52 protein-coding genes (1 of these 52 only partly in view) are annotated in these 57405 nt (G+C 72.4%); 26 read left to right on the top strand and 26 right to left on the bottom strand.

Annotation, left to right across the window (positions count from 1 at the left end; translation table 11 throughout):
- Together ABNF97_RS24895 and ABNF97_RS24890 are read right to left on the bottom strand one after the other, a co-directional pair.
- A protein-coding gene (locus ABNF97_RS24895) for an aminotransferase-like domain-containing protein (RefSeq protein WP_349339995.1) crosses the window boundary here: on the bottom strand, nt 1-32 show its 5' portion. The gene continues 1168 nt to the left of window position 1, outside the view; 32 of the gene's 1200 nt are visible here — the first part of the coding sequence; it begins with the start codon at nt 30-32; its stop codon lies beyond the left edge, outside the window.
- A gap of 140 nt (nt 33-172) precedes the next feature.
- Nucleotides 173-445 carry a hypothetical protein gene (locus ABNF97_RS24890; protein WP_349339994.1) on the bottom strand — a complete coding sequence of 91 codons (273 nt, stop codon included), beginning with the start codon at nt 443-445 and terminating at the stop codon, nt 173-175.
- A gap of 327 nt (nt 446-772) precedes the next feature.
- Between ABNF97_RS24890 and ABNF97_RS24885 the strand changes: the two genes are divergently transcribed.
- The 3 genes from ABNF97_RS24885 (at nt 773) to ABNF97_RS24875 (ending at nt 2917) form a co-directional block, all read left to right on the top strand.
- Entirely contained in the window at nt 773-1378 is a 606-nt protein-coding gene (locus ABNF97_RS24885) for a hypothetical protein (protein WP_165436559.1), read from the top strand.
- Nucleotides 1379-1613: 235 nt separating this feature from the next.
- A complete protein-coding gene (locus ABNF97_RS24880) occupies nt 1614-2219 on the top strand; it encodes a response regulator transcription factor (RefSeq protein ID WP_349339993.1) in 606 nt (201 codons plus the stop codon).
- A gap of 98 nt (nt 2220-2317) precedes the next feature.
- Nucleotides 2318-2917: a LuxR C-terminal-related transcriptional regulator gene (locus ABNF97_RS24875; RefSeq protein ID WP_130463207.1), complete on the top strand. Its 600-nt coding sequence runs from the start codon at nt 2318-2320 to the stop codon at nt 2915-2917.
- Between the two features lie 106 nt (nt 2918-3023).
- Here ABNF97_RS24875 and ABNF97_RS24870 read toward each other — a convergent pair whose 3' ends face one another.
- The 7 genes from ABNF97_RS24870 to ABNF97_RS24840 all read right to left on the bottom strand — a co-directional run bounded on the left by ABNF97_RS24870 (nt 3024) and on the right by ABNF97_RS24840 (nt 12715).
- Nucleotides 3024-3791, bottom strand: coding sequence for a GNAT family N-acetyltransferase (locus ABNF97_RS24870; RefSeq protein WP_165436730.1), 768 nt, complete (start codon nt 3789-3791; stop codon nt 3024-3026).
- Between the two features lie 215 nt (nt 3792-4006).
- The gene (locus ABNF97_RS24865) at nt 4007-5485 is read right to left on the bottom strand and encodes a carbamoyltransferase C-terminal domain-containing protein (RefSeq protein WP_130463205.1); all 1479 of its coding nucleotides are present in this window, start codon (nt 5483-5485) and stop codon (nt 4007-4009) included.
- Nucleotides 5486-5515: 30 nt separating this feature from the next.
- Nucleotides 5516-7288 carry an ATP-binding cassette domain-containing protein gene (locus ABNF97_RS24860; protein ID WP_130463204.1) on the bottom strand — a complete coding sequence of 591 codons (1773 nt, stop codon included), beginning with the start codon at nt 7286-7288 and terminating at the stop codon, nt 5516-5518.
- A complete protein-coding gene (locus ABNF97_RS24855; RefSeq protein ID WP_349339992.1) occupies nt 7285-9207 on the bottom strand; it encodes an ABC transporter ATP-binding protein in 1923 nt (640 codons plus the stop codon). The genes ABNF97_RS24860 and ABNF97_RS24855 overlap by 4 nt, the downstream gene beginning before the upstream one ends.
- 76 nt (nt 9208-9283) lie before the next feature.
- The gene (locus ABNF97_RS24850) at nt 9284-9409 is read right to left on the bottom strand and encodes a SapB/AmfS family lanthipeptide (RefSeq protein ID WP_130463203.1); all 126 of its coding nucleotides are present in this window, start codon (nt 9407-9409) and stop codon (nt 9284-9286) included.
- A 16-nt stretch (nt 9410-9425) separates the two neighbouring features.
- Nucleotides 9426-12161, bottom strand: coding sequence for a class III lanthionine synthetase LanKC (lanKC, locus tag ABNF97_RS24845; protein ID WP_349339991.1), 2736 nt, complete (start codon nt 12159-12161; stop codon nt 9426-9428).
- A gap of 347 nt (nt 12162-12508) precedes the next feature.
- On the bottom strand, nt 12509-12715 hold the full coding sequence (locus ABNF97_RS24840) for a hypothetical protein (RefSeq protein WP_130463201.1): 207 nt from the start codon (nt 12713-12715) through the stop codon (nt 12509-12511).
- 474 nt (nt 12716-13189) lie between these two features.
- On the opposite strand from ABNF97_RS24840, the gene ABNF97_RS24835 reads away from it, so the two are divergent.
- Complete coding sequence (locus tag ABNF97_RS24835; RefSeq protein ID WP_349339990.1) at nt 13190-14344, top strand: glycosyltransferase; 1155 nt, start codon at nt 13190-13192, stop codon at nt 14342-14344.
- 169 nt (nt 14345-14513) lie between these two features.
- Here ABNF97_RS24835 and ABNF97_RS24830 read toward each other — a convergent pair whose 3' ends face one another.
- From ABNF97_RS24830 to ABNF97_RS24790, 9 genes are all read right to left on the bottom strand, one after another.
- Entirely contained in the window at nt 14514-15776 is a 1263-nt protein-coding gene (locus ABNF97_RS24830) for a nucleotide sugar dehydrogenase (protein ID WP_130463199.1), read from the bottom strand.
- A gap of 97 nt (nt 15777-15873) precedes the next feature.
- A complete protein-coding gene (locus ABNF97_RS24825) occupies nt 15874-17283 on the bottom strand; it encodes a serine/threonine-protein kinase (RefSeq protein ID WP_349339989.1) in 1410 nt (469 codons plus the stop codon).
- Between the two features lie 129 nt (nt 17284-17412).
- Nucleotides 17413-18504: an ABC transporter ATP-binding protein gene (locus tag ABNF97_RS24820; protein WP_349339988.1), complete on the bottom strand. Its 1092-nt coding sequence runs from the start codon at nt 18502-18504 to the stop codon at nt 17413-17415.
- Nucleotides 18505-18516: 12 nt separating this feature from the next.
- The gene (locus ABNF97_RS24815) at nt 18517-19338 is read right to left on the bottom strand and encodes a carbohydrate ABC transporter permease (protein ID WP_349339987.1); all 822 of its coding nucleotides are present in this window, start codon (nt 19336-19338) and stop codon (nt 18517-18519) included.
- A complete protein-coding gene (locus tag ABNF97_RS24810) occupies nt 19335-20255 on the bottom strand; it encodes a carbohydrate ABC transporter permease (RefSeq protein WP_349339986.1) in 921 nt (306 codons plus the stop codon). Before ABNF97_RS24810 ends, ABNF97_RS24815 begins: the two co-directional genes overlap by 4 nt.
- The gene (locus tag ABNF97_RS24805) at nt 20252-21604 is read right to left on the bottom strand and encodes an extracellular solute-binding protein (protein WP_130463197.1); all 1353 of its coding nucleotides are present in this window, start codon (nt 21602-21604) and stop codon (nt 20252-20254) included. The genes ABNF97_RS24810 and ABNF97_RS24805 overlap by 4 nt, the downstream gene beginning before the upstream one ends.
- 230 nt (nt 21605-21834) lie before the next feature.
- The gene (locus tag ABNF97_RS24800; protein ID WP_349339985.1) at nt 21835-22743 is read right to left on the bottom strand and encodes an SRPBCC family protein; all 909 of its coding nucleotides are present in this window, start codon (nt 22741-22743) and stop codon (nt 21835-21837) included.
- The gene (locus ABNF97_RS24795; protein ID WP_349339984.1) at nt 22740-23222 is read right to left on the bottom strand and encodes an ArsR/SmtB family transcription factor; all 483 of its coding nucleotides are present in this window, start codon (nt 23220-23222) and stop codon (nt 22740-22742) included. The genes ABNF97_RS24800 and ABNF97_RS24795 overlap by 4 nt, the downstream gene beginning before the upstream one ends.
- A gap of 36 nt (nt 23223-23258) precedes the next feature.
- Entirely contained in the window at nt 23259-25448 is a 2190-nt protein-coding gene (locus tag ABNF97_RS24790; RefSeq protein WP_349339983.1) for a DUF6351 family protein, read from the bottom strand.
- Between the two features lie 323 nt (nt 25449-25771).
- On the opposite strand from ABNF97_RS24790, the gene egtA reads away from it, so the two are divergent.
- The 9 genes from egtA to ABNF97_RS24745 all read left to right on the top strand — a co-directional run bounded on the left by egtA (nt 25772) and on the right by ABNF97_RS24745 (nt 36414).
- Entirely contained in the window at nt 25772-27001 is a 1230-nt protein-coding gene (gene egtA / locus ABNF97_RS24785; protein ID WP_130463194.1) for an ergothioneine biosynthesis glutamate--cysteine ligase EgtA, read from the top strand.
- Complete coding sequence (gene egtB / locus ABNF97_RS24780) at nt 26998-28332, top strand: ergothioneine biosynthesis protein EgtB (protein WP_349339982.1); 1335 nt, start codon at nt 26998-27000, stop codon at nt 28330-28332. Before egtA ends, egtB begins: the two co-directional genes overlap by 4 nt.
- A gap of 43 nt (nt 28333-28375) precedes the next feature.
- Nucleotides 28376-29128, top strand: coding sequence for an ergothioneine biosynthesis protein EgtC (gene egtC, locus ABNF97_RS24775; protein ID WP_349339981.1), 753 nt, complete (start codon nt 28376-28378; stop codon nt 29126-29128).
- Nucleotides 29129-29179: 51 nt separating this feature from the next.
- Entirely contained in the window at nt 29180-30145 is a 966-nt protein-coding gene (egtD, locus tag ABNF97_RS24770; RefSeq protein ID WP_349339980.1) for an L-histidine N(alpha)-methyltransferase, read from the top strand.
- 232 nt (nt 30146-30377) lie between these two features.
- On the top strand, nt 30378-30965 hold the full coding sequence (locus tag ABNF97_RS24765; RefSeq protein ID WP_349339979.1) for a TMEM165/GDT1 family protein: 588 nt from the start codon (nt 30378-30380) through the stop codon (nt 30963-30965).
- A 97-nt stretch (nt 30966-31062) separates the two neighbouring features.
- A complete protein-coding gene (locus tag ABNF97_RS24760; protein WP_130463189.1) occupies nt 31063-31269 on the top strand; it encodes a hypothetical protein in 207 nt (68 codons plus the stop codon).
- Between the two features lie 402 nt (nt 31270-31671).
- The gene (locus tag ABNF97_RS24755; protein WP_349339978.1) at nt 31672-33153 is read left to right on the top strand and encodes a tyrosine-protein kinase domain-containing protein; all 1482 of its coding nucleotides are present in this window, start codon (nt 31672-31674) and stop codon (nt 33151-33153) included.
- Nucleotides 33154-33193: 40 nt separating this feature from the next.
- Nucleotides 33194-34441 carry a glycosyltransferase gene (locus ABNF97_RS24750; RefSeq protein ID WP_130463187.1) on the top strand — a complete coding sequence of 416 codons (1248 nt, stop codon included), beginning with the start codon at nt 33194-33196 and terminating at the stop codon, nt 34439-34441.
- Between the two features lie 197 nt (nt 34442-34638).
- The gene (locus ABNF97_RS24745) at nt 34639-36414 is read left to right on the top strand and encodes a DUF4012 domain-containing protein (RefSeq protein WP_349339977.1); all 1776 of its coding nucleotides are present in this window, start codon (nt 34639-34641) and stop codon (nt 36412-36414) included.
- A gap of 47 nt (nt 36415-36461) precedes the next feature.
- On the opposite strand, the gene ABNF97_RS24740 is transcribed toward ABNF97_RS24745, so the two are convergent.
- Both ABNF97_RS24740 and ABNF97_RS24735 read right to left on the bottom strand, forming a co-directional pair.
- On the bottom strand, nt 36462-37097 hold the full coding sequence (locus ABNF97_RS24740) for a hypothetical protein (RefSeq protein ID WP_349339976.1): 636 nt from the start codon (nt 37095-37097) through the stop codon (nt 36462-36464).
- Nucleotides 37098-37165: 68 nt separating this feature from the next.
- Nucleotides 37166-37591 (bottom strand): MerR family transcriptional regulator, encoded by a 426-nt coding sequence (locus tag ABNF97_RS24735; protein WP_130463185.1) that lies wholly within the window; start codon nt 37589-37591, stop codon nt 37166-37168.
- A gap of 28 nt (nt 37592-37619) precedes the next feature.
- On the opposite strand from ABNF97_RS24735, the gene ABNF97_RS24730 reads away from it, so the two are divergent.
- From ABNF97_RS24730 to ABNF97_RS24720, 3 genes are all read left to right on the top strand, one after another.
- Nucleotides 37620-38222 (top strand): class I SAM-dependent methyltransferase, encoded by a 603-nt coding sequence (locus tag ABNF97_RS24730; RefSeq protein WP_349339975.1) that lies wholly within the window; start codon nt 37620-37622, stop codon nt 38220-38222.
- Between the two features lie 262 nt (nt 38223-38484).
- Nucleotides 38485-38874 (top strand): hypothetical protein, encoded by a 390-nt coding sequence (locus tag ABNF97_RS24725; protein WP_349339974.1) that lies wholly within the window; start codon nt 38485-38487, stop codon nt 38872-38874.
- 186 nt (nt 38875-39060) lie between these two features.
- Nucleotides 39061-39792: an alpha/beta hydrolase gene (locus ABNF97_RS24720; RefSeq protein WP_130463183.1), complete on the top strand. Its 732-nt coding sequence runs from the start codon at nt 39061-39063 to the stop codon at nt 39790-39792.
- Nucleotides 39793-39810: 18 nt separating this feature from the next.
- On the opposite strand, the gene ABNF97_RS24715 is transcribed toward ABNF97_RS24720, so the two are convergent.
- The gene (locus ABNF97_RS24715; RefSeq protein WP_130463182.1) at nt 39811-40794 is read right to left on the bottom strand and encodes a zinc-binding dehydrogenase; all 984 of its coding nucleotides are present in this window, start codon (nt 40792-40794) and stop codon (nt 39811-39813) included.
- Nucleotides 40795-41013: 219 nt separating this feature from the next.
- Between ABNF97_RS24715 and ABNF97_RS24710 the strand changes: the two genes are divergently transcribed.
- Both ABNF97_RS24710 and ABNF97_RS24705 read left to right on the top strand, forming a co-directional pair.
- On the top strand, nt 41014-41997 hold the full coding sequence (locus tag ABNF97_RS24710; protein WP_130463181.1) for a pirin family protein: 984 nt from the start codon (nt 41014-41016) through the stop codon (nt 41995-41997).
- Between the two features lie 111 nt (nt 41998-42108).
- Nucleotides 42109-42774, top strand: coding sequence for an HhH-GDP family DNA glycosylase (locus ABNF97_RS24705; RefSeq protein WP_130463180.1), 666 nt, complete (start codon nt 42109-42111; stop codon nt 42772-42774).
- Nucleotides 42775-43018: 244 nt separating this feature from the next.
- Here ABNF97_RS24705 and ABNF97_RS24700 read toward each other — a convergent pair whose 3' ends face one another.
- Both ABNF97_RS24700 and ABNF97_RS24695 read right to left on the bottom strand, forming a co-directional pair.
- Nucleotides 43019-43624, bottom strand: a complete 606-nt coding sequence (locus ABNF97_RS24700; RefSeq protein ID WP_130463179.1) for a DUF1345 domain-containing protein — start codon at nt 43622-43624, stop codon at nt 43019-43021.
- 60 nt (nt 43625-43684) lie between these two features.
- Nucleotides 43685-43957, bottom strand: coding sequence for a DUF2795 domain-containing protein (locus ABNF97_RS24695; protein WP_130463178.1), 273 nt, complete (start codon nt 43955-43957; stop codon nt 43685-43687).
- 109 nt (nt 43958-44066) lie between these two features.
- On the opposite strand from ABNF97_RS24695, the gene ABNF97_RS24690 reads away from it, so the two are divergent.
- Nucleotides 44067-44978 (top strand): sulfotransferase domain-containing protein, encoded by a 912-nt coding sequence (locus ABNF97_RS24690; protein ID WP_349339973.1) that lies wholly within the window; start codon nt 44067-44069, stop codon nt 44976-44978.
- A gap of 27 nt (nt 44979-45005) precedes the next feature.
- Here ABNF97_RS24690 and ABNF97_RS24685 read toward each other — a convergent pair whose 3' ends face one another.
- Nucleotides 45006-46178: a CaiB/BaiF CoA transferase family protein gene (locus tag ABNF97_RS24685; protein ID WP_349339972.1), complete on the bottom strand. Its 1173-nt coding sequence runs from the start codon at nt 46176-46178 to the stop codon at nt 45006-45008.
- 171 nt (nt 46179-46349) lie between these two features.
- Here ABNF97_RS24685 and ABNF97_RS24680 point away from each other — a divergent pair, with 171 nt between their 5' ends.
- From ABNF97_RS24680 to ABNF97_RS24660, 5 genes are all read left to right on the top strand, one after another.
- Complete coding sequence (locus tag ABNF97_RS24680; RefSeq protein WP_349339971.1) at nt 46350-48197, top strand: glycosyltransferase; 1848 nt, start codon at nt 46350-46352, stop codon at nt 48195-48197.
- A gap of 95 nt (nt 48198-48292) precedes the next feature.
- Complete coding sequence (locus ABNF97_RS24675) at nt 48293-48883, top strand: molybdopterin-dependent oxidoreductase (protein ID WP_207230784.1); 591 nt, start codon at nt 48293-48295, stop codon at nt 48881-48883.
- Entirely contained in the window at nt 48853-49614 is a 762-nt protein-coding gene (locus ABNF97_RS24670) for an FAD-binding oxidoreductase (protein WP_130463173.1), read from the top strand. Before ABNF97_RS24675 ends, ABNF97_RS24670 begins: the two co-directional genes overlap by 31 nt.
- A 20-nt stretch (nt 49615-49634) precedes the next feature.
- Complete coding sequence (locus ABNF97_RS24665; protein ID WP_349339970.1) at nt 49635-49961, top strand: DUF6510 family protein; 327 nt, start codon at nt 49635-49637, stop codon at nt 49959-49961.
- A 193-nt stretch (nt 49962-50154) separates the two neighbouring features.
- On the top strand, nt 50155-52602 hold the full coding sequence (locus ABNF97_RS24660; RefSeq protein ID WP_349339969.1) for a DUF4132 domain-containing protein: 2448 nt from the start codon (nt 50155-50157) through the stop codon (nt 52600-52602).
- A 37-nt stretch (nt 52603-52639) separates the two neighbouring features.
- Here ABNF97_RS24660 and ABNF97_RS24655 read toward each other — a convergent pair whose 3' ends face one another.
- Both ABNF97_RS24655 and ABNF97_RS24650 read right to left on the bottom strand, forming a co-directional pair.
- On the bottom strand, nt 52640-53743 hold the full coding sequence (locus tag ABNF97_RS24655) for a hypothetical protein (RefSeq protein ID WP_349339968.1): 1104 nt from the start codon (nt 53741-53743) through the stop codon (nt 52640-52642).
- A gap of 546 nt (nt 53744-54289) precedes the next feature.
- Entirely contained in the window at nt 54290-55183 is an 894-nt protein-coding gene (locus ABNF97_RS24650) for a hypothetical protein (RefSeq protein ID WP_207230530.1), read from the bottom strand.
- A 280-nt stretch (nt 55184-55463) separates the two neighbouring features.
- On the opposite strand from ABNF97_RS24650, the gene ABNF97_RS24645 reads away from it, so the two are divergent.
- Both ABNF97_RS24645 and ABNF97_RS24640 read left to right on the top strand, forming a co-directional pair.
- Nucleotides 55464-55952, top strand: a complete 489-nt coding sequence (locus ABNF97_RS24645; RefSeq protein WP_349339967.1) for a hypothetical protein — start codon at nt 55464-55466, stop codon at nt 55950-55952.
- Complete coding sequence (locus tag ABNF97_RS24640; protein ID WP_130463169.1) at nt 55949-57124, top strand: alcohol dehydrogenase catalytic domain-containing protein; 1176 nt, start codon at nt 55949-55951, stop codon at nt 57122-57124. The genes ABNF97_RS24645 and ABNF97_RS24640 overlap by 4 nt, the downstream gene beginning before the upstream one ends.
- The last annotated feature ends 281 nt before the right edge of the window (nt 57125-57405 follow it).

Raw genomic sequence — 57405 nt, 5'->3', positions numbered from 1 at the left:
ACGGGCAGTGCGGTGGGGCGGGCGGCGGTCATCCGCTCACGATAGGGCGACCGGGCGGTGCGCTCCGGGTGAGGACGTGAGTGAACCGGTGCCCCTCGGCGCGCCCGCGAGCCGGCGCCGTGCGGCGGGTGCGGCGTGATAGACACTGCGTTACGCTTCCGTACCTGTCCGCCTAGCCGAGGAGTGCCTGCGCGACATGGCCGTGGTCCCAGCAGTCCGGCACGTGCCGGGTCCGGTTCGACCGGCCCACGGCCGGCGAGCCGTCCGACTGCTGGCCCGGATCGCCCTGCTCAGCGGCGGTGCACTCGCCGGGTACGTCCTCCTTGCCATGCTCGACGGACCGGCCCTCGCCGACGAGCGCGGCGCTCCGCTCCCCGGGCCACGGCCACTCGGCGCGCTCGTCGAGACGGTCGCGCCGAGGCTGCCGGCGCTCCTGGACGATCACGTTCAGTTGACTCGAAAAGAGACACCCGGGACCGTTCGCCCCGCCTCCCGCCCGCAGCGCGTCCGTCCGGAGCCCTCGCGTCCCGAGCGTGTCCGTCCCGAGCGTGTCCGTCCCGAGCGTGCCCGTCCCGAGCGTGCCCGTCCCGAGCGTGTCCGTCCCGAGCGTGTCGGTCCGGACCGGGTCCTTCGCTCGGCCGGCGTCGAAGGCGGCGGGCCCGCGACACGGCCGCAGCGGAGGGATTCGGCCGCCGATCCGGCACGCGACGCTGCCGCCTCCCGGCCTGAGCGCGGCGCACTCCCGGTGGTGGTGGCCGGGGGAGTGTCGCTGGTGAACCCTCCGCTCTCGCAGGTGGTGGCCGGGGTGCCCGTCATGGTGGGGGTGCTGCCGGATGTGGCGGCGGGCGTGCAACGGGTGGCCGAACGGTTGGTGGTCGGGAGCGTACCGGAGATCGTCGGCAGGGTACCCATGGTCGTCCGCCAGGTTTCGCACGGCGATTACCCCGGGTCCCTGGCGCCACGGATCCTGATGCACCAACCGGTCCGACCGCCTCCCGCGTACCCCGTCACGGCGCTGCCGGTCCCGGCAGAGCGGACGACGCCGGTCCCGATTCTCGCCGAGCCGCCAGGGCCGGCCGCGCCGCTGTGGCAGTTGCTCCACCACGGTGCCGGCAACGCGGCCGGAGCGAGCCGTACGTCCGGGCCACGTGCCGTCGCCCGGAGCCTCAACTCCGGGTCTCCCTCCACTCCGCATCCACCTTTCGACAACGGCGCCGGCACCCAGCAGGCCGGCCCCGTCTCGTTCACCGGTGGACCGGCCGCCGCGTTGCCGGCCACCGTCGGCTGGCAGCCGTCCGCGCGATCTCTCTCGGTGCTCGCCTACGGCGACGCCCGTCCCACCGGTCGGTCGCCGGGCGTACCGGCGCTGCCTGGCTGATCGCTCCGGCGGCCGTATTCCGGTCGCTCTCCCATTCCCGCCCTGGCCGCCTCCGATCCTGAGGCGGCTGGCGGCAGCCACCGTCGGTGCATCCGGCACCGCCGTACCCGTTCGAACTGGCGGGCCCGACCGACGGCGCCGTACCCAATCGTGCTCGTGATCGGCTCCGCCCGGGTAGGACCCGCTCGGATGCCGCGTTGTCGCTGAGTTTGTGTACCGAGATCGGAGTGACCTCGTGATCCGCATTGTGATCGTGGAGGAGATGGGTTTGTTGCGGGGGGCGTTGCAAGCGGTGTTGTCGAGTGAGGACGACCTGGAGGTGGTGGCGGCCCTGCACGAGCCGGGCGGACTGGTGACGGTCGCCCGTCGGCGGCGCCCGGACGTGGTCGTGGTCGACATGGAACTGCCGGGCGCCGACATGCTCGACGTGGTGGCGCAGCTGAGCGTGGATGCGCCGGACAGCGCGGTGCTGGCGTTGAGCACCCAGTTGACCCCGGAGGCGCTGCAGCGGGCGATCCGGGCCGGTGCCCGGGGGTTCGTGGACAAGAACCTGCCACCGGCGGAGCTGACCCGGCTGGTCCGGGCGGTGGCGTTCGGCGAGCGGGTGTTCGACCCGGTCGTCGCCGTCGCGGCCCTGAGCCCGCCGGAGAGCCCGTTGACCAACCGTGAGCTGGAGGTGCTGCGGATGGCCGCCGAGGGGCTGCCGCTGAAGGAGATCGCCCGTCAGCTCTACCTCGCGCACGGCACGGTGCGTAACCACCTTTCGGTGATCCTGCGTAAGACCGGAACGCGAAACCGGTTGGAGGCGGTCCGGCAGGCCCAGCGGGCGGGTTGGATCTGACCTCGGCGGTCCGGGTCGCTCCAACGGGCGTACTCGGCGTAGTCGTGTTTGAATGTTCACGCGGGGTGATCTAGCGATGACAAGTAGCAGGGGGGAACGTGATCCGAACGCTGCTCGCGCTGAACGGCGCTCTCATCCGCGGCGCCCTGGCCTTCGTACTGACCACTCAGGACGACATCGAGGTCGTCGCGGAGGTCGACCGAGCCGAGGACATCGGCACGGCGTTGCGAATCCAGCGTCCCGACGTGGCCATCGCGGACGTCAAGCTCTTCGGGGCGGGGGCGCTCTCCGGCGCCGTCGCGCCGTCCGAACCACCACCGGTACTGGTACTGGTGGACCCGCGTCGGCCCAGGGTGCTCGGGGACGCGTTGCGGGCCCAGTGCCAGCGTCTCGGGTTCCTCGGCAGTGACGTCGCCCCGGAGCGGGTGGTCGAGGCGGTCCGCCGGCTCGCCTGCGGGGGCTCGGTGGTGGACTCGGATCTGGTGGTCGCGGCACTTCGCCGGGACAACCCGCTCACCCAGCGGGAGGTGGAGGTGCTGGAGATCGCCGCCGAGGGGTGGCCCGTGGTGGAGATCGCCAGCAAGCTCTCCCTGTCGGCCGGCACCGTACGAAACCATCTTTCCCGGATAGCCGGCAAGACCGGCGCGCGTACCCGGATCGAGGCGATCCGGATCGCCCGGGAGAAGGGCTGGATCTGAACCACGCGGGTCCGCCTCCGGCGGCCGGAGCGCGGTGTCGGGCGGGACCGGCGAGGTCCCGCCCGACACCGCGTTCCGCGGCCGGGACGCCGCTCCGCTGGCCCCGTCATGTCGGGTCTGGACTCTCCATGGGTCCCGCGAGGTGGTGGTGGTACGTTCGCACACTCTCGCCATCCGGCGTCGACCGTTGCGCGCCCGCCGTCCACCCCAGCCGCTCGTAGAACCCGGTCGCACCGACAGATCCGGTCGAGGTCTGCGCCTCGACGCGTATCGCGCCGGCAGTCCGTGCCTGCTCGACGAAACGGCGGACCAGCATCACCCCGATGCCGCTCCTGCGCCACCGCGGCCGGACAGCCAGCGCGGTCATGACCGCCACGTTCGGAGCCGCGACCGACGCCGATCGCCCTGATGTCGCGGTGGCCGCGCCGAGGCGGAGCAGCCGCCGGGCCCACGGCCGCACCCGCGATCGCACGGCGCGCACGGCGACCCGGGGCCGGACGATGAGCGCCACGCACCCGGCGAGGGCGAGCGAGGCCAGAACCCCTCGCTTCTTCGTCAACTCCGCGATGTGGGCGTTCTGGTCGCTGACGCCCAACACGAAGCCGACGAACTCCCCCGGCGGGGTGGTGGTGTCCACGGCGACGATCCCCACACCGTGCGTCGAACGCAGGAGGGTGCGCTGCCAGCGGCGGACAAACCGGGCGCCGAACGACGGGAACAGCCCGATCGGAAGCAACTCAATGTGTGCTCGGGACATCGCCGGCAGATCGGTGCAACTCGCCGGGCGCAGCATGAACCGTCCGTCGACCAGCTCGGCGTCCGTGGGATCGGCCGGCGGGGTCGCCACGATACTGGAACGGAGATCGTTAGCCATACCGGGCGGAATACGCATGACGTCAGCCTCCCCGTCTCCCCAGGCCAGGCGCCGGGAACCCGGTCACGGCTCACCGGCACCCGCTGGGACAGAGAACGTCGCCGCGGTCCGCATACCCCGAACGGATCGCGGCATGCCCGACTACCGCTGCCGGGGCGCTCGGCGATCCATCGGCGGACCACCGAGGCGACGACGAGTTGATCGGGCGGACCGGCTCACAGCACGGGAACGCCCGTCCGGCTGCTGAACCGGCGGGCGTCCGCCCGGTCGTTGACCAGCGGTTCACCCTTCAGGTTCAGACTGGTGTTGAGCAGGATCGGGCAGCCGGTCCGCCGTTCGTACTCGCCGAGCAGGTCGTAGAGGCCCGGATGCTGGTCGCGGGTCACGGTCTGCACCCGGGAGGTCCCGTCGACGTGCACGATCCCGGGAAACGCCCGCGGATCTCGACACCTGGCGGTGAACTGCATGTACGGCGACGCGCTGACCGGCATGTCGAAGTACCTCCCGGCGTGCTCCTGCCGGACCACCGGGGCGAACGGGCGGAACGGCTCCCGCCCCTTCACCCGGTTGACCCGGTCCCGGCAGTCCGGGCCGCGCGGATCGGCCAGCAGGGAGCGGTTGCCCAGCGCCCGGGGACCGAACTCGGCGCGACCGCGCGCCACCCCGACCACCGTCCCGGTGGCCAGCGCCTCGGCCAGCGCCGCGACCGGGTACTCGCCCTCGATCCGGGTGCCCAGGTACGGTCCGGTCCAGTTGAGCTGGCGGCCGAGGACCGCCGCCGCCGCACCGAGGCTGGAACCGGCGTCCCCCGGGTTCGGCAGCAGCGTCAGCCGATCGAAACCGCTGCGCCGGGCGAGCAGTTCGTTGGCGACGCAGTTGAGCCCCAGCCCGCCCATCACGGTCAGCGTCGCCGCGTCGACTCGGCTACGCAGCCAGCGTGCCGCGCCGAGCAGCACCTCCTCGGTCACCGCCTGGACGCTCGCCGCCAGGTCCGCCGGGTCGGCCCGGGGCTGCCAGTCGCCGATGCCCCGATGCACGTTGCGGCGGAGCCGGAAGGTGGGTGGGGTGAGTTCGATCAGGTCGGTCTTGATCTGCGTGACGTATCGGGGCCGGCCGAGTGCGGCCAGCCCCATCACGATGAACTCCTCCTCGTTCGGGGTGAACCCGCAGCGCCGGGTGAAGGCGCTGTAGAGCAGCCCGAGGCTGTGCGGGTAGCGGCAACGGGCGAAGACCCGGTAGACGCCGTCGGAGAACTCGCCGAGGGTCAGCGTCTCGAACTCGCCGATCGCATCCGCGGTGAGTACCGCGGTGTGCCGCTCACCGCTGGTGAAGTGCCCGGCGGCGGCGTGCGAGTGGTGGTGCCCGACGTACCGGATCGGCACCCCGCGCAGTTCCGGTAGGCCGAGCCGGGCGAGGTAACGCCGGGGCAGGTCGTCGACGGCCACGGCGTGCCGGTACTGGCCGGCCCGTACGTGCCGCAGCTTCTTCCGCAGTGGGTGCTCGTACCAGGCGATCAGGTCCGGAGGTCCCCAGGAGAGCGCCTCGGCGAGCAGCCCGGGGGTGAGTTCGGGGTCGTTTTTCCGGCGTGAGTACCGCTCGGCGTGACCGGCGAAGAGGATCTCGTCACCCCGGACGACGCATGCCGACGCGTCGTGCGACAGCGCGCTGAGGCCGAGGACGTGCGTGACTTCCATCGAAGCAACTCTATCCCCCTGTCGCTCCGACTAGCCATCGGCGACCCCGGCCCGAACCGGATCGGCGTGCCAGTGCCCGACCAGCTCCCGATAGGTCGCCGAACCGGCCAGCAGGTCCTGGTGCCGCCCGTGCAGCGGGCGGCCGCCGTCGAGGATCAGGACCTCTCGGGCCCGCAGGGCCGAACTGATCCGGTGGGCGATGACGACCAACGCACCGGGGCGGGCGCCGAAGGCCTCCTCGACGGTCGCCTCGGCCACCGGGTCCAGGTGACAGGTCGCCTCGTCCAGGATCGCCAGCGGGGCGGCGGAGAGGAAGGCGCGCACGGCGGCGACGAGTTGCCGCTCACCGGCGGAGAGCGCCGTCGGGTCCACCGTCGCGGTCAGCCCGCCGAGGCGACGTACCAGCGGCAGCAGGCCCAGCCGGTGCACCGCCGCGTCGACCTCGCTGCCCGGCGCGTCGGGCCGCAGGTAGCGCAGGTTGTCCAGCAGGGTCCCGGCGAAGACGTACGCCTCCTGTGGGATCAGCACCCGGTGCCGGGCCAGCACCGCCGGCTCGGCAGCACCGACCGGTGTCCCACCGAGCAGCACCGTCCCGGCCTGCGGCCGGAGCAGCCCGGCGAGCACCCCGGCCAGGGTGGACTTGCCGGCCCCGCTCGGCCCGACCACCGCCAGGTACGCCCCCTCGCCGAGGGTGAGGTCGAAGCCGTCGAGGACCGGGCGCGCCCGAGGGCCGTACCGGAAGGTGACACCGCGCAGCTCGGCCCAGACCGGCGCGGCCCCGGCGCGGGGCGAGTCGACCTCCGCGGCGGCCTCGGTCACGGTCCGGAGCTGGCTGGCGGCGGTGTCGGTCGGGGGCGGTGTGGTGGCGTCGAGGATCCGGTCCAGCGTCACCGCGAACCGGAGTCCGCCGCCGGCCACGCCCTGCACCAGCGCGTGCAGCGCCGGCTGAAGACCGGTGGCGACATACACCAGGGCGCCGAGCACCGCACCGGCGGTGAGCCCGTGCCGAACCAGCCACGGAGCGGCCAGCAGCAGGACCGCCAGCGGCAGCCAGCCGCCGACCGCCAGGCTGAGGCTGCGCAGTGCCGCCATCCGGGCCAGCGCGTACTCCGCACCGGCCTGCCGGTGCACCTGCCGGCCCACCCGGTCGGCGACGATCTCCTGCGCCCCGCAGGCCACCACGTCCCGGTGTCCGGTGAAGGCGGCGCCGGCCACCTCGCCGAGCCGCTCGTCGGCATGGACGTAGTCGCGCTGCCGGACGACCATCGCCGGCAGCGTGGCGGCGAACAGTGCCAGCCCGGCGATCAGCGGCACCGCGACCACCCCGGCCACCACCGGGGTCAGCGAGAAGAGCCCGAGCAGGGCCGCCACGGCGGTGAACAGGAAGCCCCGGACCACCATCACCAGGCCGGCGAAGGTGTCCCGGACGATCTCCACCTGGTGGGTCAGCCGGGCCACGGCGGCGGTCTCCGGCCGGGCTCCGGCGGCGGTCGACCGATGCAGCGCCCCGGTGACGACCCGTTCGGCCAGCTCGTCGCGGAACGGCTCGACGACATCGCCGAGACAGGCGTACGCCCGGTTGGTGCCGACCGCACCGATCGCGACGGCGACGGCCAGTACGCCGAGCCAGGCCAACCCGGTGCCCGGCCGACCGGCGAGGAATCCGTCGTCCACGGCCCGGGCGGTCAGGTTGCCGGCGAGCAGGGCCGGCAGCGCCTCGGCCGCCGACCAACCGGCGAGCCGGCCAAGGGGGCGGGCTCGGCGGCGCAGCGCGGCGGCGGTGAACCGGACCACGCCACTCACCGGACCACCTCGACCGCAGGCCCCGCAGGCCCCGCCGGCCCGGTCGGCGCGATTGCGTCTGCGGGCCCGGTCGGCGCGATCGCGCCTGCGGGCCCGGTCGGCCGGGCTGGCTCGGCTGGCTTCGCTGGCGCCGGGTCGGGCAGTGACGACGCGGCGAAGACGGCTCGGTAGGCCGGATCCCTCCACAGCTCCCGGTGCGCGCCGACACCACGCAACCGGCCGCCGTCGAGCCAGGCGACCAGGTCGGCAGCGGCCGCGGTGGCCACCCGGTGGGTCACCACCAACCGGGTACGCCGGTCCCGGTGCGCGGCGACCGCCGCAGCGATCCGGTGCTCGGTCGCGGTGTCCAGGCTGGACGTCGCGTCGTCCAGGACCAGCAGCCGGTCCGCGTGCAGCGCCCGGGCCAGACCCAGCCGCTGCGCCTCACCGCCGGACATCGGGGTCGCGTCGAGCCGGCTGCGGTAGCCGTCCGGTAACCGCTCGACGAACTCGTCGATCGCCGCTGCCCGGGCAACCGCGACGACCCGACCCACGTCGGACGGCCCGTCAGCCGCTGCCCGCCCGTCCTCGATCCGCTGGGCGGCGGTCACCTGTCCGGAGCCGGCGCGCCCGAGGCCGGGTTGACCGCCGGAGTCGACCGCGGAGCCGAGCGTGACCGCCTCGGCGATCGTGTCGCCGATCAGCACCGGCCGTTCGAAGCCGTACCCGACCGCCTGCCGAAGGGCGGGCCGGCTCAGTCGACACAGTGGTACCCCGTCCAGCAGCACCTCGCCGGCATCGGGATCCCGGAGCCGGCCAGCGACCGCGGCCAGGGTCGACTTGCCCGCGCCGGACGGGCCGACGACGGCGACCGTGGCACCCGGCGGCACCCGCAGGTCGATCCCGGCCAGCACCCGGCTGCCGTCGTCGCCGTACACCGTCACGCCGGAGAGGACGAGCTGACCGGTGCCGGCGGGCAGCGGCGCCGTACCGTACGACCGGGGCGGCTCGGCCAGCACGGCGGCGATCCGCTGCGCGCCGGCCCGGGTCCGGACCAGCCGGTTCAGCGTGGCGACGATGCTGCCGAGCCCGGCGCCGAGCGCCGCGTACTGTACCGCGGCGAAGAGTTGGCCCGGCGTGAGCCGACCGTCGGCCACCGACCAGCCGCCGACCGCGACGATCGCCAGTTGCAGCAGCGGGGCCACCCCGGCGGTCCGGCCCGAGGCCCGGGCCAGCGTGGTCCAGGTCCGGTTACCGTGCGCGCGCAGCAGTGGCAGCGGCGCCAGTACCCGGTCGATCTCGACCTGGACGCTGCCGGCGGCGGCGATGGTGCGGGCACCGTGCAGCGCCTCGGCGAGCCGCCCGGCGATCCGGCCCTGTACCCCGAGATAGCCGGCGGCGGCGGCCGAGGCGTCGGTGACGAAGGCACGCAGGCCGACGGCGAGCAGCAGCAGCCCCGCACCGAAGGTGACGGCGAGGCGCCAGTCGAGCAGCAGCAGCGCGATCACGCTGCCCAGCGGGGGCAGCGCGGCGGTCACTCCGAATACCACCGCGCTACCGGCCTGCCCCGCGTCGGCCGCCTGCCCGACCAGCCGGCCGACCAGGTCACCCACCGGATAGCGGGTCGCGCGGCGCGGGTCGAGGGCGAGCAGGTGCCCCAGCAGCCGCTGCCGGAGCCGCGCGGTCGTCCGGGCGGTGCCGGCGCCGCCGGCCAGGTTGCTCAGCGTGTCGGTGGCGACGATCAGCACGACCAGGCCGCAGGCGGCGAGCGGCCACCACCGGTCCGCCTGGCCGAGCGCGGCGTCCACGGCCAGCCCGAGAGCGGCCGGTAGCAGCAGTTCGGCCGCCGCGCCAAGCAGCGCGGCGGCGCCGAGGGTGACGGTCCAGCCGCCGCCGTACGTGACCGCCTGCCGGAGCAACCGGTTCCCGTCGGCGATCACCCGTCCCACCCTCCTGTCGACACGGGTTGCCCTGGGTGGGGACGTCTGCCCACCCAGGGCCCCGATGCTGACCTGATCAGTTGCAGGTCGTCACGGACAGCGAGCTGTCGCCGCAGAGCAGCAGGCTCGCCCGGCTCCCGCCGCCGTCACCACCACCGGTGCGGTCGGCCAGCTCCATCCCCTGAAGGTCCAGAAGCGCCATGTGTGTTCACCTCCTCCTAGAAGTCGGTCCGATGTGCCCCCGCGGGTAGCGGGGGAGTCTGGTCGCCGCCGGTCAGCGGCGTGAGGAAGGGCAGCGTCACCGGCTCGTCGTGCCGGGCCATCCCGGTGGCGAGCAGTACGCCCGCGCTTCCGGTGGCCAGATCCATCGACAGCCGCAGCAGTTGCTCACCCGGGAAGGCGAGGAAGTCGCGGTACGGCAGCGCGTGCCAGGCCAGCCGTCGTACCTGGCGGTCGAGTTCGGCCCGGTCGTCCTCCGATGGCCGGGCGTCCGCGCCGTTGGGGAGTTCGCGGGCCGGAGGGTGTCCGTCGGCCGCCCGCGCCGCCAGGTAGGCGATGATGCCGGCCCGCCCGGCGAAGAGCCCGGACTGGGCGTAGAACGGGGCCCGGGCGGCTCGGCGCACCGCGGCCGCGGACTCGGCGAGTTCCGGGTCGGGCCGGTGCCGGAGGTACTGGTCGAGTACCAGTCCGATGCCGACGCTGCCGTCTGCCAGGTACGGCATGGTCCGCCAGCCCTCGTTGACCTCCAGCGCGCCGTCCGGACGTACCACGCACCGGCGCAGGTCGTGCCGGAGCGCGTCGCCGGCCCGGTCGAGCAGTTCGGCGTCGCCGCTCAGTTCGTACAGCCGGAGGAACATCAGCGCCGGTCCGGTACGTCCCCGGCCAAGTCCCGCATACGGGTACTGCCCGCCGCTGATCTGTGCTCCGGCGCCGGTGCTGCCGGCCGTGTCGCCTCCGCCCGGCGCACCGGCGCCGTCGGCTGACCGGTCGGCGACCAGTTCGGCGGCGCGCCAGGCAGCCTGCCGTAACGTCGGTTCGCCGGTCCGGCCGGCCATCTCGGCGAGGTTGAGCGCTATGCCGGAGAGCCCACTCACCAGGTCCTCGCCGAGTTCTTCCCAGGGCTCTCCGAGGCAGATGTCGAGTACGTCGAGCGCGTCCTGTCGCCGGCCGAGGTGCTCCAGGGCGTATGCCACCCCGTGCAACCCGTCGTAGAAGCCGCACCGGGTGCCGGAGCCGGGGTGCAGGGCCCGCTTCACCAGCCAGTCCTCGTGTTCGGGGTACCGACCGGCGCCGGTCGCGTGCAGCGCGTGCAGGACGCCGGCCGCGCCGTACCCGAGGTTGAGGCCGCCGGTGCGGAACTGGTCGATGTCGCCGGGGAAGAGCCGGTCGTCGCGGTCCGGGGTCGCACTGGCCAGGATCGCGCCGGCGATCCGGTCGCGCAGCCTCGGCCAGGCCGACCGGTCGGCGTCGAAGTCGTCGATGCCGGGTACCGGATGGGTGCGGCGGGCGTCGCCGGTGCGGATGGCGTCCCGGCGGTGGGCGGTGCCGTCGACGATCTCGTCGACGGCCGCGTCCAGGAAGTCGCGCGGCACGGGGAAGTGCGCGGCGACCACGTCGGCGAGGTGCGCGGCCTTGCTCGGGGCCAGTCGGACCATCTGGGTCAGCGGCAGGAACAGGGCGAGCCGCAGGCAGGCCAGGGCGTAGCGGTCCACGGCGAACCCGGTCCGGTCGCGCGGCGCGGCGAATGCCTGGTTGCGCAGCGCGGGTCGGCTCGCCTCGGCGATCGGGGCCGCGACCTCGAAGTCGACCAGGGTGACCCGGTCGTCCGCTCCGACCATGATGTTGAACAGGTGCAGGTCACCGTAGACGATCCCGTGCGCGGCGATCGCCTCGACGGTCCGCTGCACCTGCCGGTGGATCCGCAGCGCCCAGTCGGTGTAGTCGGCCAGCTCGGCCGGGGTCGCGTCGGCGTCGACCAGGGGGTACCGCTGCACCACCAGCTTGTTCAGCGCCCGGCCCTCGACGAACTCCAGGGCGAGGAAGTGGTGGTCGCCGAGGACGAACTCGTCGTGTACCCGGGCGATGCCCGGCACGTCGGCCAGCCGGCGCAGCATCTCGGCCTCGCGGTGCAACCTGGTGATCGCGTCCGTTCCAGTGGCGTCCAACCCGGCGTGCGGGCGGGCCTCCTTCAGCACCACTCTGCGGTCGGTGCGGGTGTCCCGGCCGACGTACAGGCCGCCGCCGTTGGAAAAGTGGATCACTTGTTCGATCCGGTACGGCAGGTCCGTGGTGGTGGTCGCGTTGCGGGCGGCGAGGTGCGGGCCGAGGAACTCGGGCAGGGTCACCCAGTCCGGTACGTGGAAGACCGGGTCGCGCCGGTCCGGTACCAGGGTGCCGGTGCCGTCCTCGACGGCGGGTACCACCTGGCCGTCGGGGCCGACGCAGTACCGGGCGGCGAAGCCGCCGTACCGGACGTAGACCGGGCCGTCACCGTAGCGCAGGTCACTGAGGACGTACGGCCCGGCTTCGCCGTCCAGCCGTTCGGCGAGTTCCTTGCAGGCGAGTTCGAGTTCGGCCTCGTCCCGGGGGTAGATGGTGACGAACTTGCCGCTGGAGCCGCGCCGGGCGTACTTCGAGTTGCGCATCAGCAGCATTCGTGGGCCCCGGAGGAACTTGAAGGACAGTCCCCGGGGGACGCAGTAGTCGAAAACGCTGTCCAGGATCCGGTCGGCGTTGTCCAGACAGGCCGACACGTGGATCTTCCAGCCCTGCTGGGGGAGCTTGCCGTCCCGGGGACCGTAGACCAGCCAGTCGTCGCTCGGCTCACGCTGCCAGCCGGCCGGCACCGGCCGGTCGGCGGCCGCGAACCCGGCGGAGGTGGTCACGGAGGTGGTGCTGAGAGAGTCGTAGAACAGCGGATCGACCGCACAGTAGGCGTCGTATCTTGCGTCCATCGTCGCGGCTCCTCGGGTGGTCCCTGGGCGACCGTGCTTCATCGACGCATTCGAGTCTCCTGGTCGGGTCCGAGGTGTTACTAGTGTGCTAAGTCATCCCCCAAGGTGTGTCATACACGGGTACCTATGACAAATGTCAGGGCCGACATGTCAATGATTGACATCAATATTGTTAAATCAGGATATACGAATCAGCTCGGGTGTCCCCCGCCGTCGCCCGCGTCGGGACGAAGGCGGACCACGGAAGCAGACACGAGGTCTCCGGAGATCGCCACCGGACGAACCGGATCTCGCGCCGAGTCGCGGGGCGTGGCCGAGGGGACGCCGGTCCGTCCGGACCGCCTAACTCACTGCGAGGGCTCGGGCACGTCACACTCGATCTCGGGGTTCAGCCCGACGTAGTTGAGCGGCCCGGCGATCACCGTCACGACGGTGGTGCCGGCCTCCGCGCAGTTGTCGTTGTCCCGGTCGAAGTATCCGCGCTGGCCGGCTGCGATCGCGCCGATGATCAGCCACAGCAGGACGATGACGCCGCCTATCGATCCGTAACGCATGAGAGCCTCCTCGGGGGTGGAATGCGGATCGACCCGGCGCGGTGGCCGGCGGGTCGATCCTCGCCGGCCACCGGCCCGCCGGGAGTTGTTGTCGACCTGATACCCATCGCCCGAACACATGCAAACGCCAGCACCGACGCGGCGCCGGGTCACCGGACCGTGGCCCCGGCCGGGAGGTGCCGCCGCGGGAGGGCGGCTCCGAGCCACCGGGCGCGGCGACGGGAGCGCTCGGCGCGGTCCGGAGCGGCACCGACCAGGTCGGACAATCTGGAAGGTCCATCGGGGTCCGACCGCCCGGTGCGTTCGGGTATCGCCCCTCTCTAAATTTTCCCGATAATCGGCCTATCTCTACAGATAGGCGTATAACGGGATAATAGGTTGGTTTCGGCTCGACCGATCACCGGATCGGCCTGGCCACGATGCGCGAAAGGTCTGGTCATGCGACCGCTTCGGGTGCTGCGGATCATCTCCCGAATGGCTGTGGGCGAGGCCGCGCCGCAGGTCGGCGCGTTGATGCGCGGGCTGGATCCGGACCGCTTCGAGCAGCGGCTCTACGCGGGCCCGGTGGAGCCGGGCGCCGGCGACTACCGTCGGTTGCGGGCCGCCGACGTACCGGTGCGGGTGCTGCCCGCGCTGCGGCCTCCGGTACGTCCGCTCGACAACGTTCGGGCACTGGCCGCGTTGATCGCGGAGGTTCGCCAGTTCCGGCCGGACCTGGTGCACACCCACGACCTGCGGGCCGGGGTGCTGGGCAGGGTCGCGGCGGTCACCTGCCGGGTGCCGATCCGGGTGCACACCTTCCACACCCATCCGGTGTCCGGGGCGCCGCCCGTCACCGGCCAGCTGGTCGCGGGTGCCGAGTGGATCCTGGCCCGGACCAGCCACGCCCTGGTCGCGGTCGGTGCCCGGGTGCGCGACGAACTTCTGGCCGCCTCGATCGGCCGCCCCGACCAGTACATCGTGATGCCGCCCGGGGTGAGCCTGTCTCCGCTGCCCGGGCCGGACGACGCGCGGCGTACCCTCGGGCTGCCGGCGACCGGGCCGGTGGTGGCATACCTCGGCCCGCTCGATGCGCCCAAACGGCCGGACCGGTTTCTCGCGGTGGCCCGGGCGGTCCGGCACAGCCGGGCCGATGTCCGGTTCGTCGTCTGCGGCGAGGGTGCCCGGTTGGCCGAGCTGGTCAGGATGGCCGCCGCCCAGCGGATCGAGATGACGTTCCTGCCGTGGCGGTCGGACCTGGAGACCGTCTACGCCGCCGCCGACCTGGTGTTGCAGACCTCGGACCACGAGGGGACACCGCTGACCCTGATCGAAGCCGGACATGCCGGTCGGCCGGTGGTGGCCACCGACGTCGGCGGCACCGCCGAGGTGGTCCGGCACGGCCGGACCGGGCTGCTCTGCGATCGCCGGGATGTCGACGGGTTGACCCGAGCGGTGCTGCGGTTGCTGGCGGACGACGGGCTGCGGCATCGGATGGGCCGGACCGCGCTGGCCGAGACCAGGGAGGCGTTCGGCACGCCCCGCCTGGTCGCCGCCACCCGGGACCTCTATCACCGGCTCGCGATGGCCAGAGGCTGCTGGCCGACCGAGCCTGCCGAGCCCGTCTCCGCCCTCACCCGCGCCCGCTGACCGGGCAGCGGCGGGTCACCTGCCACCCCCCACACCGACCACGAGCCGGCACCGCCCGGACGACCACCCGGCTCCGACACCGGCTGCTGGGGCACCTGCTCGCCCTCGGCCCCGCCACGCGGTGGGCGGGCTACCGACCTGCCTGTGGATGCGGGCCGAGCCGGGGGGCCTACAGGCGCTCCACCACCGGGCCGCGGCAGCGGTCGCGGCTGTCGAAGACGTACCGGGCGGTCCTGATCACCATGTCGTAGTCGAGTCCGTCGTGGTCGGTGACCACCACCACCGCGTCGGCGTCCCTGACCTCGTCCTCGGTCAGCTCGACCATCGCCAGCTCGACCGGTACCTGCCGGGGGTCGGCGTACGGCTCGACCGCCCTGATCCGGGCCCCGAGCGCGTGCAGCCGGTTGGCCAGGGCGATCGCGGGGGAGTCACGCAGGTCGCCGGTGTTCTTCTTGTATGCCAGGCCGATCATCAGCAGCCGGGCACCCCGCAGCGGCCGGCCCCGGCTGCTCAGCCCGGCCATCACCCGCTGTGCCACGTACTCCGGCATGGCGTGGTTGACGTCGCTGGCCAGCTCGATGAACCGGAACTGCCGGCCGAGTCGGCGTTTCACCTGCCAGGAGAGGTAGCAGGGGTCGATCGGCAGGCAGTGGCCGCCGATTCCGGGACCCGGCCGGAAGGGCATGAACCCGAACGGCTTGGTCGCTGCGGCGTCGATGGCCTGCCAGATGTCGATGCCGAGCTGATGGCTGAAGGTGGCCAACTCGTTGACGAGCGCGATGTTGACCTGGCGGAAGGTGTTCTCGATCAGCTTGGTGAGCTCGGCGACCCTGGTCGAGTCGACCGGTACGGTCTGCCGCACGATCCGGCGGTAGAACGCATCGACCCGGTCCAGCGCCACCGGCCCCACTCCGGAGACCACCTTCGGGGTGTTCTCCAGCCTCCAGTCCGGGTTGCCCGGGTCGATCCGCTCCGGGCTGTAACCGAGGTGGAAGTCGTCCGGGCTGCGCAGCCCGCTCCCCTCCTCCAGCAGCGGCCGGAGCAGCTCCTCGGTCGTACCGGGATAGGTGGTCGACTCCAGGATGACCGTACAGCCGGGCCGGACGTACGGCGCGAGTGCCGAGCCGGCCTGCTCCACGAAGCTGAGATCCGGTACGCCGTCCCGCAGCGGGGTCGGCACGCTGATCACGCAGACGTCGAAGTCCCGGGCGTCGGCGTAGTCACTGGTCGGCAGGTAGCGGCCGGTGGCCAGCGCCGCACGGAGTCGCTGATCCGAGATGTCCTCGACAAACGACTCCCCGCTGCCGAGTCGCTTGATCCGGTCGGTGTCGAGGTCCAGCCCGACGACATCCAGTCCGGACTCCACCGCGGCCACCGCAAGGGGCAGACCGACGTACCCCTGACCGACGACAACCAGCTTTTCCCTGCTCATGCGGGCTCCCACCGTACTTTGACGACGGTGCACACCCTAGGGGGATTTAACGGTGATCACCCCGGAAACGGGGGACAAAGAGACGTATTTACCGGGTTCAGCCGTTGTCCGGCTCGATCGGCCCGCCGCTGCCCGGCGGCTCCGCCGGACCGGTCGGTGGATTGCTCGGCGGCGGATCGGTGGGCGGCGCCGAGCGGGTCGGTTCGGCGGTCGGCTCGGCCTCCGGGGTCGGGCTCGGCGTGGCCGAGGTGGACGGCCGAGGCCGGGTGTTGTCCCGTGGCCGCGGGGAGTCGTGTCCGCTCGGCGCCGTCGCCGCCGGCAGATCCGGAATGTCGGCCTCGACCGTGGCGGTGCTGCTCGGTGTCGGGGACGGCGGTGTGTTCTTCGCGGGTGCGTCGTCGGCCAGATTGAAGGCGATCAGCGCGGTGACCGCTGCCGCGCCCAGCCCGACCACGGCGGCGACCCCGGCGAGGGTGAGGACGCCGAGACCGGGTTCCCGGTCCCGGCCACCCGGGCCGACCACCGGATTGTCGGTCAGGGTGCTCGGCTCGCCCGTCCCGGTGCCCCCGGTGCTGCCCGCCGCGCCCGCGAGGACGCCGAGACCGGTGACCGCGGTCGGCTCGGCCGGGGCGATGCCACTTTGCTCGACTCCGCCCGCCGCCTCCGCGGCCAGCACCTCCGGGTGGTTCGCGGCGGCCCGGGCCGCCGCCGCCAGCGCCGCCGCGTCCGGGTACCGGTCGGCCGGGTCCTTCGCCAGGGCCCGGCCGATCAGTTCGGCCACCGGACCGGGTACGTCGGCGGGCAGTGGCTCCGGATCCTCGTGCAGGTGCTTCACCGCGACCTGCAACGGGTTTTCCCCGGTGAACGGCGGCTGCCCGGCCACGCACTGGTACGCCACCGCACCCAGCGCGTAGATGTCGGTGGCGGCCGAGACGGGCTTGCCGGCGGCCTGCTCCGGCGCCATGTAGAGCGCCGTCCCGGGCACCGCGTTCGAACTGGTGATGCTGGTGATGTTCACCGACCGGGCCACCCCGAAGTCGAGCAGCCGGACGTTGCCGTCCGCCTGCACCAGCAGGTTGCTCGGCTTCACGTCGCGGTGCACGATCCCACCCCGGTGGGCGGCGTGCAGCGCCTGGGCGACCTGGGCCACCACGCGCATCGCGTCGACCACGCTCAGTCGTCCGGTCTCCCGGATCCGGGCGGACAGCGGCTCGCCGTCGACGTACTCCATGACCAGGAAGTCGGTCCGTCCGGAAGGGAGTTCGTCCTCGCCGTAGTCGAAGACCTGCACGATCCCCGGATGGTGCAGGGTGGCCAGCATCCGCGCCTCGGCCCGGAACCGCGCGATGAAATCGGGGTCGGTCAGCAGCGAGGGAAGCAGCACCTTGACCGCGACCCGACGGCCGAGCACCACGTCGGTGGCACGCCACACATCGCCCATCCCGCCGGTGGCGACGCGCTCGTCCAAGCGGTAGCGCCCGCCGAGCAGGACTCCCGATTCCAGCACGTGCACACCGTACCCAGGCGCGTGGCCGGGTACGCAATCGCGGCGGTGACGGCGGTGCGTCGGGGAGTGCCGCTGCTGCTCACCGTACCCGGACGGCCCGGCGACCGGTATGGCGGGTCGGTTGCCGGTTCAGCCCGGCGCCGCGAGCGCGGTCGAGTCCGCGGGGTCGTAGCAGCGCACCCGGTCCGGGTCGACGGCGAGCCAGACCGGGCTGCCGGGGCCGATCCGGAACGTCGGCGGCGCCAGCACCTTGAGCTGCCGGCCGGCGAGTTCGACGGTGAGCAGGATGGCCGCGCCGGTCGGCTCGACCACCTCCACCCGGGCCGCCAGCCGGTCCGGCCCGTCGGCGTCGAAGACCTCGATGTTCTCGGCCCGGACGCCCACCGTCACCTCGTCGCCCGGGTAGTCGCCGAGCAGCGCCGGGGCCGCCGTGGACTGGTCGCCGATCCGCAGCCGTGGCCGGCCGTCGGCCCGGTCGACCCGGGCGGGGAGGAAGTTCATCGGCGGCGCGCCGAGGAATCCGCCGACGAACTCGTCGGCCGGGCTGTCGTACACCTCCAGCGGCGGGCCGACCTGCGCGACCCGGCCCTCGCGCAGCACCGCGACCCGGTCACCCAGGGAGAGCGCCTCGGCCTGGTCGTGCGTGACGTAGACCGTGGTGGTGCCGAGCCTGCCGACGATCCGCTTCAGCTCGGTGCGGAACTCCATCCGGAGCAGAGCGTCCAGATTGGACAGCGGTTCGTCCATCAGCAGCACGTCGGCGTCGGTCACGATCGCCCGGGCCACCGCGACCCGCTGCCGCTGCCCGCCGGAGAGCTGTGCGGGATAGCGGTCCAGGTATTCGGAAAGGTGCAGCAGTTCGGCCGCCTCGCCGACCCGCCGGTCGATCTCCGCCTTTGGCGTCCTGCGCATCGTCAGCCCGAACGCGATGTTCTGGCGGACCCGCATGTGCGGCCAGATGGCGTACGACTGGAAGACCATCGACAGTCCGCGTTGCCGGGGCGGCAGGTCGGTCACGTCCCGGCCGTCGATGTGCACGCCGCCGGAGTCCGGGGACTCCAGCCCGGCGATCATCCGGAGCAGGGTCGTCTTGCCGCAGCCGCTCGGCCCGACGAGTACCAGGAACTCGCCGTCGCGTACTTCCAGGCTGATGTCGTCGGTGGCGGGGGTACGGGTCCCCGGATAGGTCTTCACCAGGTTCCGCAGCACGATCTCGGCCAACGTCCGTCCCCTCTAGCGGATCGTGGTTCCCCACATGTTCAACAGGTAGCGGCGCATGAACGCGATGAAGACCAGGGCCGGTACGACCAGCGCGAAGCCCCCGGCGAACCGGAACGCCAGGGGCGAGTCGGCCAGCGTCGAGAGCACCTGTGCCGGCAGGGTACGCCGGTTGAGGGTGAGCACGGCCGCCCCGAGCACCTCGTTCCAGGAGGTGACGAAGGTGAAGATGGCGGCGGCGGCGATCCCGGGCAGCGCCTGTGGCAGTACCACCCGGGCGAACGCGCTCGGTGCGGTGGCCCCGAAGATCATCGCCGCCTCCTCGTGCTCCACCGGCACCGCCACGAAGATCGCCGACGTGATCAGTACGGTGGTCGGCAGCGCCAGCGCGGTGTGCAGCAGCGCGACCGCGTACGTGGTGTCGTAGAGCCCGCTAGCCAGGAAGACCCTGGCCAGCGGCACCGAGAGCACCACGATCGGCAGCGCCCGGGTGAGCAGCAGGAAGAGCTGGTACGGCTCCCGGCCCCGGAAGGCGTACCGGGCGACGGCGTACCCGGCCGGCACCCCGAGGGCCAGCGAGAGCACCAGGCTGAGCAGCCCCACCTCGACGGAGTTCTGGAACCCGCCGACCACTCCGGTGCTGTCCAGGAAGACCCGCATCGTCTCGGTCGAGACGTCGGTGGGCAGCAGCGACAGCGGGAACCGGTTCAGCGACTCCCGGCTGGCGAGCGCGGCCAGCGCGATCAGGTAGATCGGCAACCCCATGAAGAGGGTGACCGCGACACAGGCGGCCTGGATCGCGATGGTGCGGCGCCGGGCCGCGCCGCGCCGGTTCACCGGCCGCCTCCGACGGTCGCCGGGTCGCGCAGCACCCGCAGGTAGACCACCGCGGTGCCGAGCGACATCAGCAGGATCACCAGGGCGATCGCCGCCGAGACCCGCTCGTTGCGCAACGTCACGTACCACTGGTAGGTCTCGCCGACCAGCAGCGGGAAGCTGCGGCCGGTGAGCGCCTGGGCGACCGCGAAGGTCTGCAGGCCGAGGATGGTCCGCAGGATCAGCGCCACCTGGAGGCTCGGGCGCAGCTGCGGCAGGATGATGTGCCGCAGCCGCTGCCAGTAGGTCGCGCCGAAGACCGCCGCCGCCTCGTCGTAGTCGCGCGGGATGTTCTGGAGTCCGGCCACCACGATCACCAGTACCAGCGAGGTGGCCCGCCACAGCTCGGCCAGCAGGACCGCGACGAACATCGTGGTCTGGTTGTCATAGGAGAGCCAGGCGTAGCCGTCGCCGAGCCCCAGGTGGGCCAGGACCGAGTTGAGGTAGCCCCGGTCGGCGAAGATCGACAGCCAGACCAGCCCGGCGGCCAGGTCGCTGATCGCCAGGGGTACGCACCAGACGTAGAAGTAGCACGACGACAGCCTCGGCCGCTCCCGCAGCAGCAGCGCCATGGCCAGCGCGAACCCGAACTGCAACGGGATCAGTACGACGATCAGCAGCGCGGTGTTCCGGGTCGCCGCCCAGAAGTAGGGGTCGTCGAGCATCCGGCGCAGGTGGGCCAGGGTGGGCCCGTCGCCGCCGGTGAACGCCTGCCCGGCGCCGACCACGATCGGCCAGAGGAAGAGCGCGGCCAGGAAGATCACCGAGGGGGCGACCAGCAGCGCCGCCGTCGGCACCCGGGTCCGCCGGCGCGGCCGGCGCGGCCGGGCCGGTGTCGCAGTCGGGTCGGTGGGCGCCGGATCCGGCGCGGTGGTCACGGCACCCGGCACGTCTGCCCCGCCGCGACCGGGTCCGGACGCCAGCACGGCGCCTTCAGCTCGTCCAGGATCGTGTTGAGCTGCTGGGCCTGCCGGTCCAGGACCTGCTGCACCGGCCGACGGTCCAGGCAGATCTCCTTGAAGCAGTTCTTGAAGATCTGCGAGACCTCGCCGTCCCTGGCCCCCAACCCCACCGGGGGCAGGGCCAGCACGGCGCCCTCGGCATCCTGCTGCCGGCGTACCGCCTCGGCCTCCAGCGCCACAGCCGGCGGCAGGTCGGTCGGGAGCGCGGCGGAGACCACCGGGAAGAAGGCGTTGCGGCGCAGCACCTCGAACTGCACCTCCGGACTGGTCAGCGCCTCGATCACCTGGCGTGCCCGGTCCGGCTCCGGTGCGCCCTTCGGGATCGCCAGGCCGGCGACGACCAGCATGTAGCCGAGTCCCTTCGGACCGCGCGGCGCGGGCGCCATCACCCAGTCGTCCGGCTTGTCTCCGGGGGCGTTGACCAGCCGGGCGACGTGGTCCCAGGCGATCAGGACCTCGCCGCGCTGCAACGGCTCCTGCATGTTGTCGTAGTTGGTCGAGGCCGGCGCGGTCTGTGCCCACAGCTCCACCATGTACTGCCAGGCCAGCACCGCCTCCGGGCTGCGGAAGGTGGTCATCTGGCCGCCGGTGAAGCTCGGCAGCAGGTAGCCCTGGAAGAACCGGTGGTAGAGGCCCTTCGGGCCGCAGGGCAGGCCGAGGACCGGCTTGTTGCCGTTGGCCCGCCGGGCGTTGCCGGCCCATGTCAGGAACTGGTCGTATGTCAGGTTCTGCACGTCGGCACCGCTGGGCAGCCACTGCAACGCCCGCTTGTGCACGGCGAGCACGTACGACGCCTGCATCCACGGCAGGTAGGTGGTGGCCCCGCCGGCCAGCTTGCCGAGTTGGGCGAGATCGGTCGGGAACTGCCGGTCGGCGAGCTTGCCGGCGAGGTCGTCGAGGTTGACGAACTTGTCGGCGTGCGGGGCGAAGTCGCCGTGCAGCCCGCCGGCGAGGCTGACCTCGACCCGCCCGGCGGCGACCTGCGAGGTGATGGTCGAGGAGAAGACGTTCGGCTCGACGGTGTTGTACGCGACCGCGCCGCCCGGAACCCGCTCCCGGAGAATCCGCTCGAACCGCTGCCGCTCCTCCACCGGGGTGAACTGGGTGGAGAGAAAGGTGATCGACCCTTCCTCGTCCGACCCGGTGGTCGACGCGCCGCCGCAGGCGCCCAGTAGCGGAGTGGCCCCGGCGGCGAGGCCGAGCCCGAGTAGCCGGCGCCGGTCGAGCCGGAGGTCTGTGCCGGGTGTGCCTGCGTGTCGTGTCATCGTGCCTCCCCGGACGGTGGTGCCGGCCCGGTCGACTGCGGAGCGGGCACCGATGCCGGCTGGAGCGGAGAGTCAAAAGTGCACATATTCGCAAGCTTGGTGTCAAGCCGGGAGCGCCGTTCCGGTCCGTCCCGTTATCGAACCGGTGCCCCGTCGAGTCCCGCTCCGGCCGCGATCCCGGGTATGCCCGGACCCGGTCACCCGGTCAGCCGGTCACACCCGGTCAGCCGTCAGCCGGTCGCTCGGTCACCCGTCAGTCGGTCAGCCTCCTCGGCGAGCTGCCGGGCGAGCGGCTCGATCCGGCGGCGCCAGGCGGCCAACGCGGTGGCCGGGCCGCTCGGCGGATCGGCCGGGCCGGTCTGTTCCAGTACGAGCCGGGCGCCGTGCCCGGTGCCCTGGACCAGCTCCCAGCGGATCCGCCCGGCGGCCGCTCCGGCGACCTCCCAGGTGTACTCCAGCAGGGTCGGTGCGGCCAACGTGCTGACCGGACCGGCTGGGAACTCGTCGGTGGTGAAGCCCGGCGGCGGCGGCGCGCCGAGCGCGGTGGGCCGGTCGGGCGCGGCGTCGGTCAGCGCCGCCCAGACCGCCTCGGCGGGGCGGGTCAGCTGCCGCTCGAAGCGCACCCGCCAGCCGTCGCCGGTGTCTTCGGCGACGCCGTCGGCCAGCCCGAACCGTTCGACGTACGACTCGTGTAGCCGTCCGGACGGGCGTGCCGAGCGGTCGGGCGCCCGGCCTTCCAGCACTCCGTCGAGTGCGTCCAGGCAGATCCGCCAGCCGGAGGCGAAGCTCGCCGCGCCGGCCCGGTCGTCGAAGACGTGGCTGAAGACCAGCAGGCAGCCCGGGCCGTCCGGGTGCAGCTCGATCCGGAACAGCTCGCCCTCCCAGGTGAAGGCGAACAGCCGGGGCGGTTCGTACGCGTCGACCCGGCCGACCGACTCCGGTGGTGCGTCGGGACCGGACCCGAAGCTGAAGGTCATCCGCCCACCGGCACGCGGATCCAGCCGTACCTCGGCGGGAAACCACTCGCGGAGATGCTCGGGCTCGGTGACGGCGGGCCAGACCTTCTCCGGTGGATGGGCCAGCCGGCGCTCGATGCGGAGCACCTGCCGTCCGTGCACGGTGTCCAGGCTCTCGTTCACGTCAACTCCTCGGATCTCGGCTCGGTCCGCCGCCGCCGCTGGCTGGAGCCGGAACGCGTCGACGGCGGCGGTTCGACGGCCGGTGGGTGTTCGGAGCCGGCGAAACCGTCAGACCCGGTTGCCATGGTGTCCAGATGCCGCTCAAGCGCATCGAGTCGGCCGGACCACATCCACCGGTATGGCGCGAGCCAGGCATCGAGCTCGGCGAGCGGTTCGGGGCGCAGCTCGTACCAGCGACGTTGCGCCTCCGGACGGACCCGGACCAGTCCGGCGTCGCGCAGCACCCGCAGGTGTTTCGAGGTGCCCGGCTGGGTCAATCCCAGCTGCTCGGTCAGTTCGCCGACCGAGCGCGGGCGCTCGCGGAGCAGATCCAGGATGCGTCGCCGGACGGGCTCGGCGAGGACTTCGAAGGGCGTGGCCACGACGCGAACATACCAGCAGAGTAATATGCCGAGCAAGTTATGGATCGTGCTCGCCACCGGCCGGAGCGTGGCCTCCGGCCGGTGGCGACGCTGCTAGTGGAGCGCGAGCCAGGGGCCAGCCAGGGGCTGCTGTTCGACACCGGCCACGGACCAGTCACACACGCCGTCCGGGAAGATCTCGCGCAGTTGGTCGCGTTGGGCCGGCGTGAACGCGACGCCGTAATCGCTGACGTCGATCGCCTTCAGTTGACACTTCACCACGTCGTCGGCGAGCGGAGCGCCGGCCACCAGGCGTGGCGTCGAGAACGCCGGGAAGAGCCGGCCGCACTCCCCGCGGTTGTCCGCCGACAGCGTCTGGTCGATTCTGCGCTGGGGTGATTCCGGGGTCCAACAGGCGTCGCCGAGGCCGACCGGTTTGTGTGACCGCACCTTGTGCCGCGGAGATCGGCCGGACCGGTCCGAGGTGACCCTGGTGAGCCAGGTGTCCATGCTGGTCAACGCGGACCGCAGGACCGGGCTGTACAGGCTGAACCCGCTGTACCGGCTGTCCTCCATCAGCATCACGTGATTGTCGGCATCGCCGTTCGCGGCCACCAGCCGCGCCCGGGTGGCGAAGCCGTGCACCAGCATGTGGATGTCGCCGTTCGGCGCCGCGTCGGAGTAGGCGCGGTAGTCGATGATGGCGGTACTGGCCAGTCCGGCGCCGCCGGAGAGGATGCGGCCGGTCCGGTACGCCGCGCGGGTGGCCGCCAGGTCCGCCACCGTCCGTGCCGGCGTGTGGTTGGCGTCGATGTCCAGCCCGCCGATGTTCGCGTTGAGGTCGAGGAAGTCCGCTGTGGTGATCACCCCGGCGTTGAGCGCCGCCAGTCCGTACTGCACCCCGACGTTGTCGAGCGGACGGCGGGCGAAGCCGGTCGCCGGATCCCGGCCGTAGACGTTGACGGTGTGGTCGTACACGTCGCCGCGGGCGCCGCCCGGGTTGTCGACCGGGTGGTAACGCAGCGCTTGCGGCACGGTGCTGGAGAACTCCGCCGCCGGGTCCAGCCGGGCGGCACCTTCACTGAGGTTCGGGATGCTGTTGGCCACGGCGAACCCGGAGATTCGCCGCCGCTGTTCGTCCGTGTACCGTCCGGGCGCCCGCTCGTCGAAGTAGCGGTCGAGCAGGCGGGCGTCCAGCAGGGTGAAGTTGGTGGCCGAGGTGACATCGGGGAAGCTCTGGCCGACGATGATGCCGTCGAGCAGCCCGGGATAGTTGTCGGCGATCTGGTGGCCCTGGTAGGCGCCGCCCGAGGCGCCCCAGCCGATGGTGAAGCGGGGTGGACCGTACCGCTCGATGAAGTGCTCCTTGACCATCATGGTGGACTCCGCGGCGACCAGGTCGTTGCAGTTGTTGCCGAACACGTTCAACGACGAGGACGCCACCGCGTACCCGCGACCGAGCATCTCCGGGTCCAGCACCCCGCCGGTGCCGGCGCCCTGGACGTACCAACCGGCCCGGCAGCCACCGCCGAACGTGTAGATCAGCCGCCCGTTCCACCCCTCGCTGCGTTGCCAGAGCGTGGGTTCGGGGCGGGCCGGGTCGTGCAACATGGAGATCTGGTAGATGGCGCGGTTGATGGTGCCCGTCTCGATCCGGATCAGGAACGGGACCTCCACCCCGGTCGTCGTGGTCGTCCGGGCAAGGTCGGCGGGGACGACGGTCGGGTCGGGGAGTGGCTTGATGGTCCCGGCGGTGGACCGGTACGCGTAGTCCACTCGGGTGGCGGCCGAGCAGTCGGCGTCCAGGGCCGGCCCCAGGCTGGTCCCGTCGACCAGTGCGAACCGCGTCGTTGCGCAGACGTACGGCTGCTGATGCGGACCACTGACGACCGGGCCCGTGATCGGATGGTTGGTGACCGTGAGCCGGGCCTGCCCGCGGTGCGTGGTGCGCGTCGACGCGGCAATCAGATTGTGGCCGGGTGCCAGCCCGGTGACCAGCCCCACCAACTCACGCCGGCCCTGGTCCGCCCGGAACAGGTCGGTGACGTCCAGGCCGTTGTGCGTGACCCGTACCCGATCGAGCGCCGATCGTCCCGGGGCGGCCACCCGGATCAGTACGTCACCTCCGCTGACCATGCCGGCGGGAGTCGACAGCGACTCGATCCGCAGTGGACCGGCCGGTCTGGCCGACTCCTTCTGCGCGCTCGCTGGACTCGCGGGCCATCCGCAGAGCAGCGCGCCGACGAGGGCGAGCGCCACCACAGGACGGCCGCGTCGACGGGTGAAGGTGGCATGTGGGAACACGGGTGCCTCCAGTTTCGGCCGACGGACCTGAGGTGGCCCGGGACGCTACTCGGGGCAGGTACGGGGCCACTAAAGGACGTCTCGTGACTCGCTGAAGGCGTTGTCCGGCAGCGGTGCTGGCTTGCGGTGCCGGCGGGCGAGGACTCGGGTCCGGTGGAAGTGTCGGACCCGGATGGCATGGTGTCCAGATGCCGGTCATGCGTGTCCAGCCATCTGTATGCCGAGCAGGTTATGGATGGACGCAGCCGTGCCGGCAGTTCGGAGACTGGGTTCCGACGATCCGGGTAAGGGGAGTCGGTCCATGCAAGGGAGGAACCCGCACGATGTCATCCGACGTGCAGAGCGGCACGATCCTGCGGGCGGTGGAGGACGCCGAGGGATACGTTGCCAAGATCTGTTTCAAGACCGGACCACCGACGCTCACTGGCGTGGAACTGGAATGGACCGTGCACGACGCGGCCGTTCCGAGCCGACCGGTCGACCCGGTCCGGCTCCGCACCGCACTCGGCCCGTACGCCCCGATCACCCTCGATCCCGACAGTCCCGGCCGACCGTTGCCCCGCCGGTGCACGGTCAGCGTGGAGCCCGGCGGCCAGGTGGAACTCTCCACCGCCCCGCGTCGCCACCTCGGCGAGCTGCACGAGAGCACCACGTCGGACCTCGCCCACCTCACCGATCTGCTCGGCGCCGCGGGACTCGCCCTCGGCCACACCGGCATCGATCCGCACCGACCGCCGACGCCGGTGGTCGACACCCCGCGATACCGCGCGATGCGCTGCGCCTTCGACCGACTCGGCGCGGCCGGCCGGACCATGATGTACAGCACCGCCGGGCTCCAGGTCTGCCTGGACGCCGGCACCGTCGACCGGTTCGCCGACCGGTGGGCCGTCGCGCACGCGTGCGGGCCACCGCTGCTCGCGGTCTTCGCCACCGCCCGCCGGCACGCCGGCCGGGACACCGGCTGGGCCTCCGCCCGGATGGCCGCCTGGCAGTTCATCGACCCGGCCCGGACCCGTCCGGCCTGGTCGCCGACGTCGGGCACGGCCGACCCGGTCGGCGCCTGGGTCCGGTACGCGCTCGCCGCACCACTGCTCTGCGTACGCCGGGACGGCGGGGACTGGACGGTCCCGCCCGGGATCACCTTCCGGGACTGGCTGGCCGGAGCGCTGCCCCGACCACCCACCACCGACGACCTGGACTATCACCTCAGCACCCTCTTTCCGCCGGTACGCCCCCGGGGGTACCTGGAAATCCGCTACCTCGACGCGCAACCCGGCGGGGACTGGATCGCACCGGTCGGCGTGCTCGCGGCGCTGCTCGACGACGACCGCATCCGGGACGCCGCCCGGGCGGCCTGCGAACCGGTCGCCGACCGGTGGGCGGAAGCAGCCTGGTGCGGGCTGCGTGACCCGCGGCTGGCCGCGGCGGCCGACTCTGTGCTCGACCTCGCCCTGCGCTCGCTGGACCGCACCGGCCTGCCGCCGGAGACCCGCGAGGAGATCATCCGGATCGTCGCGCGGCGGTTCGCCACCGCGCTGGAGGGAGTCCGATGACCGACGTCCGACCCGACAACCGCCCGACCGAGTCGCTGCGCGACCGGATCGCCACCGAACTGACCCGGGCCCGGGACCGCAGCGTCCGGCTCACCGAGGCGGTCGACGACGCCGACCTGGTCCGGCAGCACTCACCGATCATGTCCCCGCTGGTCTGGGACCTCGCCCACGTCGGCAACCAGGAGGAACTGTGGCTGGTCCGCGACGTCGGCGGCCGTGAGCCGGTACGGCAGGACATCGACGACCTGTACGACGCCTTCAAGCACCCCCGCAGGGACCGGCCCGCCCTGCCGCTGCTCGGCCCGGCCGAGGCCCGACGATACGTCGCGACCGTCCGGGACAAGGTTCACGACCTGCTCGACGGCGTCCGGTTCGACCGCGGCCGGCTGGTCGCCGACGGCTTCGCGTTCGGCATGATCGCCCAGCACGAGCAGCAGCACGACGAGACCATGCTCGCCACCCACCAACTCCGGACCGGCCCGCCGGTGCTCTCCGCACCCGCGCCGCCGGCCGCGGTCGCACCGGTCGGCGGTGAGGTGCTGGTTCCGGCCGGACGGTTCACCATGGGCACCTCGACCGACCCGTGGGCGCTGGACAACGAGCGCCCCGGCCACCCGGTGGAGCTGCCGGCGTACGTCATCGACGCGGCACCGGTGACCAACGCGGAATACCTGGCCTTCGTCACCGACGGCGGCTACTCCGATCCGCGCTGGTGGAGCGGACCGGGCTGGCGACACCGGTCGTCGGCCGGCCTGACCGCGCCGATGCACTGGCGTCGGGACGGCACCGGCTGGGGCTGTCTCCGGTTCGGCCGGTTCGCCCCGCTGGTCCCGGACGAGCCGGTGGTGCACGTCGGCTTCCACGAGGCCGAGGCGTACGCCGGCTGGGCGGGAAAGCGGCTGCCGACCGAGGCCGAGTGGGAGAAGGCGGCCCGCTGGGACCCGAACAGCGGCCGGTCGCGCCGGTACCCGTGGGGCGACGAGGACCCGACGCCGGAGCGCGCCAACCTCGGGCAGCGGCACCTCGCGCCGGCACCGGTCGGGGCGTACCCGGCGGGAGCCTCGCCGCTCGGCGTACACCAGTTGATCGGGGACGTCTGGGAGTGGACCTCCAGCCCGTTCCTCGGCTATCCCGGGTTCGCCGCCTTTCCCTATCGGGAGTACTCCGAGGTCTTCTTCGGCCCCGACTACCGGGTGCTCCGGGGCGGCTCGTTCGGCACCGACCAGGTGGCCTGCCGGGGCACCTTCCGCAACTGGGACCTGCCGATCCGGCGGCAGATCTTCAGCGGTTTCCGGTGCGCCCGGGATGCCCGGCCGGAAGAGGCGGCGTGACCGGTCGGAGCGGTTCGCCGGGCCGGGGGAACCGGGTCCGCTGATGTGCCGTCACCTGGCCTATCTCGGCCCTCCGCTGCCGCTGGCCGCGCTGCTGTTCGAGCCGCCGCACTCGCTGGCCCGACAGTCCTGGGCGCCCCGGGACATGCGCGGCGGGGGCACGGTCAACGCGGACGGCTTCGGCGTCGGCTGGTACCCGGTGGACGGTCCGCCGGTGCGTTACCGGCGGGCCGTCCCGATCTGGGCCGACGACACCATGCCGGCGCTGGCCGCGGCGACCTCGGCCGGCGCGGTGCTGGCGGCGGTGCGCTCGGCCACCGTCGGCATGCCGGTGGTCGAGACCGCAACCGCTCCGTTCGCCGATGGGCCCTGGCTGTTCAGCCTGAACGGCGCGGTGCCCGGCTGGCCGGACTCGGTGACGGCGCTGGCCGGGCGGCTGCCGACCCGGGACCTGATCACCCTGGACGCGCCGACCGACGCGGCCCTGCTCTGGGCACTGCTGCGTCACCGGCTGCGGGGTGGGGCCGCGCCGGCCGAGGCGGTGGCGGAGACCGTCCGGGAGGTGGCCGCGGCGGCTCCCGGTTCCCGGCTGAACCTGCTGCTCACCGACGGGCACCTGGTGGTGGCGACCGCCGCCGGGCACGCGTTGTCGGTCCGGGCCACCGGTGGCTCGGTGCTGGTCAGTTCCGAGCCGCTGGCCGAGGAACCGGGCTGGCGGCCGGTCCCGGAGGGCCATCTCGTCGTGGCCACCGCCGGCCGGCTCGACGTCGCGCCGATCGGGACGGAGCAGGCGTAGCGACCGCAGCCGCCGCGCGGTGCGGCGGTGTCGATCGAGGGGAGTGTGCGGGTGACCGCGGATCCGTTGGAGATATACCTGGAGGAAGGGGACCTGGCGCGGGCGTTGCGGTCCGACGTCCGGACCGGGCTCACCGATACGCCCCGGTGGCTGCCGCCGAAGTGGTTCTACGACGCCCGGGGCAGCGAACTGTTCGAGGAGATCACCAGGCTGCCCGAGTACTATCCGACCCGGGCCGAGCGGGCCGTCCTGGCGGCCCGGGCCGGGGAGATCGCCCGGCTCACCGACGCGAAGACGTTGATCGAGCTGGGTTCGGGTTCGTCGGAGAAGACCCGCCTGCTGCTCGACGCGCTGACCGCGCGGGGCAGCCTCGGCACCTTCGTGCCGCTGGACGTCTCGGTCAGCGCGCTGGAGCAGTCGACCACCGAGATCGCCGCCGCCTATCCGGGCCTGCGGGTACGCGGCATCGTCGGCGACTTCACCCGACATCTGGACCGGCTCCCCGCCGGGGGCCGCCGGCTGGTGGCCTTCCTCGGCGGCACGATCGGCAACCTGTTGCCGGCGGAGCGGGCCGGGTTCCTCGCCGCGCTGCGCTCGGCACTGGAGCGGGGCGACTGGCTGCTGCTCGGCACCGACCTGGTCAAGGACCCCGGCGTGTTGGTACCGGCCTACGACGACGCGGCCGGGGTCACCGCCGAGTTCAACCGCAACGTGTTGCGGGTGCTCAACCGCGAGTTGGGCGCGGATTTCGAGGTGGACGCGTTCGAACACGTCGCGCTCTGGGATCCGGACCAGCGCTGGATCGAGATGCGGCTGCGCGCCCGGCGCCCGGTGCGGGTCCGGGTGCTCGACCTCGACCTGGTCTTCGCCGAGGGGGAGGAACTGCGCACCGAGATTTCGGCGAAGTTCCGTCCGGAGGATGTCGACGCGGAGCTGGCTGCCGCCGGCTTCACGGGGCGGGCCCGGTGGACCGACGACGGCGGCCTCTTCGCGGTGACCCTCGCCCAGGCCACCTGAGCTGCCGGAGGCCAGCGCCGGGGGCAGCAGGGCGTCCTCGGGCTGATCGGGTAGGGTCGTGAGCAGCGAAGGGGAGTAGCTCCCAACGTCGTGGTCGACATACTGGTGCGCCTGCCGCGCGCCCGGCCACGCGGCCTCACTCCGTTGAGGCGGGCGAGACCTTCGACTCAGGCAGCATGCCGGGTCGAGGTCGCCCATGCCCTCGGCCCGGGGATCGACCGGGAAGGGTGACATGGAGGACTTCAACAGCGCCTTGGCGATCAGCTTCGGCGTCATCTTCGTGGCCGAGTTGGGCGACAAGTCGCAGTTGATGGCGTTGACCTTCGCCACCCGGTTCAAGGCACTACCGGTGATCATCGGCATCACCATCGCGACCTCGGTGGTGCACCTGGCCTCTGTCGCGCTCGGCGTCGGCCTCGGCGCCGCCCTGCCCACCGGCTGGATCGCGCTGGTCGCCGGACTGGCCTTCCTCGGCTTCGGGATCTGGACACTGCACAGCGACTCGCTGACCGAGGAGGAGCGGCGCAAGGCGGAACGGACCCGTCGCTCCGCGATCATCGCCGTCTCGGTCGCCTTCTTCCTGGCCGAACTCGGCGACAAGACCATGCTCGCCACGATCACCCTGGCCACCCAGCACGGCTGGTTCGGCACCTGGCTCGGCTCGACCGTCGGCATGGTCGCCGCCGACGCCCTGGCCATCGGCGTCGGCCGGATCCTCGGCCGCCGCCTGCCGGAGCGGACCATCCGGTACGGCGCCAGCGCGCTGTTCGGGATCTGCGGCGTCTGGCTGCTGGTGGACGCCGTGCACCAGCTGACCTGATCACACTGCCAAGTGTGGGACGGCCGGGATGCGGGTAGCCGTTTCGGTGGCCGGTGGTCGGTACGGCCGATCCGTGGCCCGAACGGAGGATCACTGCATGACCAGGCACGATGAGGCGAACGAGTACGGGTTCGCCGGTGAGGTGGCGTTGCCCGAACCGGAACCGCCGCACAAGCGGGACGTGGTGGAGGAGGAGGCCGAGGATATCGCGGTCCCCGGCTCGGACCTGTCGCGTGAGTTCCAGGAGGCGCTCGCCGACTCGGACCAGGTGGACGAGGGCGAGGGGCGGCCCTCGACGCGTTGAGTCCCGGGTAAGGAACCTGTTTCCGCCTGCTCTCATGCTCCGCCGCGACCGCGGGTGCGAGCCGGCGGCGCGCACCGCGACAGGTCGGAAGGTTCACTGTCGACGGCGCCGGTCAGCGGTCGGGCGCCGTCGACGTCTGCCAGCCCGTCTGATCGACCGGGACCGGGCGTCGTACGAGCGTCGTTTCGTCCGCCATCCTCCGGTGCCGGCCTCCCGCACACCCGTTGGTTCTTGTCGACGCTATTGTGCCGAGTTCAACTACCGAGGGCACTCAATCATCTACATTCGGTAGGAACTGCCAAGCGACAAGTGGGAACTTTTCATACTGTCGCATTTTTTGTGATCACTAGAGGTCTTTGGCACCCCAGGATCGGTTGGTGCTGAGACGGAAGGCCGGGGCTGATGGATCTGCACACTTACCTGCGCGCGCTGCGCCAACGCTGGTGGGTGGTACTCGCGACCGTGATGGTGGCGCTGGGCCTCGCCGGGTTCGTCACGGTACGGGCGACCCCGCAGTACGCCTCCTCGGTGACCTTCTTCGTCACCTCCTCCGGACAGGGCATGACCGACGCGTACCAGGGCAGCCTTTTCCTCCAGCAGCGGGTCAAGTCGTACGTCGACCTGCTCAGCAGCGACCGGTTGGCGCAGACCGTCGCGGCAGAGGAGCGGGTCGGGCTCACCGCCGACGAGGTGCGTTCCCGGGTCAGCGCGCGGGTCGAGGCGGACACTGTGCTGCTCTCCGCGACGGTCACCGACTCCGACCAGGCCAGGGCGCTGCGGCTCACCGAGGCACTGGCGGCGCACTTCGTGAAACTCGTGCACAGCATCGAGACCCCACCCGGCGCCAAGGAGCCCCCCATCAAGATCGAGGTGGTCGGCGGCCCCCGGGTGAACGCCGAGCCGGTGTCGCCCCGCCCGGTCCGCAACCTCGTCCTCGCCGGGGTGCTCGGCCTGGTGCTCGGCGCCGCGCTCTCCGTGTTGCGCGGGCTGACCGACACCACCTTCCGGGACGGCGAGACGCTCCAGGAGGCAACCTCGGCGCCGCTGCTCGGCAGCATCCCGTACGACGGGCACGCCCGGTCGAACCCGCTGATCGTGGGGACCGCCGCCCAGACGGCCCGGGCCGAGGCGATGCGGAAACTCCGGACCAACCTGCGGTTCGTCGACGCGCAGGAGCCGGCCCGGGTGATCGCGGTGACCAGCGCGGTGCAGGCCGAGGGGAAGTCCACGCTCGCCTGCAACCTGGCCATCACGCTCGCCGAGGCGGGCTGGCAGGTTCTGCTGGTCGACGCGGACCTGCGCCGGCCCCGGGTCGCGGGCTATCTCGGCCTCGGCGCGGGCGCCGGCCTGACCGACGTGCTGATCGGCGAGGTAGCGGTCGAGGACGTGTTGCAACCGTGGGGTGACAAGTCCCTGCTGGTCCTGCCGGGCGGCTCGGTGCCGCCGAACCCGAGCGAACTGCTCGGCTCGAAGGCGATGGCCGACCTGCTGCTGTCGCTGCGCGAGCTGACCGACATCGTCATCATCGACACCCCGCCGCTGCTGGCCTTCACCGACGGCGTGGTGGTGGCGGTGCAGGCCGACGGCGCACTGCTGGTGGCCCGCCAGGGCAAGACCCCGAGCGCGCAGACCGCCGCCGCCGCGCAGGCGCTGCACGCGGTCTCCGCCCGGGTACTCGGTTGCGTGCTGAACATGTCGAAGGAAAACAAGATCGACGTCGAGCAGTACCGGGCGTACCGGCGAGGTGCGCCGGTGGAGACGATCGCCGCCACCCGCGGCGAGGAGTCCCCCGCCGCCGACCCGGTGCGCCTCCCCCCGAACCACCACGCCGTGGCAGCCATGTCCGCGGACAACACGGAGGAGCTCGACCGGGTACCGCGATGACGCGGGCTCGCCCGGTCGCGGGGTGATCGGGGGATGAGAAGTGAAGATCGGAGTTATCTCGTACTGGTTTCCGCCTGAGCCTGCCTTCATACCGGGCTGCCTGGCCGAGGAGCTGGCCGCACGCGGGCACGAGGTCCGGGTGCTCACCGGGTTTCCAAGCCATCCGACCGGCCAGGTCTATCCGGGGTACCGGCAGCGGTGGCGACACCAGACCGACGATGGCGGAGTCACCATCCGGCGGGTGCCGGCGTTCGCCAGCCACGACGGTACGGCGGCCCGGCGGGCGGCGCGACAGCTCACGTACGCGATGAGCAGTGCCCTGGCCGCGCCCGGCTTCCTGGCCGGGGTGGACGCGCTCTACGTCCACTTCCCGCCGGCCGGCGCGTACGCGGCGGCGGCCCTGCTGCGGGTGTTGCGCCGGGTGCCGTCGGTGGTGCACGTCCAGGACATCTGGCCGGAGGCGGTGACTGCCCCGCCGGACGGGTCGGGGCGGGATTCCTCCGGCGGGTTCACCCAGGGTCTGCTCAGCCGGACGATGCGCGCGATCTACCGGTCCGCGGCCGGGATCGCGGTGATCTCGCCGTCGATGCGGGACGTGGTGCTCGGGCGGGGCGCCGATCCGGACCGGGTGCGGGTGGTGCTGAACTGGACCGACGAGCGGCTCTTCCGGCCGATGGGCACCACGCCGGCGGCCCGGCGGGCGATCGGCCACCGCGGCCACACCACGGTGATGCACGCCGGCACGATGGGTCCGTTCCAGCGCGTCGACACGGCGGTCCGGGCCGCGGCCGCGGTCAACGGCAAGGTCGACCTCGATCTCGTCCTGGTCGGATCCGGGCCGGAGGAGCGACAGTCCCGGCAACTGGCCGAGGAACTCGGCGCGACCAACGTCAGGTTCCTCGGCTGGCGTCCACCCGCCGAGATGGCCGACCTGTATGCCGCCGCCGAGTACCAGCTCGTGCTACTGCGCGATCTTCCGGCGCTGCGCGGCGCGGTGCCGGCGAAGTTGCAGGCGGCGCTCTCCGCCGGGGCACCGGTGGTCGCCTCGGCCGGCGGGGACACCGCGGATCTGGTGGAGCGGGCCCGGGCGGGGCTCTCCTGCCCGCCGGAGGACTGGCAGTCGCTGGCGGATCGGTTCGCGTTGGCCGCGGTTATTCCGAGTACCGCCCGGGCGGAGATGGCGCAGCGGGCCCGGGACAGTTATCTGTCCCGGATGTCACTGCGTACCGGTGTCGATCAGATAGAGCAGATGCTGGCCGAGGCGGCTGCCGGCAGCCGACGGCGCTGACCTGGGTCTTCCTTGGCCCTCGGACGATCACTCTGGGCGATTCGTGAGCTTTCCTCACACAAAGTACTTAAAAGTGGTCTAAGAGGGGTCGAAATACCAACAGCGAACTCTCCACCGTGCTATAGAGATATAGGCGCTAACAGCGTTGTGTCGCAGTTCATCCGAGTTAGTCGAAAGCGGTGGTGGCGGTGGGGGACATGTCCCCGAGACGGCGGACGGTGCGCCGTCGAGCGATTCGGCGGCAGCTCCGCCGGATCATGCTCACCGCACTCGTCGTCGGTTGCCTGCTCGGCGCCGTCGGCGGCTGGCTCGGACTGCGCGGCTGGCAGGCCGGCAGGCACCTGGAGAACGCCGCCAGCCTGGCCCAGGAGCTGAGCCAGCAGGTGCTGGAGGGCGAAACCGGACAGGCGCGCCGCACCCTGGAGGCGCTGCAACAGCAGACGGCCGCCGCCCGGTCGCGTACCGGCGACGTCGGCTGGGGTGCCGCCAGCTCGGCCCCGTACGGCGGCCGGAGCCTGTCGGCGGTCCGGGAGCTGGCGGTCGGCGTCGACGAACTCGCCCGGCGGGCCTTCCCTGCCCTGGTCGAACTGAACCCCCAGGCGCTGCTGCCCAGTTCAGGACGGCTCGACCTGCCCGCCCTGCGCGACGCGATGCCCGCGCTGGCCGATGCCGACAAGGCGGTACGAGAGGTCCGGGACCGCATCCTGGCGGTGCCCACCACCGGGCTGGTGCCCACGGTCCGGAACGCGGTGTGGCGGTTGCGTGCCGAGCTGGACCGGCTGGCCGACGTGACCTCCGCGGTCCGGCGCAGCGGCGCCCTGCTGCCCGGCCTGCTCGGCGGCAACGGAACCCGCACCTACCTGGTGCTCTTCCAGAACCTCGCCGAGCCCCGGGCGACCGGCGGCATCTTCGGCGCCTACGCTGTCGTCCGGGCCAGCAAGGGCGAGGTGAAGCTGGTCAAGCAGGGCCCGGGCGCCGCCCTGAACACCTACGACCGGCCGCCGCTGCCACTGAGCCGGGAGCTGCGCGCGCTCTACACCGACCTGCCCGGGATCTACCCGGCGGACGTGAACCTCACCCCGCACTTCCCGACGGCGGCCACCCTGATCCGCCAGATGTACCAGCGGGCCGGCGGTGGCACCGTCGACGGCGTACTCGCCACCGACCCGGTCGCGCTCTCCTACCTGCTCAAGGCCATCGGGCCGGTGCCGGTACCCGGACATCCGACCCTCACCGCGCCGACGGTGGTGCGTACGCTGCTCTCGGACGCGTACCGCCGGCTCGACAAGCCGATCCAGCAGGACAACTACTTCGCCCAGTCGGCCCGGGCGGTCTTCGACGCCCTGCTGAAGCGTCCGGTCAACCCCCGCGCACTGGCGCAGGCGGTGAACACGGCCGTCACCGAGCGCCGGATCCTGCTCTGGAGCGCGCACGCCGACGAACAGCGGGAACTCGTGCAGACCCGGCTCGCCGGAGTGCTGCCGGAGCGGGAGTCCGTGCACGACGTCGGCGTCTTCCTCAACGACGGCAGCGGTGCCAAGCTCGGCTACTACCTGCACCGCTCGGCGGAGCTGACCGTCGGCGAGTGCCGGGCGGACGGCAGCCGCGAACTCCACCTCCGGCTCACGCTGCGCTCGTCCGCACCCGCCTCCGGGCTCAGCGAGTCGGTGCGCGGCCTCGCGATGTCCGGCGACCCGTACACCGCCCGGGTTCTGGTCTCGGTCTTCAGCCCGGTGCGCGGCTCGCCGCTCGGCGCCCGGCTCGACGGCAGGGCAGAGCCGATGGGCGGCGGTGTCGAGCGTGGCCGCCGGGTCGGCATCGTGACCGTCGACATCGGACCCGGACGTACCCGCGTACTGGAGGTGGGTCTGCTGACCGCGCCCAACGCCAGTGGCGCGGCCGAACTGTGGCTCACTCCCGGCCCGACCCCATGGACCACCCGTGTCAGTTCCGCTCCCGTGTGTGGCCGGTAGGCCGGCACGCCGAACAAGTCATGCGATCCGTTGTGAACGTCATGCGATCAGTAGAGAGAGGGATCCATCATGCGGCTATCCCGCATTATCGGCTCGGCCGTGGCGGCGCTCGCCACGGTGGGCGCGTTCGCCATCGCGGGGTCGCCCGCACAGGCCCAGCCACTACCACAACCGCCGTACCCACCACAGCCACCGGCGCTGACGGTCAGCGACCCGACCGTGGAGGTGAACCAGACCTTCACCGTCTTCGGCTCGGGCTTCGGCGGTAACGAACTCGTCCGACTGACCTTCACGCGTACCCCGCTCGCGCTCGGCGCCGAGGCGGCGGTACAGGACAGCGGCGGGGTCGGCGCGATGCTGCCGATCGGGCAGCAGGCACCGACGGTGCACCGGGACCCGACCACGCTCACCGTCCGGGCCAACGTGACGGGGGAGTTCTCGGTCCGGGTCCGGTTCAGCCGGACCGGCACGGTGACCATCACCGCCACCGGGCTCACCACGGGCCGGGTGGCGAGCACCACGGTCAGCATCGTCCGGCCGCAGCCACCACTGCCGGTCACCGGTAGCGAGACCGGGTCGCAGATCGCGCTCGGCACCACGCTGCTGATCGCCGGTGCGCTGATGGTCCTCGTCGCGATCGCGTGGCGGGCCAAGAGCCGCCGCCGTCCTCCCGGCATGGCCACCCGACCGACGGTCGGGGGAGTCCAGCCCGACCGCCACGCGGTCCGGGGTCGAGCCGACCGCCACGCGGTCAGGGGTCGAGCCGGCACCCGGGGCCCTGCACCAGGCGTTGGAAGTCGGGACACTGGAGGAAGTCCTCCACCGGACAGTCGAGTGCGTGGTCGAGGAGGTTACGGGAGGCGGTGGCGACGGCGATGCGGCGGTCCAACTCGTCGCGGTGCCGCTGGAGCACCGCCCGGCGGTCCGCCGCGTCGTCGGTGCCGAGCATCAGCCGGAGCTGGTCGAGCCCGATGCCGACCTCGCGGCCGCGCATGATGATCGCCACCCGGGTGAGCTGGGCCCGGGTGTAGCGGCGCCGACCGTTGACCCGGCGGTCCGGCCTGATCAGGCCGACCGACTCCCAGTGCCGCAGCACGTGCGTGGCGAGTCCGAACTCGGCGGCCAGCTCGCCGATGGTCAGCTCGGCCTCTTCGGCGGGTGCGGGACTTGACTTCATGTTGACATTAACATACAGAGTTGGCCGTATGGTCAAGCGAGAGAGCGCCCGCCAGGCCTGGGACCGGCGTGCGGTGGGCTACGACAGGACGGGCGACCGGATGGAGCGGCTGACGATCGGGAACAGCCGCGACTGGATCTGTGCGCGGGCCCGGGGCCGGACCCTGGAGGTCGGGATCGGCACCGGCCGCAACATTTCCCGGTACGACGAGGACGTCGAACTGGTCGGCGTCGACCTCAGCCCGAACATGCTGGCGGTGGCCCGCCGCCGGGCCGGGACGCTGGGCCGACGGGTCGACCTGCGGGAGGGCGAAGCGGAACTGCTGCCCTTTCCCGACGCCTCGTTCGACACCGTGGCCTGCACGCTGGCGGTCTGTGAGGTCGCCGACCGGAACGCGGCCCTCGCCGAGATGTACCGGGTACTCCGGCCGGGCGGCCGACTACTGCTGCTCGACCACGCCGAGCGGCGCTGGGCGCGCGGGCGGCCGGCCGAGCTCGCCCTGCGGCTCGGGTTCGTGGCCGAGGCCCGGAGCCGGCTCCGGCTCGGACTGATCGAACGGCTGGCCGCCCGGAAGCCGGCCCGTGTCGGCGTACCGGGCGACCAGCCGCCGGGCCACGGTCAAATGGGATAGTCGACCGTCGTTGTCCGAGCCTGTTCGGATCCGGCCAAGGAACGGATGAAGGCGTCACCGCCCTGCCGACCCGGTGCTCGGTGAGCACTGAAGCCTGGCAATGCCGAACAATCGCGGACGGTTCCGAACACGGAGCGCCTTGCTGCGCCAGGTGGATTGCTGGCAGGCTCGGTCCCAGATCGGCACGATCCGACCGGCTGCCTGAGACCTAATCGAAATCACCCGCAACGAGACCCGACTGTAGTAAAGGTGAGTTGACGTCATGGGGAAATTGAGTCCCGTGCTGGGCGGCGCGGTGCTGCTTCTGGCCACAGCCGCCTTCTCCGCCCCAGCCGCTGCGGACGTGACGGATGCGCAGGCCCGCTGCGTTGAGCGGAGTGGACGGCACGCGGACAACACGATCGGCGAGATAACGGATGGCGGAACTCCCATCCGGACCGGACCGTACAGCGATTGCCGAGTCATCTGGAGAACGACATCCGCCGAGCAGCGCGCACAATACCACTGCTATGCATTCAATGATGTCGAAAACGACTGGACCTATCTGACGGTCGGCGCATACACCGGCTGGGTCTACAGCGGCAATCTTTACGGGGGCGGCAGTTATGTGCCGTGCGACACCAGGATCACCGGGCCCGCTCCGCGCGGATAGACCGCCAACCCGCAAAACCGGTTTGCAGGATCACGGCAACCACTGCTAGCTTTCCAGCAGGCCGTGCGAGAGAACGAGGAGGTGGTACCCGTGAACGTTTCGACCTGGGTGCTTCCCTCCGGGGTCACGGTCGGGCGATAGGTCGTCCGGGAGCGCCGTCCACGAGCACTCCCGAAAGGCACGACCATGGAATTCACTGCCGAACAGCGCCTCGACGACGGCGTTCTCGAACGCGAGTTCGCCCTCGGCGAGGTCCCCGGCATCCTGTGGACGCCCGGATCCGCATCCGCGCCGGCCCCGCTGATCCTGCTCGGCCACCCCGGCGGGCTGCCCAGGATGTACCCCCGGCTGGTGGCCCGGGCCCGGCACTGCGCGGCGGAGGGCTACGCCGCGGCCACCATCGAACTCCCCGGGGGCGGTGACCGGCCCCGTTCCATCGCCGCCGAGGAGGCCCGTGCCGACCTGCACCGGGCGCTGGCGGCCGGCCTGCCGGTCGACGACGAGATCGTCGACCGGCTCGTCCTCCCGCTGGTCGAGAAGGCGGTCCCTGAATGGCGGGCCGCCCTGGACGCCCTCCTCTCGCTGCCCGAAATCGGCGGCCCGGTCGGGTACGCGGGAGGAGTGATCGCCATCGGCATCCGGCTGGCGGTGGTCGAGCCGCGCATCTCGGCCGCTCTGCTGTTCGCCGGGAGTTTCGTCCCCCGTTCCATGTTCGCGGAGGCTCGGCAGGTCACCATTCCGCTGCAGGTCCTGCTGCAGTGGGACGACGAGGGTAACGACCGGCAGTTGGCCTTGGACCTGTTCGATGCCTTCGGCTCCACGGAGAAGACGCTGCACGCGAACCTGGGCGGGCACACCGGCGTCCCGCAGTTCGAGGGAGAGGACGGGAATCGGTTCTTCGCCCGACACCTGAGGTGAGCCCTGACGTTGCGGCGGCTAACGATCCGGCCGTGTACCCGTAGGGCGTCCTGCGTCCAGTAGCGTCTTGCCCACCGTGCGGCGAGACTGGATGGCCGCGTGTGCGTCGGCCGCCCGATCCAGAGGAAACCGCTGCCCGATCACCGGACGCAACCGACCCGCCGCCGCCTCGGCCAGCGCGCGGCGGGTCAGCTCCCGCAACTGCTCCGGTGACCGGGTCAGCGACCGGACGACGGTCACCCCCCGTTCCCTCGCGACCTCGTCCGGGACCTGCGTCCAGCTCCCGCTGGACAGCCCGAAACTGACCATCCGACCGCCCCGGTCGAGCAGGTCGAACGCCGAGCGGCCCACGGTGCCACCGACGCCGTCGAAGACGACGTCGATCCCGCCGACTCCGGCTCGGACCCGCGCCGGCCAATCGGCCGTCGAGTAGTCGACCGCGAGGTCGGCACCGAGGTCCCGGGCCAGCGCCACCTTCCGGTCACCGCCGGCCACGGCGACCACGGTGGCACCCGCCGCGCCGGCCAGCTGCACCAGCAGGCTGCCGACGCCGCCCGCCGCGGCCTCGACCAGGATCCGCTCCCCGGGGTGCACCCCGGCGGTCTCCAACAGCAGCAGTGCGGTACGGCCGTCCGCCAGCAGCGCGACCGCGCTCTCCATCGGCAGCTCGTCCGGCACCGCGACCAGCCCGTCGGCGTCCACCGCCACGCGGTCGGCGTAGCCACCCGCACCGCCGGTACTGGTGACCACCCGTCGACCCCGCAACGCCGGGTCGACCTCCGGTCCCACCTCGGCGACCACGCCGCCGACGCCGTTACCCGGGATCGTCGGCAGCCGCACCGGGAACGGGCCGGTACCGGCCCGGAGCTGGGTCTCCACGAAGGTGACGTTGGCGAACTCGACGGCGACCACCACCTGGCCCGGTCCGGCGGAGGGATCGGGGGTCTCCGCCGCCAGCAGCCGCTCAGGCCCACCGAACTCCCGCAACCACACCGCCCGCATCACAGCCCTCCCCGGCCCGTCGGTTTCTCGACCGGTCCAGTCAACAACCTCGACCACGGTCGAGGTCAACCGGGCGTACCCGCCCTGTCGGTCCGGCGTACCCGTCTCACCTGCGGATCCGCACCGTTGGTCCGGGCGCCGCCGGTCGCGGGATGGCGACCGGTGCCGCTCAGGCCGCTGCCGCCCCGCCAGCGGTGGTCGGCGGCGTAGGCTCGACCGGTGAGTATCACCGAGCCGATGCCGGGCGAAACCCTGCCGCCGAGCACCGGGGCGGGCGCGGACACCGAGCCGACCAACGTACTGCTGCCCGGTCACGACGTGCCGCTGGGCCGCTACACCACGGTGCGCCGGCTGTTGCCGCAGCGCCGGCTCCGCACCGTCGGGGCCTGGTGTTTCGTCGACCACTTCGGTCCGGACGACGTGGCCAACCGGCCCGGTATGGGGATCGGGCCACATCCACACACCGGGCTGCAGACGGTCACCTGGCTGGTGCACGGTGAGATCCGGCACCTGGACAGCCTCGGCAACGACCAGCTGATCCGACCCGGCCAGCTCAACGTCATGACCTCCGGCCACGGCATCGCGCACGCGGAGTACTCGCCGCCCGAGCATCCCCCGATCCTGCATGGACTGCAGCTGTGGGTGGCGCTGCCCGACGCGGCCCGGTCCGGCCCGCCCGGCTTCGCCCACCACGCCGAGGTTCCGGTGTTGACCGAGCCGAACTACTCGGTGACCGTACTCGTCGGGGAGTTGGCCGGGATCCGGTCGCCGGCGGTGGTGCACTCGCCGCTGCTCGGCGCAGAGCTCTGGCTTCCCGACGGCGGCTCGGCCCGGTTGCCGCTGACCGCCGGCTTCGAGCACGGCCTGCTGGTGATGTCCGGCGCCGTCGAGATCGACGGGGTCGCGCTCACCCCCGGTTCGCTGCTCTACCTCGGGACCGGTCGTTCCGAGCTGGCGGTCCGGGCGGACGGCCCGACCCGGCTGATGCTGCTCGGCGGCGAACCCTTCGACGACGCGCTGGTGATGTGGTGGAACTTCGTCGGGCGCTCACACGAGGAGATCGCCGAGGCTCGCGCGGACTGGGCCGCCGGCAGTCCCCGGTTCGGCCGGGTGCGGGGCGACGACTCGGAGCCGCTGCCGGCTCCACCGATGCCGACGACCCGGCTGAAGAGCCGCGACCGGCAAGGCCGGACCCTCGGCTGAGGCCGGGCCGGACCCTCGGCTGGGTTCGGGCGATCCGCGGGTCACTACACCGCACCGGAAACCCGCCGTCCTGGCCAGCTTTGGTCCGACCCGTCGTGGGTAGTCGCCGGCATGGCGACGACTGCGACAACGAGCGTCGAGGACCGCAAGCGACTCGTCCGCCGGCTGGTGGCGCGCGGCCGCGGCTTTGCCGAGGAGTACGGCTTCCAGGTCACCAACAATCCGGCGAGCCTGTTCCAGGTGCTCTGCCTGGCGGTCCTGCTGCGCCGCACGAAAGAAGTCCGGCGGGCGGTCGAGCCTGCCCGGGCGCTGCGGGACGCCGGATGGGAGAGTCCGGCCAGGATGGCCCGGTCCCGCACCGAGGCGCGGGCGGCGGTGCTGCGTGAGCATGGCCGGGGTGCCGACGCCGCCCGACTGGCCGGCACGTTGGGCGAGCTGGCCGAGGCGCTCGTCGCGCGCTACCAGGGAGATCTGCGCCGGCTGCGGTCCGCCGCGAAGCACGCGCCGGACCGGGAGCGGGTCCTGCTGGCCGAGTTGCCCGGGGTGGACGCCGAGGTGGTCGAGCTGTTCCTCCGTGAGGTCCAGGCGCTGTGGGGCGAGACGGCGCCGGTCGCCGATCGTCGGGCCCTCGCCGCGGCTCGCCGGCTCGGGCTCGGTCGCTCGGCAGCCGACCTGGCCATGCTGGCCGGCGGCGGGGAGTCGGAGAAACTGGCCTGGTTGGTGGGTTGCCTGGCCAGGATCGACCTGGAGGACAGATACCAGGAAATCGCCCGTTGAGCGGCAGAACGGCGTGCTTTGCCACACAGTTTCCAGGATTCTGACTGAACGGCCCATCCCGGATTGTAGGATCAGTGGGCGGTGTCAGCCAGCCCGGTTCGGGCCGGCCGCCGCGATTCGGTGAGCGGGTCCGGTTCGGACGTGTGGCCTCACCGGTGCACTGGCGGACGTGGCGCCCGTGACGCGCGTGTGAGCGCGTACGACACGGGCGCCCCGTCCGGTGCGCCGCCCCAGTTCAGGATGGTCAGTGGGCCAGTCCGGCGACCAGGTTGATGGTCGTGACGATGATGACCGCACCGAACAGGTAGGACAACAGGGCGTGTCCGAGCACCGTGGCCCGCATCGTCTTGGTGCTCAGGCCGGTGTCGGAGACCTGGAAGGTCATCCCGATCGTGAACGACAGGTACGCGAAGTCCGTGTACCGGGGCGGATCCTCGGTGTGGAAGTCCACCCCGCCGTCCTCCCCGGTGTAGTAGAGCCGGGCGTAGCGGGCGGTGAAGACGGTGTGCACGACCGTCCAGGAGAGCAGCACGCTGGCGATGCCGAGTCCGATGTGCAGTCTCCGGTCGACGCCGTGTAGCGCCTGGTCGGTGGCGAGCAGGATGCCGATCGCCGACAGGCTGGCCAGCCCGGCCCCGAGTAGCGTGGCGTCGCGTACCGGACCGCTCGGGTCCTCTCGGACGGCCAGCTCGGCGGTCCGCTGCGCGTCCCGGGGCCACAGCACCGGCCAGGTCCACCCCAGGTAGGTCGCCGCCGCCGCGTCCCAGCCGATCAGCGGCCCCAGCAGCGGTGACAGCACGAGGGTGGCCGGTATGCCGACACAGAGTCCGACAAGCGTGATGACGGCCATCTGGACCGATGCCTTGGGTGGGTCGCGTCGGGGTCTGCCCCGCATCGTCGGAACTGGTGCTCAGATCTGGCGCATGTGCCGGGCGACCCGCTGGTGGGTACGGTCGCGGGTCTTGGCGGCCAGCTCCGCCGGGCTGGCGTCCGGGGCCAGGTCGGTCTTGGCGGACCGGGCGACCTCCTCGGTGTTCTGGTAGTCCACCGGGGGCATCCCGCGCAGCGCCTGGAGCACCTCGCGGGGCGCCCCCGCGCGTTCGGCCTCCCGGACGATGTCCTCCTTCGGCGCCGGAAAGTCCATCGACTCCAGGTACCGCAGTACGTCCGCGTTGGTCACCATGGGATCCCGCTCCTCGCCGGTTGTCTGGTTCGCCGGCCGGCCGGATACCCGTTGTACGCACCCTCACGCCTGCCTCCGCCGTTGATCACCGGTCGGTATCCTTGGCCGAATGGCTCAAACTCCCGTGCGGTACCGGTCCGGCGACGAGGACAGCGCCCGGTGGATCGACTTTCCGTACCGCCCGGGTGACATCGTGATCAGTACCCGGTCCAAGAGCGGCACCACCTGGATGCAGATGATCTGCGCGCTGCTGGTATTCCAGCGGCCGGAGCTGCCGGCGCCGCTGGCCGAGCTGTCGCCCTGGCTCGACTGGCTCGGCGAAGCCCGGGACGACGTCGTCGCCGCGCTCGGGGCCCAGTCGCACCGCCGGTTCGTCAAGACACACACCCCGCTGGACGGGCTTCCCCTCGACGAGCGCGCCACCTACATCGTGGTCGCCCGGGATCCGCTGGACATGGCGGTGTCGCTCTACCACCAGAGCGGCAACCTGGATCGGGAGCGGGTCGCCCGGCTCACCGGCCAGCCCACGCCGACCGGCCCGCCCCGGGTACGCACGCCGGTGCGGGAGTGGCTGCTGTCCTGGATCGACCGCGACGTCGCACCGGCCGACGAACTCGACTCCCTGCCGGGGGTGCTGTGGCACCTCGGTGACGCCTGGGCCCGGCGGCATCGGCCCAACGTGCTGCTGGTGCACTACGCCGACCTGTCGGCGGATCTCGCCGGGCAGATGCGTCGGATCGCCCGGCGGCTCGGCATCGAGGTGCCGGAGCGGCGCTGGCCGGCGCTGGTCGAGGCGGCCACCTTCACCCGGATGCGGGCCAGGGCGCCGGAGCTGGTGCCGGACCGCTCCGGGGTGCTGAAGGACCGGGAGGCGTTCTTCCGGCGCGGCACCACCGGGGCGGGGCGGGAACTGCTGCGTCCCGACGAACTCGCGCACTACCGGCGCCGGCTGGCCGGGCTCGGCCCGGCGGACCTGCTCGACTGGTTGCACCGGGACGGGGAGAACGGCGACCGGCGATAGGACCCGAACCGCCGACAGCGTCCGAACTCAGGCGACGGCGCCGTCGCTACGGAGCTCGCCGATCCGGTCGGCGTCGAGACCGAGTTCGGCCAGCAACTCGTCGGTGTGCTCGCCGGGCTGCGGCGGTGGCCGGCGGATCGATCCCGGGGTACGGCTGAACCGGGGTGCCGGGGCGGGCTGCTCGGCCCCGGCGTGCACGACGAAGACGTCCCGGGCGGCGAGGTGCGGGTGCCGGGGCGCCTCCCGCCAGTCGAGGACCGGCACCACGCAGGCGTCCGTCTGCTCCAGCAGCGCGGCCCACTCGTCCCGGGTACGGGTGCGGAACAGCCGGGCCCAGGCCTCGTGCAGTGCCGGCCAGTTCGCCGGGTCGTTCCGGTCCAGCGCCTCGTCCGGCGCCAGCGGGAACCCGGTCAGCCGGACCAGTTCGGCGTAGAACTGCGGTTCCACCGCGCCGACCGCCACGTGCCGGCCGTCGGCGCACTCGTAGGTGTCGTAGAACGGGGCGCCGCCGTCGAAGATGTTCACCCCGCGGTCGTCGCCCCAGTGGCCGGTCCGGCGCAGCGAGTGGATCATCGTTGCCAGCAGCGACACCCCGTCCACCATGGCCGCGTCCACCACCTGGCCGGTACCGCCGCCCCGGATGTCGAAGAGCGCGCAGACCACGCCGAGGGCGAGCAGCATCCCGCCGCCGCCGAAGTCGCCGACCAGGTTCATCGGCGGTACCGGCCGCTCGCCGGCCCGGCCGATCCCGTGCAGTACGCCGGTCAGCGCCAGATAGTCGATGTCGTGCCCGGCGTACCGGGCGTTCGGGCCGTCCTGGCCCCAGCCGGTCATCCGGCCGTAGACCAGTTGCGGGTTCACCGCCAGGCAGTCGTCCGGGCCCAGCCCGAGCCGCTCGGTGACGCCCGGCCGGAAGCCCTCGATCAGCGCGTCGGCGGTGCGGACCAGGTCGAGCACCACCTGCCGGCCGGCCGGTGCCTTGAGGTCGACGGCGAGCGACCGGCGGCCCCGGTTCAGCAGGTCGGGATGGGGAGTGCCGAACCGCTCCGGTCGGACCTCACCGACCCGGTCCACCCGGACCACGTCGGCGCCCAGGTCGGCGAGGACCATCGCGGCGAAGGGGCCCGGGCCGATGCCGGCCAGCTCGACGATCCGGACGCCGGACAGTGGGCCGGCCCCGGCCGGTCGGGGTGTGGTCATCCGTGCACGATAGGACAGTCGGCCAGGTGCCCGTCCAGGTGGTGTCGTCGAGCGGTCGCCGTGGCGTGGTCGTCGTCGAGCGGTCGCCGAGGCGCGATCGCCGTGGCGTGGTCGTCGTGTCGGCCCGCGTCGTTGCCGTCGACCGCCCGGAACAGGGCCTATCGTCACGGGGTGAAGTGGCGTGATCACTGGCGGTTGGTTGGTGTGCCCCGGGCCGGTCGGGCGGAACTCCTCGGCCGCCTCGTCGGCCTGCGCGTACTGCGGATCCCGGGCGTACGGCGGGTGGTGGTTCTCGCCGGTTCGACCGACCGACTCCGGGACCTGCTGGGCCGGCCCGCCGCGCTGTACCCGACCAGGGGGGCGGTGGTCGTCGTGGCGTACTGGCGGGCGCCCCGGCGCGGCTGGTCGGGCGGCATCGGGGCGCTGGAGCACCTGCGCCGGCACCGGGTGGCGCTGCCCTGCCGGGGACGAGGGACCGCCGTCGTCACCCTCCGGCTCTCCCGGCCCGCGCAACTGCGCGAGGTGCTGCGGGCCGCGCTGGCCGCGCTGGCGCCGGGGCGGCCGTTGCCGGCGCCGGCCGAGGCCAGCCTGACCAGCCACGGGACGCTGCCGGCGTACCTGCCGGCGGCCGGGGCGGTGCTCCGCGGCGATGTGGTCGGCAGCCCCGACATCCGGGCCCACGACATACTGCTGCGGGGGCCGGGCGACACCGGGGTGGAACCGGACAGCCCGCCATACGCGGTCGACTGGCCCGCCGTCCGGCACGGTCTGCAGCCGCCGGGGACGGCACCGGCCGTACTCGTCGACGCGCTGCGGATCAACCCGCGCGGCCGCCGGCCGGACTGCTACCGGCCGGACGCTCCCCGGGTACGCCTCGACTTCCTCCCGGCCACCCGCCGGCCCGGCCCCGGGATGTACCCGCTGGACGGGCCCGGGGTGACCGCGCCGGTGCTCGCCGCGCTGCGTCGGACCGGCGTGGTCGACTGCCCGCAGGTCCCCGACGCCGAGCCGGTCGCGGTGGCGGCGCTGCTGGTTCAGATCGCGATGACCGGCGCGGTGCTCTCCGTCCCGGCGTTGCCGCAACGGGTCGCCGGGCTGATCGTGCCGGAACTGCGCACCCTGCTGACCGCCCCGGCACCGGACGGCGGCGGGCTGGCCCTGGAAACGCGCAGCGTCCGGCAGCGCCGGGCGGCGCTGCGCGGGCACGCCACCGGGTTCGCCCTGCCCCGGCTCGCCGCCACGGTGTTCCCGCCGCTCGGCGCGGTGCCGTCGGTGAGCGCGATCCTGCCGACCAGGCGCCCCGAACGGCTGCCGGCGGTGGTCCGGATGCTGGTCGCGCAGACCTACCCGGAGCTGGAGATCGTGCTCTGCCTGCACGGCGTCGAGCTGCCGGAACCGGTCCGGGCCACGCTGGCCGGCTCCGGCCGGCCGTACGAGGTCGTCCGGGTCCCGGGTACCGCCAGTTTCGGCGCGGCGCTCGGTGCCGCGACCGGGCGGGCCCGGGGCAGCCTGGTCAGCAAGTTCGACGACGACGACAGCTACGCCGCCGAACACGTCTGGGACCTGGTGCTGGCCCGGCACTACTCCGGGGCGACCCTGGTGGGCAAGGGATCCGAGTTCGTGCACCTGGAGACCAGGGGCGTGACGCTGCGCCGGCCGTCCGGCACGGCCGAGTCCGACTGTCAGGTGGTGGCCGGCGGCACGATCCTGATCGCCCGGGGGGACCTGGAGGCGGTCGGCGGCTGGCGGCCGGTGCCCCGCTCCGTCGACCTCGGACTCTTGGACCGGATACGCCGGGACGGCGGCGGGATCTACCGGACCCATCCGTTCGGCTACGTCTACCACCGGCGGGCCACCGGGCACACCTGGGACCCGGGGGAGGACTACTTCCTTGACACCGCCTCCGCGTACTGGCCCGGACTCCCGGCCGAGGTGCTGGGCGAGGTCGACACGGCCTCCGGGCGACCGGCACCGGACCAGCGCACCGACTCGGCGACCGCCCGGCCGGACCGGTCCTGACCGCACCGGGCGTCCCGCCGGCACCGCCCGGCGGCAAATCCCCCGGTTGTAACCTGCGCCGCACCCCGAGGTGGTACGACTAGCGGGTGGGCATCGTGTCACCAGGCTTCCAGGGCCGGCGCCGGCAGTCCGGGCCGGATCTGCCGCCGGGGCAGTACCTGACCGAGGACTTCCCCGTGCTCTCCGCCGGCCCGACCCCCCGGGTCACGCCGACGGACTGGGAGTTCGTGATCACCACCGAGACCGGTACCGAGTTCCGGTGGAGCTGGGACGAGATGTGGGCACTGCCCAACGAGACCCCGACGGTGGACATCCACTGCGTGACCCACTGGTCGAAGCTCGGCACGAACTGGCAGGGCGTCTCCCTGGACACCCTGCTCGACGGCGTCGACACCGCAGCCGACTACGCGCTGGTGCACTCGTACGGCGGCTACACCACGAACCTGCCGCTTGCCGACCTGCGTGACGGGCAGGCCTGGGTGGTGCACCGGTACGACGGTGCCGACCTGCCGGCCGAGCACGGTGGGCCGGCCCGGTTGCTGGTGCCGCACCTGTACTTCTGGAAGTCCGCGAAGTGGGTGCGCGGCATCCGCCTCGGCCTGACCGACGAGCCCGGTTTCTGGGAGACCGCCGGCTATCACGATTACGGTGACCCATGGCGCGAACAGCGATACCAGGGAGACTGACGAAGCGGACCGGCTGGTGGGTTGCCCGGCTGGTCGACCGCAGGGACGAGACCGCCACCGCCGGCACGCTGGTGCTGGAGGTGCCGGACTGGCCGGGACACCTGCCCGGGCAGCATGTCGACCTGCGACTGACTGCCGAGGACGGTTACCAGGCGGCCCGCAGCTACTCGATCTCCGCGCCCGCCGACGGTGACCGGATCGAGGTGACCGTCCAGCGGGTACCGGACGGCGAGGTCTCGCCGTACCTGCTCGACGGGCTCTCGGTCGGCGACCAGATCGAGGTCCGCGGCCCGGTCGGCGGCTACTTCATCTGGCGGGTGACCGACCCGGCGCCGGTGTTGCTGGTCGGTGGCGGCTCGGGGATCGCACCGCTGATGGCGATGATCCGGGCCCGCCGGGCGGCCGGCAGCCGGGTACCGTTCCGGCTGATCTACTCGGTCCGCTCCGAGCGGGACGTCTACTTCGCCGACGAGCTGCGTCGGCGCAGCCGGGACGACCGGGGCCTCGACGTCGCCTACGTCTACACCCGGCAGGTGCCGGAAGGGCTCTCCGGCCAGGCGCACCGGGTCGCCGTCGCCGACGTCAACACCCACGGCTGGCCGGCGCAGCTCGAACCGGTCAACTTCGTCTGCGGTCCGACCGGCTTCGTCGAGGCGGTCTCCGACATCCTGGTCGCGCTCGGGCACCATCCCCGGCGGATCAAGACCGAACGGTTCGGTCCGACCGGCTGAGCGACGATCCTGGAGGTGAGATGACCGATCAGCTTCGACCCGACCCGGGGCGGATGGACTACCTGGACGGCAACGTGCTGGCCGGACCGATGCGGGACGTGTTCGCGGTGGACCTGACCACCGCCACCGGCCGGTGTGCCTCCTGCGGCCGGACCGGCCCGATGGCCGCCCTGCGGGTCTACTCGAACGCACCCGGGGTGGTCGCCCGCTGTCCGGCCTGCGAGGAGGTCATGCTCCGGCTGGTGCGTACCCCGGCCAGTGCCTGGCTCGACCTGCGCGGTACGACCTTTCTGCAGATCCCGATGCCGGCCGAGCCGGCGACGATGCCCGGCCCGACCGCGATGTAGCCGCCTCCGGGCCGGCCGCGACGGCCCGTGGCCGGCGGGGACAACCGCGTGCGGTGACGCCTCCGTCGAGTTGGCCGAGGCAGCCGGCCCCTAGGCCCGGATACCGGATGATCATCGGCTGGCACACTTGTCCGGGGGTCGCCCTAGACTGCGGCGCCATGATGGTGCGACTCGTACCGCTGGTCGGTGTCTGATGTCCGGTGTGGAGCAGGAGACGGTGTTCTCGGTGCCGCTGTCGCCGTACGCGGCCGTACTGCTGCGCCGGATGACCGACCCGGACCCGGAGTCCGGGGCGGCCGCCGGGCAGCGGCCGGTGGACCTGTCCCGGGTTGGCGACCGGGAGTTCGGGGTGCTGCTGGTGACGGCCCACAACCTGCCGCGTCCGGCGGACGGGGGCCAGCATCCCGGCTGGACGGTGCGACGGGTGGCGGAGCAGGCGGTCCGGGAGCGTCAGCCGAGGTTCACCCCGGAATCGTGCGCGGCGCTGCTGGCGGCGTACGCCGAACGGGCCGCCGGCGAGCCGTACGCCGCCAACCCGAGGCTGGCCGCCGCTGCCCTGCTCCGCTGTGACGGCCCGTGGCCGGCGTCCGTGCGCCGCTCCGCCGGTGCCATCGCCCGGGGCCTGCTCAGGTACGGCAAGGTCGGCGAGCCGTACGCGGTCGCCGCGCTCGCCGGGCTGGCCGGCGGTCTTACCCGACCGGTGCTGTCCCGACTCTTCGCCTGGTCGTTCCACTCGTTCGCCCGCGACGAGTTCGACCTGCTGGTGAAGCTGGGGGTGACCGCCCAGCTCCTGGTCGCCGAGGTCAGCCCGAGCTCGTCCTACCTCTGCCCACCGCAGCTTCCGGACGCCTGGCAGCGCCTCGCCGCGTTCGGGGAATATGTGTCCTTCGCCCGGCGAGCGCTGGAGACCGCGCACGCCCGGGTCGCCGCGATCCAGGCGGGCGAACTGCCGTACGCGGCCGACAAGGCGTTCGACAGGACCGAGGTCGAGGCGCTGGGCCGGGCCGTCCGGATCGCGTTGCTCCGCGACGAGCCGTGGCTGCCGGAGCTGCTGCGCCCGCTGCTACTCGGCGTGGCGGTCGCCCCGACCAGCGCCAACACCCTGCCGTCGCAGGCACTGCTCTACGAGGTGGCTCGGGCCGGCGCCGAGTTCCCCACTCCGCAGGTGCTGGCGGCGTTGGTCGCCGCGCGGGGGGTGGTCCGGCACAAAGGCGCGTCGAAGCAGCTCGACCGGATGCTGAAGCGGGTCGAGCGCGGGCTCGCGGAGCGGCCCGACGCGGTGCTCCGGCTGCCGGATCTCGGCTTCGACGCCGACGGCGAGTGTGTCGTACCGGTCGGTGACCACCGGGCCGTGCTGACGGTGTCGGAGAAGGTGCTGTTGCGCTGGCGACGCGCCGACGGCACCCTCTCGACGACCGTGCCGGCGCCGGTCCGGCGCGACCACCCCGATGGGCTCAAGGAGCTGCGCGCCCGGGTGAAGCAGGCCACGAATCAGCTCGCGGCACTGGCCCGCACCCTGGAGGCGGGCTTTGCGGCGGCGTCGGCGCAGCCGTACCGGCAGTGGCGGGAAGGGCTGACGGGCAACGGTCTCGGCTGGCAGGTGGCGCGGCGGCTGATCTGGGAGTTCCCGGACGCGTCCGGGCGGTGGCGGGCCGGGCTGCCGGACGACGGCTGGCGGGCGGGGGAGCCGGACGGGGCCGGTGAGCTGTTCCGGGACGTCACGGGCACGCCGCTGCCGCCGCCCGATCCGGAGGCGCCGATCCGGTTGTGGCATCCGGTGCGGTCCGGGGTCGACGAGGTCCGGGCCTGGCGGGACCTGCTGACCGAGCGGCGGCTGCGCCAGCCGTTCCGGCAGGCGTTCCGCGAGGTGTACCTGCTGACACCCGCCGAGGTGGAGACCGGTGACCACTCGCTGCGGTTCGCGGCGCACATCGTGCACTACCGGCAGCTCTACGCGCTGCTGAAGGGGCGGGGCTGGACGACCGGGATGCTCGGCCCGTGGGACGGCGGGGACAGCGGGCAGGCGTACCGGGCACTGGCCGGCGGGGCGTGGCGGATCGGCTTGCACCACGACTACCTCGGCGAGGAGGGGGTGGAGTGCGCGAGTACCGGCCGGGTGTGGTTCGAGCGGATGGGCGAGGGCGCCTGGCGGCCGAGCGCGCTGACCGACGTGCCGGTGGAGCTGTTCAGCGAGGCGATGCGCGACGTGGACCTCTTCGTCGCGGTCACCTCGATCGCCGCCGATCCGCACTGGACCGACGACCAGACGCGGTACCTCGACTACTGGCGGGGCGAGAGCAGCCGGGAACTGAGCAGCAGTGCCCGGGTCCGCCGCGAGGCGCTGGCCCGGATCCTGCCCCGAACGAAGATCGCCGACCGGTGCCTCCTCACCGACCGCTATCTCGTCGTCCGGGGCGAACTGCGGACATACAAGATCCATCTGGGTAGTGCGAACATCTTGATGGAGCCGGACGACTCCTACCTCTGCATCGTGCCGGCCCGACGGAAGGCGCCCGGAGATCTCTTCCTGCCCTTCGAGGAGGACCGGCTCGGGCTGATCCTCAGCAAGGCGTTCCTGCTCGCCGACGACGCCCGGATCACCGATCCGTCGATCGTGGCGCAGTTGCGCGGACGGCGGTGATCCGGGCATCGCGCGGCAGGCGCTACACCCGCGAGCCCTACACCCGGGAGGTGAAGGTGGAGAGGAACCCGTGCGGCGCCGGGCTGCCGGTGTTGTCGAAGCAGATCGTGTCGACCTCGGCGGCCGGGGCGGCGGAGAGCGTCCAGGGCTGGGTCAGGTGGCAGTAGTTGGCGCCGGGTCCGTAGCCGGTGACCTGGGCGTGGGTCTCCTTCTCGGTCAGGAACGGATACGTGACCAGATAGCGGCCGGCCGGCGCGAGCGGGGCGGACGAGTTGAACCCGAACCCGCCGGCCGGATAGTTCCAGTTCGTCTGGCCGGCGCCCGCCGAGAAGAGGTAGCCGGTGTACTTCGGCGGACCGAACGAGCCGTAGACGGCCCGTTCACGGTGGTACGACAGGGTGAATTCGCTGTTCACCGGCGCCCCACCCTGGTCGAAGCAGGTGACGTACGCGATGATGTCGAGCCCGCTGGCGCCCCAGCGGACGACCTTGCAGCGGCGCGGTCCGGCGTTCGGCTGCACCGCCGTCACCTGGAGGTTGCCGGCCAGCGTGCCCGCAACTCCGACCCCGCCGAGCCGGACCTGGTAGAACCCGACCCCACCCGGCACGACGCTGACCCCACCGCCGGCCGAGTTGTACGCCTGCACGATCGCCGCCGGTCCCCACTGGAGCCAGGCGTGACTGCCCTGGGCCGTCGGCACCAGCCCGGAGCTGTACGTCCAGAGCACCGTGAACCGGGTGTCGTCTCGTGCCCCACCCGGCTTGTGGCACTGCACGTCGACGATCTCGTCCGCCCCCGACTGGCCCCAGCGGACGATCTCGCAGTAGTGTCCGGTCCGGTTCACCGGCGTGACGTGCACGTTTCCGCGTGACCCGGCGCCGACTTGCGGAAACTTGATCAGGTAGCGGCCGGGGGCCTGCCGCATCCCCTCGGCGAACAGGCCGGGGAAGGCGGTCTTCCAGCTGCCCCACTGCCGGCTCGGGTCGAGCACGGTCCAGGCGGCCGGCAGGATCGGATTGTCGACGTAGGCGAAGCCGAACCGGTCGGCGGCGGCGGCCTGGCCCGGTGCGGGCGGGCCGAGGGCGGTGGCCGCCAGCGCGGCGACCAGGGCGGTGCCGAGGATGCGGGGACGGAGTCGCATCTGACCTCCAATCGGGGTGCTGCGATGTGTGCTCCGGAGTCTGCGATTCCGGCTGCCCGGCCGCTGTCGGTTCCCCGGCAGTAGCGGCGCGACAGCGCCAAATCCCATGTGTGGGCGTAGCCGGAATATGCAGCGGTATCCGGAACGTGGCGGGAGGGCGCTGATCCCTGCCGGTTGCGGCCGACATCGCCGCTTGCCGCCGGCATCGCCGCGTGCTGTTGAGGCTGCGGGGGAGGGGCCGTGGCAGAGGTCCGCCGACCGGCGCGGGCTGCGGCGCCGGACCGGGCCTTCGCAGAACCAGGTGTACGAGCACCGAGCGCCCCCGGTCCGGGCAGCACCGCCAGCAGAGTCCACCTCGGCAGTACCGCCACCAGCGGCGCCAGTCCGGCCGGTGCCGTACGACGAGTGGTGTCGGGTCGGACCTGACCGGTATCGATCCGACCAACTTGTGGAACGGTCCTCAAGATTCTTGGCGACTAATGGTCCAGAGCGAACCACAGATCGTCAAGAATCTTGGGAACGCCTTGCCCGCTGCGGGTGCCGGGGCTATCGGCCCGGTCCGGTAGTCGACTTTGATTGGCTGGCGGTGAGCAGCAGGGGTGTGCCGACCCCCTGGCCGGCGCTCAGGTCGGCGAGGAAGCCGGCCAGCCAGCCGAGCGCGTCGAGCGACCACTCGGCGAGCCTGCCGGAGAAGGTGGCCCGGTGCCGGGGCGGGCCGCTCCAGAGACCGTCGTGAAACGGGTGTAACGGCGCCGTCGTCGCCAGCGGGTCATGCTCGGTCAGCGAGTACGACGCGTACTCGAACACGTGCTGCTCCAGTCGGCCCAGCCGCTCGTGCATCAGCGGCGCCGTCGAGGCGATGGCCGGGGCCCGGCCGCTGTCCAGGGTGACCCTCACCGGCGTACGCGACCTCGGGTCGGCGTCGCGGAACCAGCCGGCGGTGCGCAGCGACGGCATGCCGGCGTACTCCGGAGGTGACGACGACGGATCGAGGCCCTGGACGGGCAGCAGCACCTGCACCGCCCGTAGTTCCAGGGTGCCGATCCGGGCCGCCACGTCACCGGCACAGCGCAGGAACGGCTGCACCGGCAGCGGTCGGTCGCCGGGCATCTGCTCGACCCCCACCTGGAACCAGGCGACCAGGGATGTGCCGGCGGTGGCGAGCGGGTGGTCCTGCCCGGCGTCGTTCATGCCCCACAGCCCCGGCGCCCCGGTCGGCCGCTCCTGCACGCCCGCGTCGGTGAACCGGACGATTCCGCCGACGTCGTCGAGCCAGTTCAGGGCGAGCGACCGGTCGTGGAAGAGTCCGTACGCGTCCCGGTCGGCGTCCGGATCCCGCCACGGATGCGGCGTCAACTCGCCGTACAGCGCCGCGAACATGGTGCCCACGGGCGAGCGGGCACCCGGTGCCAGGCCGGGAACGGCACCGCCGCCGGTCACCGTTCCACCTCGTGGCTCCGGCGCGGATCGGCCCCATCGAACAACCCGATGGTGCGGAAGCCCAGCTTGCGTAGAGGCTGTGAGGTCGGTGGCAAGGGGGCCTCCTTCGGTCCTGCGCTTCGGCGATGCTGCGGCAAGTCTGCCCCTTGCCCAATCGACGGGCGAAGTATCCGGATCCTCCGTGCGTCATGCGTCCGTTGTGAGAGGGTTTGCCCAGTGGGGCTCGCGGGTTCGCCGCGACCGCCCCGTAGCAGCGTTGGACGTCGACGGGGGCCGACAGATGAGGTGGCTGGTCACAGGGGCGGCGATGGTCGCCGGTGGGCTGGCCGCCCGGCGACTGCTCGGCAGATCGGGGCAGGCTGCCGGGCAGCGGGCGCAGCGCGTGGTCGGTCGCCGGAAGCCACGCTGGCACGTCGCCACGGTGAACCTCCCGGCGGACCAGATCGGCGTGCACGGCCAGCTGCCGGAGCCGCTGACCGGCCTCGGCGACGCGGTGGAGATCCAGGTCCGCCCGGCAGCCGGCGACAGGGGCACCGAGATCGCGGTACGGCTCAGGGACGGCGACCGGCTCCCGGCGGTCGAGGCCGTCCAGCGAGTGCTGGGCCGGGACCCCGACCAGGCGATCCGGGCGGCGCTGCGGGAGGCGAAGCAGCTCATCGAGACCAGCGAGGTGCTGCACCCCGACGCTCCGCCAACCATCGAGTCGACCCCGCTGAACCGGCCCCTCCAACTGGTCACCCGGCACGGCCGCCGGGAGGGTCGACTGTGAAGGCGGTGGTGTGGGAGGGGGCCAACGAACTCGCCGTACGGCAGGTGCCGGAGCCGCGGATCCGCAACGCCCAGGACGCGATCGTACGGGTGCGCCGGACCGTGACCTGTGGATCGGACCTGCACCTGCTCGGTGGGTACGTGCCGTTCATGGAACGCGGCGACGTCATCGGGCACGAGTTCCTCGGCGAGATCGTGGAGGTCGGTCCGCAGGTGCGCAAGCACCGGGTTGGCGACCGGGTGGTGGTCTGCTCCTTCGTCTCCTGCGGGAGGTGCTGGTACTGCCAACAGCAGCAGTTCTCCCTCTGCGACAACGGGAACACCAACCCGGCGATCACCGAGAACGTCTGGGGTTTCGCGCCCGGCGGCTGCTACGGGTACTCGCACGCGCTCGGCGGCTTCGCCGGCAGCCACGCCGAGTACATCCGGGTGCCCTACGCCGACCAGGGCGCCTTCACCGTCCCGGAGGGGGTGAGCGACGAGCGGGCGGTGTTCGCCTCCGACTCGGCGCCGACCGGCTGGATGGGCGCGGAGCTCGGCGGGGTACGGCCGGGGGACGTGGTGGCGGTCTGGGGCGCCGGAGCGGTGGGACAGCTGGCGGCCCGGGCCGCCGTCCTGCTCGGCGCCGAGCGGGTGATCGTCATCGATCGGCTCGACAACCGGCTGGAGATGGCGCAGCGGCACCTCGGCGTGGAGACGCTCAACTACGAACGGCAGGACATCGGCGGTGAACTGCTGGAACGCAGCGGCGGCCGGGGCCCGGACGTCTGCATCGAGGCGGTCGGGATGGAGTCCCGCAGCGGGGGCCCGCAGCTCTGGTACGACCAGGTGAAGCAGCAGTTGCGGATCGAGACCGACCGGCCGGTCGCGGCCCGGGAGGCGATCCACCACTGCCGCAAGGGCGGCAGCGTCTTCGTACTGGGCGTCTTCGCCGGCATGGTGGACAAGTTCCCGCTCGGCGCGCTGATGAACAAGGGGCTGACCCTGCGGGGCGCGCAGCAGCACGGGCAGCGGTACATCCCGATGCTGCTGGAGCGGATGGCCCGGGGCGAGTTGGTCACCGAGCACCTTGGCACGCACACCATGCCGCTGGACGAGGCGCCGCGCGGCTACGAGATGTTCAAGCAGAAGCTCGACGACTGTGTACGGGCCGTCTTCGAACCCGCCGGCTGAGCTGCCCGGCTGGCCCGCCAGCAACCGCACCGTACCGCAGGGCTTCCGGCACCGGTGCCACCCCTCGCCCTACCAGTTCGTTCGTCGATGGGATGAGCCGCGATGCGGAAACGGGTGACCACCGAACCCGGACATGACCCAGGCCGGTTGATCGTGGCCCCCGCTGGTTCGGGTGGTTATCCGGGGCCGGTTCGGGGTGTGGTGCCGGGCAGTACGTTGCTTCGGTTGTTGGGTACCACGGATGCGAAGCAGATCGGGTTGTTGTATCTGGTGACGTCGTT

The sequence above is a fragment of the Plantactinospora sp. B6F1 genome (genome assembly GCF_040120695.1).
In the GTDB taxonomy this organism is placed as follows: Bacteria; Actinomycetota; Actinomycetes; order Mycobacteriales; family Micromonosporaceae; genus Plantactinospora.
This window is presented reverse-complemented; position numbering and strand designations above follow the sequence as displayed.

Excerpts from the sequence above, each read along its gene's own strand:
- ABNF97_RS24745 (WP_349339977.1), top strand. The coding sequence starts at position 34,639 with ATGTCCCCGAGACGGCGGACGGTGCGCCGTCGAGCGATTCGGCGGCAG.
- ABNF97_RS24690 (WP_349339973.1), top strand. The coding sequence starts at position 44,067 with ATGGCTCAAACTCCCGTGCGGTACCGGTCCGGCGACGAGGACAGCGCC.
- ABNF97_RS24725 (WP_349339974.1), top strand. The coding sequence starts at position 38,485 with ATGGGGAAATTGAGTCCCGTGCTGGGCGGCGCGGTGCTGCTTCTGGCC.
- ABNF97_RS24660 (WP_349339969.1), top strand. The coding sequence starts at position 50,155 with ATGTCCGGTGTGGAGCAGGAGACGGTGTTCTCGGTGCCGCTGTCGCCG.
- ABNF97_RS24755 (WP_349339978.1), top strand. The coding sequence starts at position 31,672 with ATGGATCTGCACACTTACCTGCGCGCGCTGCGCCAACGCTGGTGGGTG.
- ABNF97_RS24670 (WP_130463173.1), top strand. The coding sequence starts at position 48,853 with ATGGCGCGAACAGCGATACCAGGGAGACTGACGAAGCGGACCGGCTGG.
- ABNF97_RS24685 (WP_349339972.1), bottom strand. The coding sequence starts at position 46,178 with ATGACCACACCCCGACCGGCCGGGGCCGGCCCACTGTCCGGCGTCCGG.
- ABNF97_RS24700 (WP_130463179.1), bottom strand. The coding sequence starts at position 43,624 with ATGGCCGTCATCACGCTTGTCGGACTCTGTGTCGGCATACCGGCCACC.
- ABNF97_RS24655 (WP_349339968.1), bottom strand. The coding sequence starts at position 53,743 with ATGCGACTCCGTCCCCGCATCCTCGGCACCGCCCTGGTCGCCGCGCTG.
- ABNF97_RS24830 (WP_130463199.1), bottom strand. The coding sequence starts at position 15,776 with ATGAGCAGGGAAAAGCTGGTTGTCGTCGGTCAGGGGTACGTCGGTCTG.
- ABNF97_RS24665 (WP_349339970.1), top strand. The coding sequence starts at position 49,635 with ATGACCGATCAGCTTCGACCCGACCCGGGGCGGATGGACTACCTGGAC.
- ABNF97_RS24705 (WP_130463180.1), top strand. The coding sequence starts at position 42,109 with ATGGCGACGACTGCGACAACGAGCGTCGAGGACCGCAAGCGACTCGTC.
- ABNF97_RS24835 (WP_349339990.1), top strand. The coding sequence starts at position 13,190 with ATGGCTGTGGGCGAGGCCGCGCCGCAGGTCGGCGCGTTGATGCGCGGG.
- ABNF97_RS24730 (WP_349339975.1), top strand. The coding sequence starts at position 37,620 with ATGGTCAAGCGAGAGAGCGCCCGCCAGGCCTGGGACCGGCGTGCGGTG.
- ABNF97_RS24870 (WP_165436730.1), bottom strand. The coding sequence starts at position 3,791 with ATGGCTAACGATCTCCGTTCCAGTATCGTGGCGACCCCGCCGGCCGAT.
- ABNF97_RS24715 (WP_130463182.1), bottom strand. The coding sequence starts at position 40,794 with ATGCGGGCGGTGTGGTTGCGGGAGTTCGGTGGGCCTGAGCGGCTGCTG.
- ABNF97_RS24735 (WP_130463185.1), bottom strand. The coding sequence starts at position 37,591 with ATGAAGTCAAGTCCCGCACCCGCCGAAGAGGCCGAGCTGACCATCGGC.
- ABNF97_RS24695 (WP_130463178.1), bottom strand. The coding sequence starts at position 43,957 with ATGGTGACCAACGCGGACGTACTGCGGTACCTGGAGTCGATGGACTTT.
- ABNF97_RS24760 (WP_130463189.1), top strand. The coding sequence starts at position 31,063 with ATGACCAGGCACGATGAGGCGAACGAGTACGGGTTCGCCGGTGAGGTG.
- egtA (WP_130463194.1), top strand. The coding sequence starts at position 25,772 with ATGTCATCCGACGTGCAGAGCGGCACGATCCTGCGGGCGGTGGAGGAC.
- ABNF97_RS24720 (WP_130463183.1), top strand. The coding sequence starts at position 39,061 with ATGGAATTCACTGCCGAACAGCGCCTCGACGACGGCGTTCTCGAACGC.
- egtC (WP_349339981.1), top strand. The coding sequence starts at position 28,376 with ATGTGCCGTCACCTGGCCTATCTCGGCCCTCCGCTGCCGCTGGCCGCG.
- egtB (WP_349339982.1), top strand. The coding sequence starts at position 26,998 with ATGACCGACGTCCGACCCGACAACCGCCCGACCGAGTCGCTGCGCGAC.
- ABNF97_RS24805 (WP_130463197.1), bottom strand. The coding sequence starts at position 21,604 with ATGACACGACACGCAGGCACACCCGGCACAGACCTCCGGCTCGACCGG.
- lanKC (WP_349339991.1), bottom strand. The coding sequence starts at position 12,161 with ATGGACGCAAGATACGACGCCTACTGTGCGGTCGATCCGCTGTTCTAC.
- ABNF97_RS24840 (WP_130463201.1), bottom strand. The coding sequence starts at position 12,715 with ATGCGTTACGGATCGATAGGCGGCGTCATCGTCCTGCTGTGGCTGATC.
- ABNF97_RS24850 (WP_130463203.1), bottom strand. The coding sequence starts at position 9,409 with ATGGCGCTTCTGGACCTTCAGGGGATGGAGCTGGCCGACCGCACCGGT.
- ABNF97_RS24645 (WP_349339967.1), top strand. The coding sequence starts at position 55,464 with ATGAGGTGGCTGGTCACAGGGGCGGCGATGGTCGCCGGTGGGCTGGCC.
- ABNF97_RS24765 (WP_349339979.1), top strand. The coding sequence starts at position 30,378 with ATGGAGGACTTCAACAGCGCCTTGGCGATCAGCTTCGGCGTCATCTTC.
- ABNF97_RS24865 (WP_130463205.1), bottom strand. The coding sequence starts at position 5,485 with ATGGAAGTCACGCACGTCCTCGGCCTCAGCGCGCTGTCGCACGACGCG.